Annotated in this window: 46 protein-coding genes (1 of these 46 running past the window's edge); 7 read left to right on the forward strand and 39 right to left on the reverse strand. The window is 44.1% G+C overall.

Annotated elements, in window-relative coordinates; all coding sequences use genetic code 11:
- Window positions 1–153: 153 nt before the first annotated feature.
- The 11 genes from MHN30_RS10150 to MHN30_RS10200 all read right to left on the reverse strand — a co-directional run bounded on the left by MHN30_RS10150 (window position 154) and on the right by MHN30_RS10200 (window position 14207).
- Window positions 154–1491 (reverse strand): ATP-binding protein, encoded by a 1338-nt coding sequence (locus tag MHN30_RS10150; protein WP_239359464.1) that lies wholly within the window; start codon window positions 1489–1491, stop codon window positions 154–156.
- Window positions 1488–2807, reverse strand: coding sequence for a sigma-54 dependent transcriptional regulator (locus MHN30_RS10155; protein WP_239359466.1), 1320 nt, complete (start codon window positions 2805–2807; stop codon window positions 1488–1490). The genes MHN30_RS10150 and MHN30_RS10155 overlap by 4 nt, the downstream gene beginning before the upstream one ends.
- A 60-nt stretch (window positions 2808–2867) precedes the next feature.
- The gene (locus MHN30_RS10160) at window positions 2868–4088 is read right to left on the reverse strand and encodes an FtsX-like permease family protein (protein ID WP_239359468.1); all 1221 of its coding nucleotides are present in this window, start codon (window positions 4086–4088) and stop codon (window positions 2868–2870) included.
- A gap of 2 nt (window positions 4089–4090) precedes the next feature.
- Entirely contained in the window at window positions 4091–5452 is a 1362-nt protein-coding gene (locus MHN30_RS10165) for an ABC transporter permease (RefSeq protein ID WP_239359470.1), read from the reverse strand.
- A 9-nt stretch (window positions 5453–5461) separates the two neighbouring features.
- Window positions 5462–6157 (reverse strand): ABC transporter ATP-binding protein, encoded by a 696-nt coding sequence (locus MHN30_RS10170; RefSeq protein WP_010604884.1) that lies wholly within the window; start codon window positions 6155–6157, stop codon window positions 5462–5464.
- Between the two features lie 41 nt (window positions 6158–6198).
- Window positions 6199–7467, reverse strand: a complete 1269-nt coding sequence (locus MHN30_RS10175; protein ID WP_239359472.1) for an efflux RND transporter periplasmic adaptor subunit — start codon at window positions 7465–7467, stop codon at window positions 6199–6201.
- A gap of 306 nt (window positions 7468–7773) precedes the next feature.
- Window positions 7774–9669, reverse strand: coding sequence for a propionyl-CoA synthetase (locus tag MHN30_RS10180; RefSeq protein WP_239359474.1), 1896 nt, complete (start codon window positions 9667–9669; stop codon window positions 7774–7776).
- Between the two features lie 274 nt (window positions 9670–9943).
- The gene (locus tag MHN30_RS10185) at window positions 9944–10609 is read right to left on the reverse strand and encodes a GntR family transcriptional regulator (protein ID WP_039495756.1); all 666 of its coding nucleotides are present in this window, start codon (window positions 10607–10609) and stop codon (window positions 9944–9946) included.
- A 139-nt stretch (window positions 10610–10748) separates the two neighbouring features.
- The gene (locus MHN30_RS10190; protein WP_239359476.1) at window positions 10749–12254 is read right to left on the reverse strand and encodes an aldehyde dehydrogenase (NADP(+)); all 1506 of its coding nucleotides are present in this window, start codon (window positions 12252–12254) and stop codon (window positions 10749–10751) included.
- Between the two features lie 32 nt (window positions 12255–12286).
- Window positions 12287–13288, reverse strand: a complete 1002-nt coding sequence (locus MHN30_RS10195) for a 4-hydroxyproline epimerase (protein WP_239359478.1) — start codon at window positions 13286–13288, stop codon at window positions 12287–12289.
- Between the two features lie 4 nt (window positions 13289–13292).
- The gene (locus tag MHN30_RS10200) at window positions 13293–14207 is read right to left on the reverse strand and encodes a dihydrodipicolinate synthase family protein (RefSeq protein ID WP_239359479.1); all 915 of its coding nucleotides are present in this window, start codon (window positions 14205–14207) and stop codon (window positions 13293–13295) included.
- 261 nt (window positions 14208–14468) lie between these two features.
- On the opposite strand from MHN30_RS10200, the gene MHN30_RS10205 reads away from it, so the two are divergent.
- From MHN30_RS10205 to MHN30_RS10215, 3 genes are all read left to right on the forward strand, one after another.
- Window positions 14469–15704: an FAD-dependent oxidoreductase gene (locus MHN30_RS10205; RefSeq protein WP_239359481.1), complete on the forward strand. Its 1236-nt coding sequence runs from the start codon at window positions 14469–14471 to the stop codon at window positions 15702–15704.
- Window positions 15705–15719: 15 nt separating this feature from the next.
- Window positions 15720–16931 (forward strand): Xaa-Pro peptidase family protein, encoded by a 1212-nt coding sequence (locus tag MHN30_RS10210; RefSeq protein WP_069019090.1) that lies wholly within the window; start codon window positions 15720–15722, stop codon window positions 16929–16931.
- Between the two features lie 119 nt (window positions 16932–17050).
- Window positions 17051–17362 carry an antibiotic biosynthesis monooxygenase gene (locus tag MHN30_RS10215; protein WP_010604654.1) on the forward strand — a complete coding sequence of 104 codons (312 nt, stop codon included), beginning with the start codon at window positions 17051–17053 and terminating at the stop codon, window positions 17360–17362.
- A gap of 1 nt (window position 17363) precedes the next feature.
- On the opposite strand, the gene MHN30_RS10220 is transcribed toward MHN30_RS10215, so the two are convergent.
- From MHN30_RS10220 to sdhC, 9 genes are all read right to left on the reverse strand, one after another.
- Window positions 17364–17948, reverse strand: coding sequence for a Crp/Fnr family transcriptional regulator (locus MHN30_RS10220; protein ID WP_239359483.1), 585 nt, complete (start codon window positions 17946–17948; stop codon window positions 17364–17366).
- Window positions 17949–18022: 74 nt separating this feature from the next.
- Window positions 18023–18895 (reverse strand): succinate--CoA ligase subunit alpha, encoded by an 873-nt coding sequence (gene sucD / locus MHN30_RS10225; RefSeq protein ID WP_099641555.1) that lies wholly within the window; start codon window positions 18893–18895, stop codon window positions 18023–18025.
- A complete protein-coding gene (sucC, locus tag MHN30_RS10230) occupies window positions 18895–20061 on the reverse strand; it encodes an ADP-forming succinate--CoA ligase subunit beta (protein WP_010371452.1) in 1167 nt (388 codons plus the stop codon). The genes sucD and sucC overlap by 1 nt, the downstream gene beginning before the upstream one ends.
- A 174-nt stretch (window positions 20062–20235) precedes the next feature.
- Complete coding sequence (gene odhB / locus MHN30_RS10235; RefSeq protein WP_130163986.1) at window positions 20236–21729, reverse strand: 2-oxoglutarate dehydrogenase complex dihydrolipoyllysine-residue succinyltransferase; 1494 nt, start codon at window positions 21727–21729, stop codon at window positions 20236–20238.
- Between the two features lie 10 nt (window positions 21730–21739).
- Window positions 21740–24553: a 2-oxoglutarate dehydrogenase E1 component gene (sucA, locus tag MHN30_RS10240; RefSeq protein WP_010371459.1), complete on the reverse strand. Its 2814-nt coding sequence runs from the start codon at window positions 24551–24553 to the stop codon at window positions 21740–21742.
- 84 nt (window positions 24554–24637) lie between these two features.
- Complete coding sequence (locus MHN30_RS10245) at window positions 24638–25357, reverse strand: succinate dehydrogenase iron-sulfur subunit (protein ID WP_239359485.1); 720 nt, start codon at window positions 25355–25357, stop codon at window positions 24638–24640.
- A 10-nt stretch (window positions 25358–25367) separates the two neighbouring features.
- Window positions 25368–27140, reverse strand: coding sequence for a succinate dehydrogenase flavoprotein subunit (sdhA, locus tag MHN30_RS10250; protein ID WP_010371464.1), 1773 nt, complete (start codon window positions 27138–27140; stop codon window positions 25368–25370).
- Complete coding sequence (gene sdhD, locus MHN30_RS10255) at window positions 27141–27488, reverse strand: succinate dehydrogenase, hydrophobic membrane anchor protein (RefSeq protein WP_010371467.1); 348 nt, start codon at window positions 27486–27488, stop codon at window positions 27141–27143.
- Window positions 27479–27856 carry a succinate dehydrogenase, cytochrome b556 subunit gene (gene sdhC, locus MHN30_RS10260; RefSeq protein ID WP_125252744.1) on the reverse strand — a complete coding sequence of 126 codons (378 nt, stop codon included), beginning with the start codon at window positions 27854–27856 and terminating at the stop codon, window positions 27479–27481. The genes sdhD and sdhC overlap by 10 nt, the downstream gene beginning before the upstream one ends.
- Window positions 27857–28272: 416 nt before the next feature.
- Here sdhC and MHN30_RS10265 point away from each other — a divergent pair, with 416 nt between their 5' ends.
- The 3 genes from MHN30_RS10265 (at window position 28273) to MHN30_RS10275 (ending at window position 31285) form a co-directional block, all read left to right on the forward strand.
- On the forward strand, window positions 28273–29559 hold the full coding sequence (locus tag MHN30_RS10265) for a citrate synthase (RefSeq protein WP_010371472.1): 1287 nt from the start codon (window positions 28273–28275) through the stop codon (window positions 29557–29559).
- 102 nt (window positions 29560–29661) lie between these two features.
- Window positions 29662–30873 (forward strand): cysteine desulfurase, encoded by a 1212-nt coding sequence (locus MHN30_RS10270; RefSeq protein WP_239359487.1) that lies wholly within the window; start codon window positions 29662–29664, stop codon window positions 30871–30873.
- A gap of 4 nt (window positions 30874–30877) precedes the next feature.
- Window positions 30878–31285, forward strand: a complete 408-nt coding sequence (locus MHN30_RS10275; RefSeq protein ID WP_045989060.1) for a SufE family protein — start codon at window positions 30878–30880, stop codon at window positions 31283–31285.
- A gap of 29 nt (window positions 31286–31314) precedes the next feature.
- On the opposite strand, the gene tcdA is transcribed toward MHN30_RS10275, so the two are convergent.
- From tcdA to MHN30_RS10310, 7 genes are all read right to left on the reverse strand, one after another.
- On the reverse strand, window positions 31315–32112 hold the full coding sequence (gene tcdA, locus MHN30_RS10280; protein WP_239359489.1) for a tRNA cyclic N6-threonylcarbamoyladenosine(37) synthase TcdA: 798 nt from the start codon (window positions 32110–32112) through the stop codon (window positions 31315–31317).
- 1 nt (window position 32113) lies between these two features.
- Window positions 32114–32779 (reverse strand): TIGR01621 family pseudouridine synthase, encoded by a 666-nt coding sequence (locus MHN30_RS10285; protein WP_130163984.1) that lies wholly within the window; start codon window positions 32777–32779, stop codon window positions 32114–32116.
- Window positions 32766–33527 (reverse strand): 3-deoxy-manno-octulosonate cytidylyltransferase, encoded by a 762-nt coding sequence (gene kdsB / locus MHN30_RS10290; RefSeq protein WP_045989057.1) that lies wholly within the window; start codon window positions 33525–33527, stop codon window positions 32766–32768. Before kdsB ends, MHN30_RS10285 begins: the two co-directional genes overlap by 14 nt.
- Complete coding sequence (locus tag MHN30_RS10295) at window positions 33515–33712, reverse strand: Trm112 family protein (RefSeq protein ID WP_010371492.1); 198 nt, start codon at window positions 33710–33712, stop codon at window positions 33515–33517. The genes kdsB and MHN30_RS10295 overlap by 13 nt, the downstream gene beginning before the upstream one ends.
- Window positions 33702–34685 (reverse strand): tetraacyldisaccharide 4'-kinase, encoded by a 984-nt coding sequence (gene lpxK, locus MHN30_RS10300; protein WP_130163983.1) that lies wholly within the window; start codon window positions 34683–34685, stop codon window positions 33702–33704. The genes MHN30_RS10295 and lpxK overlap by 11 nt, the downstream gene beginning before the upstream one ends.
- Window positions 34686–36425 carry a lipid A export permease/ATP-binding protein MsbA gene (msbA, locus tag MHN30_RS10305; RefSeq protein WP_239359498.1) on the reverse strand — a complete coding sequence of 580 codons (1740 nt, stop codon included), beginning with the start codon at window positions 36423–36425 and terminating at the stop codon, window positions 34686–34688.
- A 62-nt stretch (window positions 36426–36487) separates the two neighbouring features.
- Window positions 36488–38734, reverse strand: coding sequence for a DNA internalization-related competence protein ComEC/Rec2 (locus MHN30_RS10310; protein WP_343224341.1), 2247 nt, complete (start codon window positions 38732–38734; stop codon window positions 36488–36490).
- Between MHN30_RS10310 and MHN30_RS10315 the strand changes: the two genes are divergently transcribed.
- Window positions 38714–39223 (forward strand): DUF2062 domain-containing protein, encoded by a 510-nt coding sequence (locus MHN30_RS10315; RefSeq protein ID WP_010371507.1) that lies wholly within the window; start codon window positions 38714–38716, stop codon window positions 39221–39223. The two genes, MHN30_RS10310 and MHN30_RS10315, sit on opposite strands and share 21 nt — an antisense overlap.
- Window positions 39224–39338: 115 nt before the next feature.
- Here MHN30_RS10315 and MHN30_RS10320 read toward each other — a convergent pair whose 3' ends face one another.
- The 12 genes from MHN30_RS10320 to MHN30_RS10375 form a co-directional block, all read right to left on the reverse strand.
- Window positions 39339–41057 carry a DUF3466 family protein gene (locus MHN30_RS10320; RefSeq protein WP_130163981.1) on the reverse strand — a complete coding sequence of 573 codons (1719 nt, stop codon included), beginning with the start codon at window positions 41055–41057 and terminating at the stop codon, window positions 39339–39341.
- A gap of 8 nt (window positions 41058–41065) precedes the next feature.
- Window positions 41066–42982: an ABC transporter ATP-binding protein gene (locus MHN30_RS10325; protein ID WP_222243271.1), complete on the reverse strand. Its 1917-nt coding sequence runs from the start codon at window positions 42980–42982 to the stop codon at window positions 41066–41068.
- Between the two features lies 1 nt (window position 42983).
- Window positions 42984–43214 carry a glutaredoxin family protein gene (locus MHN30_RS10330; RefSeq protein ID WP_130163979.1) on the reverse strand — a complete coding sequence of 77 codons (231 nt, stop codon included), beginning with the start codon at window positions 43212–43214 and terminating at the stop codon, window positions 42984–42986.
- A complete protein-coding gene (rlmKL, locus tag MHN30_RS10335; RefSeq protein WP_130163978.1) occupies window positions 43207–45318 on the reverse strand; it encodes a bifunctional 23S rRNA (guanine(2069)-N(7))-methyltransferase RlmK/23S rRNA (guanine(2445)-N(2))-methyltransferase RlmL in 2112 nt (703 codons plus the stop codon). Before rlmKL ends, MHN30_RS10330 begins: the two co-directional genes overlap by 8 nt.
- Before the next feature lie 92 nt (window positions 45319–45410).
- Complete coding sequence (locus MHN30_RS10340; RefSeq protein WP_130163977.1) at window positions 45411–45794, reverse strand: zf-TFIIB domain-containing protein; 384 nt, start codon at window positions 45792–45794, stop codon at window positions 45411–45413.
- A gap of 90 nt (window positions 45795–45884) precedes the next feature.
- Window positions 45885–46412, reverse strand: coding sequence for a cell division protein ZapC domain-containing protein (locus MHN30_RS10345; protein WP_081489945.1), 528 nt, complete (start codon window positions 46410–46412; stop codon window positions 45885–45887).
- A 121-nt stretch (window positions 46413–46533) separates the two neighbouring features.
- Window positions 46534–47544, reverse strand: a complete 1011-nt coding sequence (pyrD, locus tag MHN30_RS10350) for a quinone-dependent dihydroorotate dehydrogenase (RefSeq protein ID WP_010371524.1) — start codon at window positions 47542–47544, stop codon at window positions 46534–46536.
- A 137-nt stretch (window positions 47545–47681) separates the two neighbouring features.
- Window positions 47682–52520 (reverse strand): NAD-glutamate dehydrogenase, encoded by a 4839-nt coding sequence (locus MHN30_RS10355; protein ID WP_039495730.1) that lies wholly within the window; start codon window positions 52518–52520, stop codon window positions 47682–47684.
- A 211-nt stretch (window positions 52521–52731) separates the two neighbouring features.
- Complete coding sequence (locus tag MHN30_RS10360; RefSeq protein WP_130163975.1) at window positions 52732–55053, reverse strand: MMPL family transporter; 2322 nt, start codon at window positions 55051–55053, stop codon at window positions 52732–52734.
- Entirely contained in the window at window positions 55053–56054 is a 1002-nt protein-coding gene (locus tag MHN30_RS10365) for a YCF48-related protein (protein ID WP_239359634.1), read from the reverse strand. Before MHN30_RS10365 ends, MHN30_RS10360 begins: the two co-directional genes overlap by 1 nt.
- 78 nt (window positions 56055–56132) lie before the next feature.
- Window positions 56133–57500 (reverse strand): DUF1329 domain-containing protein, encoded by a 1368-nt coding sequence (locus tag MHN30_RS10370; protein ID WP_039495726.1) that lies wholly within the window; start codon window positions 57498–57500, stop codon window positions 56133–56135.
- A gap of 11 nt (window positions 57501–57511) precedes the next feature.
- A protein-coding gene (locus MHN30_RS10375) for a DUF1302 domain-containing protein (protein ID WP_130163974.1) crosses the window boundary here: on the reverse strand, window positions 57512–57671 show its final stretch. 1940 nt of this gene lie beyond the right edge of the window; the window shows 160 of its 2100 coding nt (coding positions 1941–2100); its start codon lies beyond the right edge, outside the window — the gene reads right to left on this strand; the stop codon is at window positions 57512–57514.

Genomic DNA, 57671 nt, shown 5'->3' on the forward strand with positions numbered 1-57671 from the left:
TTTGCCAAGTCGATAGCAATTAAATTAGACTGTGTCATGTATGGACTCCTTATTTGGTAAAAGTGTTTTGCAATATCTTTATACCGTACTCTCCCGTTAAGGGGGAGGAGTCCATACATCTCCCACCCGATATGGGTTAGTGCAATAACAACGCTATGCTTTAGGCACAACGAGGGGCAGATCAAACTGCACCATTAAGCCACCTTTTTCGCGATTAAATAGCTTAAGTTGTCCACCGTGGGCAATGGCGACTTCATTACAAATACTCAATCCTACCCCTGTGCCACTGGGTTTAGTAGAAAAGAATGGTAGTACTGCGTTTGCTAGCTTTTCTTCTTCCATTCCTACACCTCTGTCAACAACCACGACTATCAGACGTTGATAATCAACCAGCAGCTTCACGCCTATTTCATCTATCTTAGATCCCGATTCATGGGCGTTTTTAACCAAATTAATCAATACCTGCTCTACCTGTATGGGATCAAAAAAAGCGCACTCTACAGGGAGTGATGCGAGCAAAGTAAAGTCATAAAGCTTACCAACGGTATCAAGTAAGGGCTGCAAGGGTTGCTCTGTAATATTAGGCGCGGGCAACCTCGCAAACTCGCTATATTTAGCGACAAACTCACTCAAGTTTTCGGTGCGGCGATTAATGGTTGCCAGCATTTCAGGCAACAGTTGAATAAGAGCGTGGTTTTGCTCTTCAGCACTGCGCTCAACAATTGTATTTGCGGAGTTAGTCAGTGAAGAAATAGGCGCTAATGAATTATTGAGTTCATGACTGATAAGACGGATGGCATTTTTCCAAAGTCCTACTTCTTGACGGCTCATTTCGCTAGATAGATTTTGACACATAAGCAACACGTGTGGCTGGTGGCTGAGTGTTATGCTCTGCCTTGAAAAGTAATAGCTTTGCTTTTCATCATTGGCTTGAAAGGTCACAAACCCGGATTCTTTTTGTAGCAAAATAGTTTGCAGTTTAGGATCTGCATTTGCGATGGCATGATGAAGCACAAGGCCACTTAACGACTTTTTGTTATTAAGTAATTTTCCTGCTTTATCATTAGCGTATACCACTTGATCAAATTGGTTTAGTAATAAAATAGATACCGGTGACACCTGCAAAATGGTATCAAGTAGTAACTCCCTTTGGCTGGTGGCGTGGCGCTGCTTTTTTAGTGTTGTCGATAAACGATTATATTCCAAAATTAAATCAGACATTTCTATGCTTTCAAAATGCGTAATTTGAACTGAGAAGTCTTGATCTTTAAAACTGCGGATCCCGTCCGTTAAGCAATCTATGATCCGCTGTTGGCGAGAGAAAAAGTAACTGATACCGACAACGCCTACTACCGCCGCAACAAGCAGCCCCACCGGAATTGACAGAGTAATTGGTATTGCAAATGAAGCTGCCAGCCATAAAATAGCCGCAAACACCAATAGTGATACAAATAGGCATGCAGACACCGCTGCTTGAAGAGACACCGTCATTTTAAACCAAACTTCTCCATTCTCCGGTATAGTGCTTGCCGACTTAATCCAAGCTTTCTTGCGGCTTTACTGACTACGCCATCAGCGCTGTCTAATGCAGCTTCGATATCTGCTTGTGTATATTCAAGCGGCTCTTCATGTTGTGGTATTTGAATTGCTAAATGCTCACACTCAATTTCTTGCCCGGGGCTCAGCAACACAGCACGGCCTATGGTGTTTTCAAGCTCCCTGACGTTTCCAGGCCAAGTATGATGCTTTAACTGTTTCATTGCCGTGTTACTCAAACTCTTATTGCTAGGCAAAAAGTGATCCACTAACACGGCAATATCTTCTTTTCGCTCAGATAGTGGCGGCAGTTTCAGCTCAATCATATTGATCCGATAATACAAGTCTTCTCTAAAACTACCCGCGCGAATGGCCTCTGGTAAATTACTGTTGGTGGCACTGATCACCCTAACATTTACCCTTTTCGTAACCGTGCTGCCAACGCGTTCAAACTCACCACTTTGTAAAACCCTTAGTAACTTTTGCTGACCTGTCAAAGACAAGTTGCCGATTTCATCCAAAAACAAGGTGCCTCCATCAGCTGCTTCAAAGCGCCCAGCCCTCGATTTTTGTGCGCCTGTATAAGCACCACTTTCAACCCCAAATAACTCGGCCTCAATGAGGTCCGCCGGAATGGCCCCCGCATTCACTTTAATAAAGGGTTTATGTTTATAGCTGCTATTGGCTTGCACAATTTCTGCAATTTTCTCTTTTCCAGCGCCGTTTGGTCCTGTGATCAGAATTGGTGCATCGGAGTGCGCAACCTGCGTCGCCATTTCAAGCAAGCTCAACATGGCCGGATCGGCAACCACCACACCACACAGGTCGTATTGCGCTTTTAGCTTTTGTAATCTGGTATTGCGCTGATTAGCAGCGCTACTTACTTGCTCTTGTAGTTCTCGCATTTCGAGCAAGTTTTTCACTGAAGTGACGAGTTTATGATCTTTCCAAGGTTTAGCTAAGTAGTCTGCTGCACCATCTTTAATAAGCTCCACCGCCATTTCAAGATTCGTCCAAGCGGTCAGTAAGATGATGGGTAAGTCAGGCTCTAAATCTCGAATGGCTTTATACAGGGCTTTACCTTCCGCGCCGCTGGTAGTGTCTCGGGTAAAGTTCATATCTTGAATAACTAAGTCGAACTGTTTGCTACGAACCTTCTCTAGGCCCAGCTGCGGAGAGGTAACACCTTCACACGGAATATCATTGAGTAACAAAAGGACTTTAATGGCTTGAATTACATCCGGATTATCGTCAATTACCAATACACTCATGAACGCTTTTGATCCTAATTTGTAGATTTAGCCCCTTTCGGGGCTTTGTTGTTTTTATTATTAACTCGATTTAGTTACTTGTGCCGGCGACACTTTCGCAGCTTCTTTGGCAGGCAGGTACACCGCCAATGTACTCACAAGCCAAGTAAAAATAGCGACCCCAACCAATAACGGGATCTCTACCACACTTCGCACGCGAACATTATTCATCAAAAAATAGTAAAGTAAAATCGAGAGACCAAAGCCTAGCACTAAACCGATAAAGACTAAAATTGTATTTTCTTTAATTAAAGACCACATCACTTTGCCTTTAGATGCCCCTAACGCACGAAGTACACCATGATCTTTCTTTCTTAGGCTAACAGAAAAGCTGACAAGTGCTACAATACCAAGCGCGGTGACCACGCATGCTATGATGCTTATACCTGCCATGGTGAGTGCAAAGGTGCTACGGCCATCCCACAAACGTTTTTTTGCTCTGGCAACAAACTCTACTCGCTCAACCATTCGCCCGTTGGTGTGATAAAGTGCCGTTTCAACTTCTTCTAGCACTCGCTCAGACACGCCTTTTTCAACTCTGACTAAATAATTTGCCCGTTGACGGTTACCCCAAATAACCTCAGGTACAACCCCTGAATTGTAGGGTTGTTGATTGTATGTTGCGCCTTCTCCAAGCATTTTACCTTTATAAACACCAACTACTTGATGTGGAATACGTTGTCTTGAAATATACACCGTCTGTCCAAGGGCTGAGTCATCACCAAATAAGGACGTGGCAAGGTCGTCACTTATCATAATAACGCCTGCATTTTTTGTTGCCTCATCACCTTTGATAAATTCGCTGGCATAAAATCTACGCCCCTCAACGAGTTCAAGCCCAAGTACATCTACCCCTTTTTCATCCAAGCCAAAGTAGCCGAACACGCTGTAATCCGTTTCTGGTTGAGTATCTTTAAAAATAGTCCATCCAGGGCCTAAGCTGTTTAATACCAGCTCTCTACCAGCATAAGATGCGGCAACGACCCCCGGCACATTTTCAATCGCTTGAATATCCTTTTCTATAAGTGACTGCACGTCTACGGAGGTATCAAACACACGCGTCGTTACATTGAGAATTTGTTGCTCTTCCAACTTTGAAGGAATTAGCCAGTTTTGCAGCGTTGCATAGCTGATAAACACGGTATTGCTGACAATCATCACGGTGATCGCGATTTGTAGAATGATTAACAGTGCAATACTTTTTTGCTTTAAGATCAGTTTTAAAATATGTTTAATCGCCATACTTACCCCCTTAATTCCGCAGCTGGTGATACACGGCTACTACGGTATACCGGATATAATCCAGATATCCCAACCGCCAAGAAAATGCCTATGGTGGTCAAAAGTGCCAGCTCACCATCAAACTGATAGATTTGACGAACTTGCTCGGCAAATGCCATATAATCTGCCTGATACATACGTAGGTGGAACATCAATTCAAGTCCCGCGAATGCCAATACAAAGCCAAGTGCTACGGACGCAACCGTGAGCATCAAGATCTCTAAAAAGTGAATTTTCATTATTACCCCACGGTTTGCGCCGAGCGCTCGATAAAGGGAAATAAGCTTGCGATTGGCTTGGAATTTGGCGAGCAAAATGCCAACCGTATTCACTAAACAAATACCAAACAGAAAATACGAAAACGTTAGGTAAATGGCTTCCCATGCCAAAAAGCGTTGGATCAAAATATAGAGCTCGCCCATGCTATAAAAATCGGTGAGATTATTATGTTGAAAACGGCCTACCGCTTGCTGATTTGCAATATAGTTATTCAACCAAGTTTTTAGTTCTTCAAGATGTGCCGCCCCCATATCTTTTTGGTACTGGAACCAAACCGTCAAATAACCACATTCAGCACTTTTCAGCATGTCGATATTGCCGCTGCGTGGGTTGGTTGCGGTGTATAAATCGTCGGTTCTACACGATACTTGCCCTGTTCGTGGAAAGTTTTGCGCATAGGCATAATTTAGCGGGATAAAAGCATCGTGATTGTAATTATTACTAAAGCTCAAATCTTGGAAACGACGTTTATAATTACTTAAATCAACCACGCCCACGACTTGTATTTGTTCGCCTTGAACTTGAATAAACTGCCCGACAGAATTCGCCCCACCAAAAAGATGGTCGTTAGCGTTTTTACTTATCACAGCGACCGCTTCACCACTTTGTTGGCTTTGTTCACTCCAAGAAGCTCCGTGGATAAACGGCGCATCTAGTACACTAAACATATCTCTATCTGTACCAGAAGCTTCTACACTAATAGGCCTAACTGAGTTATCCGCCAGCCCCACAATAAACTCTGTGGTGTAGTTAAATGATAGATGCTTGTATGGTAAATCCGCTTGCTTAAGCGCCTCTGCATCTTGATACGTCCAGCGAGGAAATTGGTTAAAATCGACAACGTCTTGGTCACTATCAAAAAAATTCAGACCCGCGGTGTACAAGTAATCACCCTTATGACCAATCACCTCACTGCTGCTTTGTTTTACAATGGCTGACATAGTCAACATCAAGGTGATCCCAACTGCAAGGTTGATCACCATCAGTGCGCTTAGCTTGGGTTTTTGCTTTAATCCCTGCCAAGCTAATAGTATTAGCTCTTTCATCGCTTACTCCTACACTGCCAGTTCGGTTAGCTGAGATTTAGTGATGTCGGTTAGCTCACCATCAAGAATTTGGATATTACGACCCGCTCGTCGAGCCAGCTCATTGTCATGGGTTACCATAATCAATGTGGTGCCCGCCTGATTCACTTCTTGTAATAAATCCATCACTTGTCTTGCCATTAAGCTGTCTAAGTTACCCGTTGGCTCATCCGCAAGTAGGAATCTAGGTTTCCCTGCAAGCGCCCTGGCAATAGCCACACGCTGCTGTTGCCCACCACTTAGTTGTGCAGGATGATGTTTCATTCGGCTTGCAAGCCCAACGAGTTCAAGCGCTTCTTCAATGCGCTTTTTACGCTCACTGGCTTTTATTCCCCTAAAAATAAGGGGGACTTCAACGTTGTCATATAAAGATAAGTCGCTGATAAGATTAAAGCCTTGGAAGATAAAGCCAATTTTTTCGTTTCGTAGCTGTGACAGCTTTTTATCGTTAAGATTGGCAACGTTTTCACCATCTAAAAAATAGTCACCACGCTCAAAACGCTCTAATAAACCCGCAATATTCAAAAAAGTGGTTTTACCCGATCCTGACGGCCCTGTAACCGCAATAAACTCACCCTCTTCAATGGTTAAGTTGACATTACTGAGCGCATGGGTCTCTATGAGATCAGTGCGGTAAATTTTGCTTACTTCATTCATCTTTAACATTATCTATTCCTTCTCATTCTTATTCGATGCGCAAGATGGGGCTACTTCCCGAGTAATACTCGCGCTTTGTTATTGAACGGTTCTAAACTTGAAATCACGATTTCTTGTCCTTCACTCAGGCCCTCGATAATCTCAACTTCAGAAATACTTTTTACACCGAGCTGAATGGGTGTTTGATCAGCCTGCTCACCAACAACCGCATAGGTAAAACGCCCTGCGCCAGTTTCAACAAATGCGCCACGCCTTACTTTGAGCACGTCTTGCTTTTGCGACAGGATAATTCTTGTAGATACCTTTTGGTTTTGACGAAGACCGCTTGGTTGTTCATCAAAACGTACTCGCGCACTAACACGGCCAGCTTCAATTTCAGGGGAAATAGCGACCAGTTTTGCATGATATTGATATTGATTGATAAATACTTCAGCGGCCATGCCGACTCCCAGATTGTCGGCGTAAATTTCTGGTATTTGTGCTTCAACCTCAAGCTCTGAAAGGTCAACCAAGGATATTAGCGCCGCATCTCGCTGTACAAACTGCTTTTGCTGGACATGCACCGTACCAACAATACCGGACAACGGCGATATAATGTTAAGTGCCGCTACCTGACGCTGCACTTCTTCTAAAATATGCTGTTGTCTGGTTAGGCTCAGTTCGCTACTTTTTAGCTCAAACGCGAGTCGCTCTTGCTCAAGCTTTAGCGACTCGATGGCATGCCGCTCTTGTAGTTGCGCACGCTTAAGTTCAACCATTGACTGCTCAAGCTCTAGTTTTGAGATAATTTGCTTTTCGATGCTTTGTTTTGAGCGCGCCATTTCCCGCTCTGCCGCTTCTAAGTCTACTTTCGCCATTTCCATGCGTTGTTCGGTATCGAGTAGCTGCTGTTTAATCGAGATCCGTTGGCGCTCAACTTCCGTTTGTAAACGTTCGAACGTGGCCTCTTCTTGTAGTAAACGATTGGTTAGTTCAGGGCTATCTATACTAAGCAACGATTGCCCAGCTTTGATGGCATCACCGGGTTTAACGTTTAGCGTTACTGTGCCCGATGCGATGGCGTATAAGTCGGGATTATTCGCAGCCAGCGTACGCCCTTCAACACGAATATCTTCGCTGATATCACCTTTCACTACCGTGGCGAGACGGACTTGCTCCCGCGATACCGTCTGTTCTGCAGATAAAATCGTGTTAATGCTTGGCCAAGCACTAGTTAATCCGCCTAAGGTGATGCCAACAGCCAATAACGCAATCACAGGCTTTTTTATGGTTCGCTTTTTTGCGATTTGTTTGTCTTGCGCACTTGTATCTTTAATCATGCTACCTCCTTGCGGACAAGTGAGTGTCCGCGATTATCATGAATAACTAATTACAAGTAGCATGCCATAATTTATATTATTGTTTTATATGGTATTTATGAGATTAAACGGCTTTATTCAAGGAGATTGGACGGACACCGGACAGTTTGCGGACAATAGCAGGACGTAACTAAAACAGGTAGGTCGTGATTTATCACGACACCAGATTTTTGAGGTAACCGCACTCAAAAGATCGCGGGATGAACCCGCTCCTAACTAATGTTGATGCGCGTTTAGCGTTAGGGGTAACCTGCTAACACACAAAAACTATTGGTGCTGGCTCATATCCCACAATTGCTTTAACTCTTCAATAATGGCGGGGTCATCAATGGTAGATGGCACGACAATGTCTTCTCCGTCCACCAGCTGGCGTAGGTTCTTTCTGAGAATTTTACCCGAACGGGTTTTGGGTAAACGCTCAACCACTTTAATGATTTTAAGACAGGCAATCGCGCCGATTTTTTCGCGGATCAGGCTTCTTATCTCCTCGGCAATTGCCGATTCAGTGGTGTTTACGCCATCTTTCAATACCACCATGGCAATGGGTACTTGACCTTTTAACTCGTCTTTACCGGCGAATACCGCGCATTCTGCAATTGCATTGTGACCAGCAACGATTTCTTCCATTTCACCAGTTGACAGTCTATGCCCGGCTACGTTTATTACGTCATCGGTGCGGCCCATAATAAACAGGTAGCCGTCTTCATCAAAATACCCGCCATCGCCAGAGAGGTAATAGCCGGGGTATTGTGATAAGTAACTGCCTTTAAAGCGCGCCGTGTTATTCCAAATAGTGGTTAAACAACCGGGAGGGAGTGGTAATTTCACCGCAACAACACCTTGTTGATTGGCTTCACATGTACTGCCGTCCACATCAAGGATCTCGACTTGATAGCCCGGTGTAGGAACAGTGGCACTGCCCGCCTTTGTAGGCATCAATTCAATCCCAACTGGGTTACACGCAATTGCCCAGCCCGTTTCCGTTTGCCACCAGTGATCAATTACCGGTAGCTTTGTAGTGGACTGTAACCAGTCGTAGGTGGCAGGGTCGAGTCGTTCACCAGCTAAAAATAGCGTTTTTAGACTGCTGGTGTTGTAATTAGCCAAAAGCGCTGCGCTCGGATCTTCTTTTTTAATGGCACGAAATGCCGTCGGTGCACTAAAAAGTGCTGTCACTTGGTATTCTTCTACCACTCGCCAAAACGCCCCTGCATCTGGGGTTTTAATCGGTTTTCCTTCGTATAATACGCTGGTGCAACCATAAATCAACGGGCCATAAACAATATAAGAATGCCCCACAACCCAACCAATGTCAGATGCTGCCCAAAACACTTCTCCGGGCTCCATGCCGTAAACGGTTTTCATACTGTAGTTTAATGCCACAGCGTGACCGCCCTGCTCTCGTACTACTCCTTTGGGCGTGCCTGTGGTGCCAGAGGTATACAAAATATAAAGCGGATGCGTGCTTGGTAACGGCACGGCATCAAAGGATTCAGGCGTGTTTGCCACCACAGTCCAATCTAGGTCTCTTGGCGATGACATCTGTGCTTGGTATGCCTCACGCTGTAACACAATGCAATGCTTCACTTGATGTTTTGCCAACGAAAGCGCCTCGTCCAGCATAGGTTTGTATTCAATGGTGCGGCCTATTTCAATTCCGCAAGAAGCACTGATCACTAGCTTTGGTTTCGCATCATCTATTCTCACCGCAAGCTCATGAGGTGCAAAACCGCCAAACACCACGGAATGAATAGCACCCACGCGCGCACAAGCAAGCATGGAAACGACCGCCTCTGGCACCATGGGCATATAAATTACGACCCTATCCCCTACGCTTACACCAAGTTGATTTAAGCCAGCCGCAAAATGGCTCACTTGAGAGAGCAACTCGCGATAGCTAATTTTGCGTTTGGTACTGGTCACCGGCGAGTCATAAATTAATGCTGTTTGCTCGCCTCGGCCTTGGTGTACGTGATGGTCGAGTGCCAAATAACTGGTATTCATCAAACCATCACTAAACCAATGACTCAACCCCTCTTGGTCTTGGTTATGTCCGATTTTTGGTGGCGTATGCCAATCAAGTCGTGCCGCTTCTTTAAGCCAAAATGCCTCTGGGTCTTGGGAAAATGTTTGATATGCCTGTTGATAGGTTGTTGTTGTCATATTAAGTTACTCAGTTTCGCTGGAACTTAGTAAAGATAGATAAAAAACCGCCAAGTTTTGATGAGACTTTAGTCTTGCGAGGATGATATAGATCAAGGTTGGGGGCGTTAGATATGATTATGTTTGGGTAAGGAGCAGCCTCTAGTACGGGTATTAATGAGCACTTGTTCTTCTAATTCGATATATATGTAATCACAGCGTCCTGAACAATAGCCATGAGAATAGATATGACTATTATTCAGAAATCCACTAGGGCCTATACAACCAAATTTACCTACTGCTCGCTTTCAAGCTTTAGCAGCAGCGCTTTAATATCATCCTTTGCGCCGGTGATATGTTTTTTCAAAAAGTCACAGGCCCCTTTGGTATTTTTATCTCGGCATAGCTCTAATAGCTGGCGGTGTTCCTCTGGTGCGGTTTTAATGCCGCCCGCAAGTAGGATGTGCATGCGCACGTAGCGCTCGGAGTTTTTACTGTACACATCCACCAGTTCGCGAGTTTGTGGGCGCTGTGCTTTGCTGTAGAGTTTGCTGTGAAATTCGGCATTAAGCTTACCTGTTGCCAGCTGTGTATCACCAGCGGCGGTGGCTTCTTCAAGCTCGGCTAAAATGGCTTCGGCTTCGAGCAAGTCGCGTGCGGTCAACTTGTCGATTGAGTGGCGTAACAGCTCAGCTTCTAACAATGCGCGTAGATCAAATATTTCATCGATTTGCTCGGCACTTAAACGTGTGACTGTCGCACCTTTGTGCGCTTCAAAGTTAACTAAGCCTTCGGCTTCTAGTTGCAGGAGTGCTTCTCTAACGGGAATACGGCTTACATTTAACTCATCTGCCAGCGCGGCTTGCCTCAGCGGCTCGCCCGCTTTGATTTCGCCAGTGAGGATTTTTTCACGAATTGCTTCAGCAACTAATTGAGTTCGAGTTTTATGTACAATTGCCATAGTATTTAGTAATTATTGTTTTATGAACTCATTATAAACGTATCTGAGTTCAAATTGCATGTTTGTCGAGTATATAAGTTCGATGTGCGAATTATGTCTGAATAAAAAAGCCCATAGCAGTACTATGGGCTTGGTTTGCTTAACTTTGTATACAAATTGGTCTTACGAATCGTTTGAGCGCTTCTAACCCTACCGATGTTGAACGTACATCGGTTGATGACGGAAACGGCCCACCGTGGTTCATGGTGGCGCACACTTCAACGCCCGTTGGCATTTGCCCGTAAATCAATCGACCTACGCGGTATTGTAACGCCTCTATAATATCTTCGGCTTGATGTAGGTCAGACTCAGTGCCATGAATACTGGCGGTGAGCTGCCCATCTAAGTCTGCGATTAAGTCTTCAAGCTGCGCTAAGTTGTCATAGCTCACCACTAAAGCACTTGGCCCAAAGACTTCTTCTTTAAGCCTTGCATCGGTCGCAAAGCTTTCGCTATCCGTTAGGAACAAGTGGGCGCTTGCGTGAAACGGCTGTGCTAGCTCACCAGCGCTTAATAAGGTTACCTGAGGGTGTGCTTTTAGTGCTGCGATGCTGTTTTGATAAGCTTTTAAAATGCCTGGGGTCAATAAAGTATCTGAAGGCGCTGCACTAATATTTTTCTTAGCTGTCTCGATAAATGTTTGTGAACTACTAGAACTACTACTTGGCACCAACCAAATACCGGGGCTAGTGCAAAATTGACCATTACCCATAAGTAAAGACTGGACAAATTGTGCACCAAGCTCTGCGCCTTGCGACTGTACCTTTTCAGGTAAGACAATTTGCGGATTTACGCTGCCAAGCTCACCGTAAAGCGGGATAGGTTCATGGCGCTTCGCGATGGTATCTTGCAATGCCTTTGCAACGCCAAAGGAGCCTGTAAATCCAACCGCTTTGATAGGCTCGGCTTTCACCAGCCAATGCGCGACATCGTATGCTTTCGCTTGCAGCATTGAAAACACCCCGCTTGGCATATCGCACTTGCTTATTGCTGTGGCGATGGCTTTGGTCATTAGCTCACACGTTGCTGGATGCGCTGGATGTCCTTTATACACCACAGGGCAACCAGCGGCTAACGCAGCTGCAGTATCGCCCCCGAGCGTAGAGAAGGCATACGGGAAGTTTGACGCGCCGAACACCGCAATAACGCCAATAGGAATATGCTTAAGCTGTGTTTTTGGCTTAGGCAGCGGCGTGCGATTTGGGTCGGCTTGCTCTTCTTTATCTAGACTGAACTCTGCTAGGTTATCTCTCAGCGATGCGGCAAATGCGTTTAATTGGTTTACCGTGCGGCCACGCTCGCCCTCAAGCCTAGGCCTTGGCAGGTTAGTTTCTGCCATTGTGGTGGTGATCAGCTCATCACCTAAGGCGAGAATTTCTTGTGCTATGGTTTCTAGAAACTCTGCACGAGCAGTCATCGACGTTTTACGATAAGCCTTAAAAGCTTGCTCCGCTGCATTAACGGCTTCCTCTACTTGTGCTTCACTGGCGTTAAAAAATGCTTGCGTTAACGGTTCATTGGTTGCCGGGCAAAACGCGTAAAACGTTGTTGCCGCTTGTGCGGCTTGCCACGCACCGTTGATGTAGCTCTTTCCTGATAAATTCATTGTTAGCTCCTGTTTTCTTTCAGTCTTAATGGCTAGAGCACCTGAAAACCAAATGCATACGGGTCTTCGTCATCTACAGTGATACGATTACTCCCCGTTTGACGTGCCCAACCTTGAATACTTGGCAGAATTGCGGCTTTTCCCGCGACTTCAGTTGTGCCTTCGACCTTACCGATAAATTGGCTGCCTATGATGCTCTCGTGAACAAAGGTATCGCCATCTTTTAGCAGTCCTTTTGCAAACAACTGTGCCATTCGTGCACTTGTGCCGGTACCACAAGGCGACCTATCAATCGCTTTATCGCCATAAAATACCGCGTTGGCCGCATGACTATCTGGATGTTGTGGCGCGCCTGTCCACAACACGTGGGAGGCACCACACACGGTAGAGTCTTCAGGATGAATTGGATTTATTTGCGCATTAACTGCCGCGCGCACTTTGGGGCTCCACGCCAGTAATTCGGCGGCGCAACTTTGATCCACACCAGCAAATAGACTTTGAGGCTCAACAATAATGTAAAAGTTACCGCCATAGGCAATATCAACGATGAGCTCCCCTAGCCCATCAACATGGACAGGCACCGCTTGGTAAGCCAAAAATGCCGGCACATTGTAGAGCCTTACCCAAGTCACTTTACCTGCTTTCATCTCATAATAAGCATTCACGCGCCCCGCTGGGGTGTCAAGCTTGAGTACCCCCTGTTCCTTTGGAGTAATAAGGCCGCTTTCAAGGCCAAAAGTGACTGTCCCGATAGTGCCATGCCCACACATAGGCAAGCACCCAGAGGTTTCGATAAATAGGATTGCCACATCTCCATCAGCAGTGGTCGGTGGATATAAAAAGGCACCCGACATCATGTCATGGCCTCTAGGCTCAAACATCAGTGCGCGCCTTATCCAATCGTAGTCACGTAAAAAATGCTGGCGCTTTTCACTCATGCTCTCGCCCAAAAGCATTGGATGACCGCTTGTGACCAAGCGCACGGGATTGCCACAGGTGTGGCCATCTATACAATAGTAGGTGCCTAAAATCATACGCTTAGTCCAAGTTATATTGGCTTAAGTCAATTCGATTTGCCATCGCTTCCTCGTACAAACGACTCACATAAGCCTTTTGCTCTTGGGTGAGTGGCAATCTTGGAGAACGAGTCACTTCACTACCACGTCCAGCCAAATGTTCTGCATATTTGATGCACTGTACCAGTGTGGGAATAGTATCTAAGCGTAGCAAAGGTAAAAACCAACGCCACAGCGCGCGCGCTTCCTCATAGCGACCTTGTTCAGCAAGTTTATAAATAGCCACTGACTCGCGTGGGAATACATTGGTCAATCCCGAGATCCAACCCGTCGCACCAAGCATCAGGCTTTCCAGTGCGATATCATCAACACCACCAAATACCACGTAGCGATCGCCAAATGCGCTAAACAGCTCGCTAATACGACGGGTATCTTCCGTTGCTTCTTTTACAGAAACAATATTGGACTCTTCAGCTAAGGTTTTCATGCCTTCAATAGACACATCGACACCGTAGGTCACCGGATTGTTGTAAATCATAATAGGTAATACTGTGCTTCGCGCTACCTGTTGGTAATGATGAATTGCTTCGCGCTCGGTTGAACGGTAAACCATCCCCGGCAATACCATCAGTCCATCTATGCCAAGCGCTTCTGCATCCTTGGCAAACTCGACAGCAAGCGCAGTTGTGGTTTCAGCCACACCACTAAGTAGTGGCACTCTATCACCTACCACTTCTGTTGCCGCTTTTAACACTTGGCGTTTCTCGTCAGCCGTGAGTGAGCAATTTTCACCGACGGTGCCTAATACTATGATGCCATGAACCCCTTCGTTAATCAGGTTATCTATCATCTCTTTGGTAGTATCAAAGTTGATGCTTTCATCATCATGGAATTGAGTGGTTACTGCTGGATATACACCCTGCCAATTTACGTTCATGGTTCTCGCCTTTCATTAGGTTGTTTAGTTATTGTGCTTGCCATCATAGGTATATTGTATACAATAATCAATATTCAAAAGACAGATTTTTTAGCCATCAACTCAAATGACTGGCCTAAATGTCTGTAATATTATGATTTATAAGTGGTAAATTTTTTCTTTTTGGTATTTAAACGAGGCCTGATTGATGTCTATGTGGAAATACAATCTAGGATGGTGAGGTAAATTGTGGAAATACAATCTAGGATGGTGAGGTAAATTGTGGAAAGTAATAATAAAATTGCAGTGATCGGCGCAGGGATCATTGGGATCACCACCGCGCTGCAATTAGCTCGACGAGGCCACGCTGTTACCTTGCTCGATAAAAATCAGCCCGCAGAGGGATGCTCTAAGGGTAATGCGGGGCATTTTGCCACAGAGCAGGTATTCCCTATGGCAGATGCAGCTTTACTAACAAAAGTGCCTGGCATGTTAGTCAATCCGGTGGGGCCTTTGCGAATTGAGAGCACCTCTTTGCTCAAAAATATTCCGTGGTTTGTACGATTCTTAAAGCAAATGAAAAGCAGCTGCTTCCACAAAGGTACAATCGCACTTAGAAGTTTAAATGAACGCGCACTACCCGCATATCAGCGTTTACTTGGTGATAAGTATCATACACTTATATCTAGCAACGGCAGTTTACTGGTATTTGAAGGTGACGAAAGCTCTGCGCGTCAAAGCTATAAAAAATACGCCGAACAAGACATCTCAGTGAGCTTACTTACAGGTGATCAAGCCCGAGAAATGGAGCCGAGCCTATCAAGTACCATTACCTCGGCACTGTATTTTGATAAAGTCGCGCATAGCACAGATCCCTACGCCCTTTGTTTGACGTTATATGAGCAGTTTATACAGCTAAGGGGAGCATTCCAACAAGGCTCAATCGACAATATTACCCACACAGAGCGTGGCTACACACTTCACTCGAATAACCACAAGATGACCTTTAACAAAGTAGTTGTAGCAACGGGTGCTGCAAGTAAAGCGCTCTGTGCGTCATTAGGTTACTCACTGCCCATGATTGCCGAGCGTGGTTATCACAACATGTTGGCAGTGAATAATACGCTTACACGACCTGTCGCATCAAGTGAGCGAGGGTTTATCATGACGCCTATGTCACAAGGTTTGCGACTGGCCGGAACGGTAGAATTTGCTGCACTGGAGAGTAAACCCAACTACAGCCGTGCTCGCGCATTATTGCATCATGCAAGTATATTGTTAAACTCATCGCTGCCACAGCAAAATGATAACTTGTGGGTTGGCTGCCGTCCCTCACTCCCAGATTATTTACCTGTCATCGGACAAGCGCCAAATCATCACAACCTTTATTTTGCACTGGGTCATCAGCACTTAGGATTGACCCAAGCCGCAATTTCAAGTGAATGTATCGCAGATCTTATTGACAACAAGCCCAACGACATCGATCTTACTCCCTTTAGTATTGCTCGATTTAATTAGCTAAGGATCACGAAAATGAAAGGTATTGCATACCAGAGCGCGCAACAGGCGCTAGATAACTTAGAAGATATGACCAAAGGCGTAGCGCCAATTGGCGAAAGCGAGTATTTAGCAAGAATAGAGAAAGCTCAACAATATATGCAGCAGAACAACATTGATGCACTCTATTTAAATGCTGGTACAAATTTAAAATACTTTACTGGTTTACAATGGTACGCCAGTGAGCGTTTGGTCGGTGCTATTTTACCCGCCAATGGACAAGTTCAGTTTATCGTCCCGTTTTTTGAAATTGGCTCTATTAAGGATTATTGGCTGATTGAAGGCCCTATTCATGCTTGGCAAGAAGAAGAATCTCCTTACCAGCTCGTCGCAAACGTACTTAACACACTCAATATTGATAGCACAGGCACGCTCGCCATTGACGAAAGCACTGCGTTTTTTGTTGCTGATGGGATCAGACTCGCGGCACCTGAGCTTTCGCTTATCAATGCAAAGGCAGTAACCGCGCATTGTAGAATGCATAAATCGGCCAATGAAATTGCCCTTATTCAACGTGCAATGGACATGACACTTGCCGTACATAAAGCAACGGCATCTATGCTGTATGACGGGATCACCACAACCGAGGTTGAAGCCTTTATTAATGAAGCGCACAAAAAAGTGGGGGCGCCGGGTAATTATTTTTGTATTGTGCTATTTGGTGTGGCGTCGTCATTCCCACATGGTGTAAAAAATCCACAAACGCTGAAAAAAGGCGATGTGGTTCTCGTCGACACAGGTTGTAAGTTACACGGCTATCTTAGTGATATCACCCGTACTTATGTTTTTGGCGACCCCAGTGAAAAGCAAAAGTCCGTTTGGCAAATCGAGAAGCAAGCGCAAATTGCAGCATTTAATGCAGCCAAAATTGGTGCGCCCTGTGGCGCTGTTGATAAAGCCGCGAGAGAGTATATTGCCAGCAATGGCCTCGGTCCTGATTATCAACTACCAGGTTGCCCACATCGCACTGGGCACGGTATCGGCTTAGATATCCACGAATGGCCTTATTTAGTCAAAGACAACCCTGAACCGCTTGCAGCTGGAATGTGTTTTTCAAATGAACCTATGCTGGTTATTCCTGATGAATTTGGCATTCGCTTGGAAGACCATTTCTATATGACCGACGATGGTCCGCGTTGGTTTACTGAACCTGCACATAGCATAGACAATCCTTTTGGGGTTGAATAACCTTAGCGATGGCTAAATGATGAGATGCTCTGATGAGTAACTCATCATTTATCGTGATTGATTGGAGCACAGGTTAATTGGTATAAACTTAATACCTGCAATTTACTGCGCTTCAACTTATGATAGCAACTACTCCACCACCACCCTATTACGCCGTAATTTTTACCAATATTAAAAATGAAGACGACGAGGGCTACGCCCAAACCGCTTCGCGAATGGTCGAGCTTGCTCAGCTTCAACCCGGGTTTTTAGGATTAGAATCTGCGCGTGAAGAGGTTGGGATCACCGTTTCTTATTGGCGCGACCTAGAATCAATCAAAGCATGGAAAGCCAATGCTGAGCATATTGAGGCACAAAAAAACGGCAATAAAAAATGGTATCAAAGCTATACAACTCGTATTGCCAAGGTAGAGCGTGAATATAGTCTTTGAGCTAGCGCTTAGTTGTAGTCGATTGCGCTTTGTTTACTCGCGACTTTAACCGTGATAACCCTTGAGGTGTAACGCCCAAATAATTAGCCAGATCATAATTTGCTAAACCATTAATCCAATGCGGACGTTCATCACGCAAAAAGCAATATCTTTGCTCCAGCGTATTTAGTAATAGAAAAGCTTCTTTTGCTTCTTTAAATAGCAACTGCTGTTCTAATAATTTTAATTTAAGTGCGCGAAGATTATCTTGTTCTAATTCGGCTAGCGGAACGAGTACTATCTTTGCATCATCCAATGCAGAGATTTGATAGAAGCTGGGAGATTTTTGGATCCATTCAGCAAATAAAATACAAAGTTCACCAGCAAAATAGAACTCCTTATGTCTTAGCTCCCCTGTTTCATTTACAACCGATGACACAAGCTTGCCAGAGTGGATAAAAAAGCCATGACGTTGCACTTGCCCTTGTTGCAATAATATTTCATTGCGGCAGCAGCGCTTAGTGTCGAACGTTGGGTTTTGCTGAGTAAGTGTTAATAATTCATTTTTTGTGGCTTCACAAAGCTGACCGAGTTTATGAAAAGGCATAATCCCCTCATGCAATTGGTATAGCTAGATCAAAAAAGGCTCCTTGAGGAGCCTTTTTAACGTGTGGTATTAACTTACCAACCCGCTTTCTCTTTTAGTGCAGAACCGATTTCTGCAAGAGAGCGAACTGTTTTAACACCCGCTGCTTCAAGCGCTGCGAATTTCTCGTCAGCTGTACCTTTACCGCCTGCGATAATTGCACCAGCGTGACCCATACGCTTACCTGGAGGAGCTGTAACACCTGCGATGTAAGAAACAACAGGCTTAGTTACGTTGTGCTTGATGTACTCAGCCGCTTCTTCTTCAGCTGTACCGCCGATCTCACCGATCATGACGATAGCTTCAGTTTGCGGATCGTTTTGGAACATCTCTAGTACGTCGATGAAGTTAGTGCCTGGGATTGGGTCACCACCGATACCAACACAAGTAGATTGACCGAAGCCAGCGTCAGTTGTTTGCTTAACTGCTTCATAAGTCAAAGTACCAGAACGTGACACGATACCTACTTTACCAGGCATGTGGATGTGACCTGGCATGATACCGATCTTAGTTTCACCTGGAGTGATAACACCAGGACAGTTAGGACCAATCATGCGAACGCCAGTTTCTTCTAGCTTCACTTTAACATCAACCATGTCTAGTGTAGGGATGCCTTCAGTGATACATACGATTAGCTCGATACCTGCGTCGATCGCTTCAAGGATAGCGTCTTTACAGAAAGCAGCTGGTACGTAGATAACAGATGCAGTTGCACCAGTTGACTCTACCGCTTCACGTACTGTGTTAAATACAGGTAGACCTAGGTGAGTTGTGCCGCCTTTACCAGGAGAAACACCACCAACCATTTGCGTACCGTACTGGATAGCTTGCTCAGAGTGGAAAGTACCCTGACCACCAGTGAAACCTTGACAGATTACTTTAGTATCTTTGTTAATTAGTACAGACATTATTTGCCCTCCGCAGCAGCAACTACTTTCTCAGCAGCGTCAGTTAGTGACTCAGCTGCAATGATGTCAAGGCCAGAGTTAGCTAGTACTTCACGACCAGCTTCAGCGTTAGTACCTTCAAGACGTACAACTACTGGTACGTTTACGCCAACTTCTTTAACCGCACCGATAATACCTTCAGCGATCATGTCACAACGTACGATACCGCCGAAGATGTTAACTAGTACTGCTTTAACATTGTCATCAGAAAGGATGATCTTGAATGCTTCAGATACACGCTCTTTAGTCGCGCCGCCACCAACGTCTAGGAAGTTAGCTGGCTTGCCGCCGTGTAGGTTTACGATGTCCATAGTACCCATAGCAAGGCCTGCACCGTTAACCATACAACCAACGTTACCGTCTAGTGCTACGTAGTTAAGCTCAAAGCTTGCTGCGTGTGCTTCACGAGCGTCTTCTTGTGAAGGATCGTGGAATTCACGGATCTTAGGCTGGCGGAACAATGCATTGCCGTCTACACCGATTTTGCCGTCTAGGCAGTGTAGGTTACCAGCGTCTGTGATCACTAGAGGGTTGATTTCTAGTAGAGCAAAGTCGTGGTTGATAAACATTTGCGCTAGACCCATGAAGATCTTAGTGAATTGCTTAACTTGAGTTGGGTTCAAACCTAGTTTGAACGCTAGCTCACGACCTTGGTAAGCTTGAGGACCTACTAGTGGGTCGATCTCAGCTTTATGAATTAGCTCAGGCGTTTCTTCTGCAACTTGTTCAATTTCTACACCACCTTCGGTTGATGCCATGAACACGATTTTACGTGAACCACGGTCAACAACAGCACCTAGGTATAGTTCATTTGCAATATCAGTGCAGCTTTCTACTAAGATTTTAGCAACAGGCTGACCTTTCTCGTCTGTTTGGTAAGTAACTAGGTTTTTACCTAACCAGTTTTCAGCGAATGCGCGGATTTCGTCTTTGCTGTCTGCAAGTTTAACACCGCCAGCTTTACCACGGCCGCCAGCGTGTACTTGACACTTAACAACCCACTTGTCTCCACCGATTTTACCAGCAGCTTCAACTGCTTCTTGAGGTGTATCACAAGCAAAGCCTTCTGATACAGGTAAACCATATTCGGCAAAAAGTTGTTTTGCCTGATACTCATGCAAATTCATGATGCTTTATCCAATTTTTTATACTAAAAAAGCTGAATATTTATGCAAATAGTCAGCTATCCCAAATTGCGCACATAGTATAGATCCCAAGGCTTCTGATGAAAACCCCACTTAGACCAAAGGCGCAAAAAAAAAAGCTGTATGCGAGCATACAGCTTATTCTTTAAACAAATATTATACGTCTAGTAGTAGACGTGTTGGATCTTCAAGCAACTCTTTAATTGTTACTAGGAAACCAACTGACTCTTTACCATCGATTTGACGGTGGTCATAAGATAGTGCTAGGTACATCATAGGTAAAATTTCAACTTTACCGTTTACTGCCATAGGACGTTCTTGGATTTTGTGCATGCCCAAGATTGAAGACTGTGGCAAGTTGATGATAGGCGTAGATAGTAGTGAACCGAATACACCACCATTGGTAATAGTGAAGTTACCGCCAGTCATATCGTCAACAGTTAGTTTGCCATCACGACCTTTAATAGCCAATTCACGAATATTCTTCTCGATTTCAGCAACAGAAAGCTTATCGCAATCACGTAGTACTGGAGTCACTAGACCACGAGGTGTTGATACCGCGATGCTGATGTCAAAGTAGTTGTGGTAAACGATATCGTCACCGTCGATTGACGCGTTAACTTCAGGGAAACGCTTAAGTGCTTCAGTTACCGCTTTCACGTAGAAAGACATGAAACCTAAACGAATACCGTGGCGCTTCTCAAATACCTCTTGGTACTGCTTACGAAGATCCATGATTGGCTTCATGTTTACTTCGTTGAACGTTGTCAGCATTGCTGTTGAGTTCTTCGCTTCTAATAAGCGGTTAGCGATTGTCTTACGTAGACGAGTCATAGGTACACGTTTTTGAGTACGCTCACCTACCGGGGCAGCTGGTGCAGAAGCCGCAGGCTTAGACTCTGATTTTGCTGGTGCTTTAAGGAAAGCATCCACGTCTTCTTTAGTAATGCGGCCGCCTTTACCAGAACCTTTGATCTTGGCAGCATCAAGGCCTTTCTCTGCGATAAGACGACGAACAGATGGTGTTAGTACATCTGAGTTTTCGTCAGAAGCAGCAGCTGGTGCTTCTTCTTTCTTCGCACTTGATGATGCAGCTGGTGCGCCACCGGCAACGATTTTACCGATAACTTGATCACCTAGTACTGTCTCACCTTCAGCGTGGATGTGCTCACCCATCACACCGTCTTCAGGTGCAACAACTTCAAGAACCACTTTATCTGTTTCAATATCAACTAGATTCTGGTCGCGGCTAACCGCTTCACCTGGTTGAACGTGCCAAGTTGCGATAGTAGCGTCTGCTACTGACTCAGGAAGTACAGGTACTTTAATGTCCACTTCTTTACCTTCTGCTGCTGGCGCCGATTCTGACGCTGCTGATTTTTCATTTGATTGAGCAGGCGCTGCTGCTTCATCAGCAGCACCTAGTTGTGCAATAACTTGTTCGCCAAGAACGGTTGCGCCTTCCTCTTCAGAAATTGCAACGATAACACCATCTTCTGGCGCTACAACTTCTAAAACGACCTTATCCGTTTCGATGTCAACTAAGTTTTGATCACGAGTCACTTTATCACCAACGCTTACATGCCATGTAGCAACCGTTGCATCGGCAACAGACTCAGGAAGAACAGGAACCTTAATTTCGGTTGTCATCTCTTATTCCTTATTTCTTAATTGTTAAAGCGTCAGCAATTAACGCGTTTTGTTCTTTAGTATGTGTAGACATGTATCCACATGCTGGTGCAGCTGAAGCCTTACGGCCTGCATAAGTCAGATTTGCGCCAGCTGGGATAGCTTCCCAGAAATGATGCTGTGAACAGTACCAAGCACCTTGGTTTTGTGGCTCTTCTTGACACCAAACAAAATCTTTTACGTGCTGGTAGCGAGCCATGATCTCATCCATCTCTTTGTGAGGGAATGGATATAGCTGTTCAACACGAACGATAGCCACGTTGTTAAGCTCTTGCTTACGACGTTCTTGCAGTAGTTCGTAATAAACCTTACCGCTACAGAACACAACACGCTCAACGTTTTCAGGATTGATATCATCAATCTCATCGATCATATTATTGAATACGCCTTCGGATAGCTCTTCTAGGCTAGAAACAGCTAATGGATGACGTAAAAGCGACTTAGGCGTCATTACAATCAGAGGACGACGTAGCGGGCGCACCGATTGACGACGTAGCATTGCGTATACTTGCGCTGGTGTTGACGGCACACATACTTGCATATTGTGGTCAGCACAAAGCTGTAAATAACGCTCTAAACGCGAAGAACTGTGCTCTGGACCTTGACCTTCATAGCCATGAGGAAGAAGTAGTGTTAGACCACATAAACGACCCCACTTCTGCTCACCTGAACTTAGGAATTGGTCGAATACGACTTGAGCACCGTTGGCGAAGTCACCAAATTGCGCTTCCCACAGAACCAATGACGTTGGCTCTGCTGTCGCGTAACCATATTCGAATGCAAGTACCGCTTCTTCCGAAAGTACTGAATCGTACACTTCGAACAGGCCTTGGCCTTCACGAATGTTTTGCAGTGGAAGATAAGTAGACGCGTCTTTTTGGTTATGAACTACGGCATGACGGTGGAAGAATGTACCACGACCAGAATCCTGACCGGTAAGACGAATATCAGTGCCTTCATCAACCAAGGTCGCGTAAGCCAATGTCTCAGCCATACCCCAATCAAGCATTTTCTCGCCTTGCGCCATAAGTTTACGATCATCGTAAATCTTTTTAACGCGTGATTGTGCTTTATGAGCCTCTGGGTAGCTCGCAATCTTTTCGCCAAGCGCTTTGAGTTTATCTAGCGCAACCTTTGGTTCATACGGCGTGTCCCAATCGTGACCAACATACTTAGACCAATCTGATGAGTGTTTGGTTTCTTTTTGAATTTCTTCTACGACACAAACGCCTTTATCAAGACCATTTCGGTAATCGTCAGCAATTTGTTTCGCATCGTCTTCAGAAATCACACCTTCGCGCACAAGTTGATCAGCATACAATTGGCGAGGTACTGGGTGCTTTTTGATTTTCTGATACATCAGCGGTTGCGTTGCATTTGGCTCATCCGCTTCGTTGTGGCCGTGACGACGGTAACATACTAAGTCAATCACCACATCACGTTTAAACTTGTTACGGAAATCAAGTGCAACTTGTGTAACGAAAGCAACGGCTTCAGGATCATCTGCATTCACGTGGAAGATAGGTGCCTGAACCATTTTAGCGATATCAGTACAGTATTCAGTCGAACGAGTATCTTCGCGTTTTGACGTAGTGAAACCAACTTGGTTATTAACTACGATGCGGATCGAACCGCCAACGCCGTATGCACGTGTTTGCGATAAGTTAAACGTTTCTTGAACGACACCTTGACCTGCGATTGCAGAGTCACCGTGAATTGTGATTGGTAATGCTTTAGAACCACTTTGGCAATTCAAACGGTCAAGACGAGCACGTACCGAACCCATTACTACCGGGTTTACGATTTCAAGGTGAGATGGGTTAAATGCCAATGCCATATGAACATTGCCGCCCTTCGTACCAAAGTCAGAAGAGAAACCCATGTGGTATTTAACGTCACCAGAACCTGCGTGCTCGCCGTATTTACCAGCAAACTCGTCAAAGAGTTCTTGTGGGTTTTTACCCAATACATTCACTAGTACATTTAGACGACCACGGTGGGCCATACCAATTACGGCTTCTTGCTGACCGCTTTCACCAGCACGGTGAATAAGCTCTTTCAGCATAGGCACAAGTGAGTCACCGCCTTCTAGAGAGAAACGCTTAGCGCCTGGGAATTTTGCGCCCAAGTACTTTTCTAAGCCGTCTGCAGCAGTTAGACCTTTGTAGATTCTTAGTTTGGTTTCTTTGTCGAATTGTGGCTTCGAGAAGGACGATTCCAAACGCTGTTGTAACCAACGTTTTTCTTCGGTAGACGTGATGTGCATGTACTCAGCACCGATAGAGCCACAGTATGTCGCTTTAAGCGCAGCGTACAAGTCTTTGAGTTTCATTGTCTCTTTGCCACAAGCAAAAGAGCCAACGTTAAATTCTTTATCTAAGTCTGCATCGGTTAAATCATGAAAAGCAGGGTCAAGATCGCGAACACGTTCTCTATCCCAAATCCCTAAAGGATCTAGGTTTGCGTTCTGATGACCTCTGAAACGGAATGCATTAATTAACTGCAGAACTTTAACTTGCTTGGCATCAGCAGAACCCTCTGCGGAAACCACGACTTCTCTGTGTTTGTTTTTAGCAAGCTCCGCAAATTGCGCTCTTACTTCTGAATGTTTAGTGTCAACATCCACTCCATCAACTTTAGGTAGTTGATCAAACACCTCTCGCCACTCTTCTGGCACTGAAGCTGCATCATCTAGATACGCCTCATATAGATCTTCTACGTACGCAACGTTACCGCCGTACAAATGCGAAGATTCTAGCCATGCCTTCATCACACCTTCGTGCATCTATTAGCCCTTTTATCTAGCGCAGAAACTCAAACGAAAACAAGATGGCAAGCTTTTGCTTGCCATCTTAGCTAGTAGTATGTGTTATACCGAACGGTTTAACAACATTGATTTAATTTGTCCAATTGCCTTAGTTGGATTAAGGCCTTTTGGACATACGCTAACACAGTTCATAATACTGTGACAGCGGAATACGCTGAACGCATCATCAAGACCAGCAAGACGTTCTTCTGTCGCTGTATCACGGCTATCAGCCAAGAAACGATAAGCATGTAGAAGACCCGCAGGACCGATGAACTTGTCTGGGTTCCACCAGAAAGAAGGACAAGACGTTGAACAACATGCACAAAGAATGCATTCGTACAGGCCATCTAGCTTTTCACGTTCTTCAATTGACTGAAGACGTTCTTCACCACCAGTTGGCTTGTTGTTGATCAAGAATGGCTTAACCTTCTCGTATTGCGTATAGAACTGGCTCATGTCGATTACTAAGTCACGGATCACCGGAAGACCTGGTAATGGACGAATGACGATCTTGCCTTTACCACCGTTCTGCAAAGCAGAAATTGGAGTAATACATGCAAGGCCGTTTTTACCATTCATATTAATACCGTCAGAACCACATACCCCTTCACGGCATGAACGACGGAAAGATAAAGATGGGTCTTGCTCTTTTAACTGCATAAGAGCATCTAACACCATCATGTCACGACCTTCCTCTACTTCTAGAGAATAGTCTTGCATGCGTGGCGCCGCATCTTCATCAGGATTATAACGATAAACAGATAATTCTAAAGTTGCCATCGCTTAGCTCCTAGTATGTACGTGCTTTCGGTGGGAATGCTTCACGAGTCTTAGGCGCGTAGTTAACTTCACGCTTACTCATAGACTCAGACTCTGGGTTGTAAATCGAGTGACACAACCAGTTTTCATCATCACGCTCTGGGTAGTCGAAGCGAGAGTGTGCACCACGGCTTTCCGTACGGAAGTTCGCAGCAACCGCTGTCGAGTACGCTGTTTCCATCAAGTTATCTAACTCTAGACACTCAATACGTTGCGTGTTGAATTCAGCAGACTTATCGTCAAGACGTGCGTACTGTAGACGCTCACGAATTTCTTTAAGTTCTTTAAGACCTTCAGCCATTGCATCACCTTCACGGAATACCGAGAAGTTAAGCTGCATACAACGTTGTAGATCTTTCTTGATTTGTACAGGATCTTCACCCTGACCTTTCGCAGAAGTTTCCCAACGGTTAGTACGCGCAAGTGCTGCGTCTACGTTATCGTTGCTTGCTTCTTTAGCGATTTCAGCATCTTTCAAGTAAGTACCAAGGAAGTTACCCGCCGCACGACCGAATACGACAAGGTCAAGCAGTGAGTTACCACCTAGACGGTTTGCACCGTGTACAGATACACACGCAATCTCACCTACTGCGAATAGACCTTCAACGATCTTTTCATTACCTTGACCGTCTACGTTTAGCACTTGACCGTTAACGTTAGTTGGTACACCACCCATCATGTAGTGACAAGTTGGGATTACTGGAATTGGCTCTTCTGCTGGATCTACGTGTGCGAATGTCTTCGCTAGATCACAAACGCCAGGAAGACGTAAGTTAAGTGTCTCAGCACCTAAGTGGTCAAGCTTCAGCTTGATGTGCGGACCCCAAGGACCATCACAACCACGACCTTCACGGATCTCAGTCATCATTGAACGTGCAACAACGTCACGTGACGCTAGGTCTTTCGCGTTTGGCGCATAACGCTCCATGAAGCGCTCGCCATCTTTATTTAGAAGGTAACCACCTTCACCACGACAACCTTCTGTTACTAGTACACCCGCACCTGCGATACCTGTCGGGTGGAACTGCCACATTTCCATGTCTTGCATTGAAATGCCAGCACGAACCGCCATACCAACGCCGTCACCCGTATTGATGTGCGCGTTCGTTGTTGATGCGAAAATACGACCCGCACCACCAGTTGCAAGAACAACTGCTTTTGATTTGAAATAAGTGATTTCACCTGACTCGATATCGATTGCGGTGACACCCACTACATCGCCATTGTCATTTTTTACTAGGTCTAGTGCATACCACTCAGAGAAAACGTTTGTTTTGTTTTTAACGTTTTGCTGATATAGGCAGTGTAGCAACGCATGGCCAGTACGGTCCGCTGCGGCTGCTGTACGTGCAGCTTGCTCGCCACCAAAGTTTTTCGACTGACCACCGAAAGGACGCTGATATACGCGACCGTTCTCAAAACGAGAGAAAGGTAGACCCATGTTCTCAAGTTCAGTGATAGCTTCTGGACCTGTTTTACACATGTACTCGATAGCGTCTTGGTCACCGATGTAATCAGAACCTTTAACCGTATCGTACATGTGCCATTCCCAGTTGTCCTCGTGAGAGTTACCTAGCGCAACGGTGATACCACCCTGTGCTGATACTGTATGAGAACGAGTTGGGAAAACTTTTGAAATAAGAGCACAAGTTTTGCCTGATTCCGAGATAGCAAGTGCCGCGCGCATACCCGCACCGCCTGCACCGACTACAACTGCGTCAAATTCACGTACGTTATATTTCACTTAAACACCCCACAGAACAAACAGACCAATAGCTACGTAAGCTAAAGCCATAAGGTTTAATACAAAGCCAAGAATAGTGCGAGTTGTTGAGTTCTTAACGTAGTCAGTTAGAACCTGCCACAAACCGATGCGTGTATGTACCATGATGCATACTAGTGTGATCATCGTTGCTGCTTTCACAGCTAAGTTTGAGAACAACCCTGACCAAGCTTCATAAGTCAGTTCAGGAGTAATTAGAAGATAGCCTACGATGAATACCGCGTAAGCTAGGATAATTAACGCAGTTGTACGTAGTGACACGTAGTCTTGTACGCCATCACGCTTTAGAGTCGCTTGATTTAAGACCATATCCATACTCCAGCCAAAATTGCTACGATAACCCAAAGTGCTAGTGCAATCTTCGCGCTATTGTTGCCTGATTCTAATTCTTCCCAATGTCCCATATCCTGGATCATGTGACGGATACCACCGATGATGTGGTAAGACAATACAGTTAGGGTGCCCCACGCGATGAATTTCGCGATAAAGCCAGACATCAGTTCTTTTACAAACTCGAAGCCTTCAGGAGAAGAAAGGGATTCAGACCAAGCCCAAATCACAAAGGTCAAAGCGAAGAAGAAAGCGACACCGGTGACACGGTGAAGAATCGACGCTTTAGCCGTTGGCGGCATAGATATAGTCGTAAGATCTAGATTTACAGGTCTTTGCTTTTTCACAGTTACTTGCCCATCTTTGCCCACAAAGGAGCTCATCTACTTGTTTTTATGAAACCCACCTACATATTGCAAATGTAGGTGGCACACTCTAGATAAACCAATTAGGACACCAAAAAGTTCACTCGAGTGTAAAAATTGATGTAAAAATAGGTTTACCCACAGACGATACGGTATAAAACCGTTGACAGTATATAAGGCTATGCGCCCTTTTACAATTCTTGTTTAGATAGAGACGCTTGCGAATTAGCGAATGGTCTAATATTTAATCGTCGTAGAATATTTATTATACATTTATGCATAAATCACAGAAAAATTGACTTTTAACCTAGGTTATAAGTTAGAATGATCTGAATTTGCTTAACATTAGTATCACAACATAACAATCAGAATATTGTTATTAAATAGGAGACAAATAGATGGCAGATAAAAAAGCCACAGTCCATATTGATGGTCACGATCCGATTGAGTTACCAATTTACGAAGGTACAGCTGGACAAGACGTAGTTGACGTTCGTTCTTTAGGTGCTCACGGCCTATTTACGTATGACCCAGGATTTATGTCGACTGCCTCTTGTGACTCGTCTATCACTTACATTGACGGTGCCAAAGGTGTACTGCTTCACCGCGGTTATCCAATTGAGCAACTTGCTGAAAATTCTAACTATATTGAACTTTGCTACCTACTATTAAATGGTGAATTACCAAGCGAAGAGCAACTAGCTGAGTTCTCAGATGAGATCACTCGCAACACAATGATGCACGAGAAAATCGCTGCATTTTTCCAAGGTTTCCGTGTCGATGCACACCCGATGGCAATGCTATGTGGTGTAGTTGGTGCGTTATCTTCGTTCTATCACTCAGATTTGGATATTTCTGATGAAGATCAGCGCATGCGTTGTGCAATCAAATTAGTAGCTAAGCTACCAACGATTGCTGCAATGGCGTACAAGTATAACGTTGGCCAACCGTTCGTATACCCACGTAACGACTTGAGCTACGCAGAAAACTTCCTTCACATGATGTTCTCTGTACCAGCTGAAGACTATAACGTCAGCCCAGTGCTTGCTAAAGCAATGGATCGTATTTTCATGCTTCACGCAGATCATGAGCAAAACGCATCAACTTCAACAGTTCGTCTTGCAGGCTCTTCAGGTGCAAACCCTTACGCGTGTATCGCGGCAGGTATTGCATCACTTTGGGGTCCTGCACACGGTGGTGCAAACGAAGCATGTTTAACTATGCTTGAAGAAATCGGCTCTGTTGATCGTATTGACGAGTACGTTGCAAAAGCAAAAGACAAGAACGATCCGTTCCGTCTAATGGGCTTTGGTCACCGCGTTTATAAAAACTTTGACCCACGTGCGACGGTAATGCGTCAAACGTGTCACGAAGTGCTTAAAGAGCTAAACATTCAAGATCCGCTGCTTGACGTAGCAATGAAACTTGAACAGATTGCCCTAGAAGACCCTTACTTCATCGAGAAGAAGCTATACCCGAATGTAGACTTCTATTCTGGTATCATTCTTAAAGCAATCGGTATTCCAACAAGCATGTTTACGGTTATCTTCGCGATGTCTCGTACTGTGGGTTGGATTTCACACTGGAACGAAATGCTTTCTCAGCCAGGACACAAAATTGGTCGTCCACGTCAGCTTTACAAAGGCTACACGTCTCGCGACTACAAAACACAAAACGACAGATAATCTCGTTATGGTGTTTGAAAAGGCCGCTTAATGCGGCCTTTTTTGTTTTAATATCGCCGCGTATTCGTTAGAATCGCGCTGCTCAATTAACTCAGGTACGTTATGACTGACATCCAATCTCTGCGCAACGACTTTCCAATTTTGAACAAACAACTTGATGGACAGCCGCTTTGCTATCTTGACTCTGCTGCAACTGCGCAAAAACCGAACAAAGTCATTGATGTCATAAAAACTTTTTATCAAGATGAGAATTCAAACGTACATAGAGGTTTACACACACTTAGTGAAAACGCCACTGTTCGCTACGAAAGTGCCCGAGAAACAATTGCCAATTTTTTAAATGTAGAAACACGAGAAATCGTATGGACCAGCGGCGCAACTGAATCACTAAACCTGTTGGCTCATGGCCTGAGTGCACGCTTCGATTCAGACAGCGTCATTGCCATCAGTCCCTTTGAACATCACGCTAACATAGTGCCTTGGCAAGAAGCTTGTCAACGTACCGGTGCAACTTTACTGGTGTTACCTATGTTAGACGGCGTCCTCGATGAGCAAGGCGCAATTGCGATGTTAAAGCAGCATAAACCTGATGTGTTAGCAATGGGCCATGTTTCAAACGCACTTGGGAATATTCATCCAATTGAGTCGCTCATTTCGGTTTGCAAGGCCCTAGGTACCATCACGGTTATCGACGGCGCACAGTCTTTACTGCATTTGAGACCTGATCTGAAGGCGCTGGATTGCGACTTTTATGTTTTTTCAGCTCATAAAGCGCTTGGACCAACAGGTGTCGGCGGACTTTATGGTAAATACCAGCAACTAAATGCGCTCCCCGTATACAAAACCGGCGGCGAAATGATAAAAGAAGTGAGCTTCGAGCGTTCCAGCTATAGAGAGGCACCTGGCAAGTTTGAGCCCGGCACGCCCAATATTTCTGGCGTTATCGGATTTGCCGCAGCGATAGATTATATAAACGAGATTGATCCCAGTGCACTTCAACGTTATGAGCAAGCGCTCTACCACTCCCTTTTAGCAAAGCTAAGACAGATTGAAGGCATCACGGTTTATGGCGATACACAAAACAATGTTGGCGTCGTCAGTTTTAACTATAAAAGCGAGCACCACTACGATCTTGCCACACTACTCAATACATACGGCGTAGCAGTCAGAAGCGGACACCATTGTACTCAGCCGCTAATGAAAATGCTCAAGGTTAATGGAACAGTACGTGCAAGTTTGGCTTTTTATAATAACCAAGACGATATTGAGCATTTTATTAACGCATTAAATGCCACAATCGAATTACTAGATTAGACTTATGAATATCGAACATATCACAAAAAAATTATCTGAAAGTCATGGCTGGCAAGCCAAGTATCGTGAAATTATGCTGCTAGGTAAACAACTTCCTGAGCTTCCTGATGCCCTGAAAGTCGAATCAGCGTTAGTGTCAGGCTGTGATAGTAAAGTTTGGCTCTATCTGGACTTAGATGAAAGCGCGCAACAACTCGTACTTATTGCCGACTCAGATACGCGTATTGTCAAAGGATTACTTGCAATCATCATTGCAGCGTACGCAGGTAAAACGCCAGAGCAAGCAAGCCAGTTTAATGCTTATGAACTGTTTGAGTCGCTTGGATTAATTGCTCACCTAAGCCCATCTAGAGGTAATGGTATACGTGCGATTGTTGAACAGATCCAAGTGAAGGCAGAGATATTAAAATAACGTGATATAAGGTGCTCAAACGAGCACACTTATTCGCTGCTTTTGCTTTGTTTATCTAGGTACTTACGTATTGCTTTGGACGCCGCAAAAAAACCAAAGCTCCCAGTTACCATAGTAGCAGAGCCAAACCCGGTCGCGCAGTCCATATTTTTCCCACCTTCAGCTTGTTGCTTTGCTTTGCACACAGTGCCATCGGTACTTGGGTAAACGAGCTGCTCTGTAGAGTACACACAATCGACGCCAAATTTACGTTTTGGATTATCGCTAAAGTTATATTGTTTTCTGAGAATATAACGTACTTTTGCCAGCAGCGGATCATGGGTCGTCTTTGCCACATCCCCATACTGGATCTGGCTCGGATCGGTTTGACCGCCTGCACCACCTGTAGTGATCACCGGTATTTTATTGCGCTTACAATGCGCGATTAGCGCCGCTTTCTCTTTAACCGCGTCGATACAGTCGATAACATAATCAAAGCCTTGAATGTAGTTTCTAATGTTATCTAACATCAGAAAATCATCGATCAGGGTAACTTCACAATCAGGGTTAATCGCAAGACAGCGATCTCGCATTGCCTCAATCTTTTGCATCCCGATACTTTCGCCATGAGCATGTAACTGACGGTTAATGTTGGTTACACAAATATCGTCCATATCGATAAGCGTTATTTTACCTATACCCGTTCTCACTAGCGCTTCTACAGCCCAACTGCCAACGCCACCAATACCAATGACACAAAAGTGTGCTTTACTTAATGCTTCTAACTCGGCGTTACCGTATAACCGACCAATGCCGCCAAATCTTAGTTCTCTATTCGAATCAGTCATGTTACCACTCTAATTGACTTGGATTTTGCCAACTTGCAAAGATTTCATGTGCCAATAAATGGCCAAATGCACCATCATCTTCAGGCGCCGCTTGATAGTGTTGATGGTTACCTTGCCACTCAAATTCAAGGCAAAATGCGTGAAGATACGTTCTATCTGCAGGCTCTCCACTATAGGCTAAATCACCTAAAATTGGCGCACCGATGCTTTTTAGTGCCACCCGAATTTGGTGTGTTTTACCGCTAAACGGTTTAACGATACATGCGCGTAGGTTGGTCGCAACAGAGCATGAATAAAATCGAGTCACCGCAGGATTTAGCTTAGTTTTAACCAGTTTATAGGTGCCTCTACGCGACTTAGCCATATCACCTTTTATCCAGCCTTGCTTTTTCTTCGGTTTAGCACTAACTAACGCCAGGTAAAATTTGTCTATTTTCCGAGCGGAAAACAAGCTAGTCAGCTGCTTTGCAGCCTCGCTAGACTTCGCTAAAAGGATGAGTCCCGATGTGACTTTATCGAGGCGGTGAACTGGAAATAAGGGATAGCCTAGTTGATCCGTCAGTAAGGCAACAAAACCTGCACCGTCCTCACTATGGAAGCTCATACCTTGTGGTTTGTATGCAACCACATAGTCTACCTCGTCCGCAATGAGCTTAAACTTTTCCATTCAGTATCTCTTGAACCCGTGCCAAATCTTCGGGAGTATCCACTCCAGCATGCACCGGCTTAGCCGCTTTAGCGACCTTAATTTTGTATCCATGATACAGCACGCGTAGCTGCTCAAGCGACTCTTGCACCTCTAGCGGTGAAACACTTAGCGATAAATAGGTTTGAATAAAGCCCGCACGATAGGCATATATGCCAACATGACGTTTAAAATGGCTCACTGGAATGCTATTTTTGTCGAGCGTTAACATACTGTCACGCTGAAACGGAATAGACGAGCGAGAGAAATACAGTGCGTTGTCTTGAATATCAGACACCACTTTTACGGCATTCGGATTCAACACCTCTTCTACATCTTCCACATCAACGCACAAAGTCGCCATCGGTGCATCAGAATGATGCAGTAGTGCTGCCACTTGTGCGATGTTATCAGGCTCTAGCAGTGGCTCATCACCTTGTACGTTGACCACCAAGGTTTGTTCGTTCAGCCCCAGTTGTTCAACAACTTCGGCGAGTCGCTCAGTACCAGATTGATGATCTTCACGCGTCATGAGCACATTATCAGTGAAGTGTTGCGCTGCCTCAAATACCGCACTGTGATCGGTAGCAATATAAACCGCTGCAGCGCCAGATTGAATAGCCTGTTCGTAAACACGCTGGATCATTGGTTTGCCGCCGATATCAGCAAGCGGTTTACCAGGCAGCCGGCTTGAAGCATAACGCGCAGGAATGACGACTACGAATTCCACTGCTCAACCTCATCACTGCTCAGCTCGCGCGCTTCGTTTTCCAATAACACAGGAATATCATCTTTAATTGGATACGCAAGCTTGGCTGCTGTGCTGATCAGCTCTTTGTTTTCTTTGTCATATCTTAATTTGCCTTTACATACTGGGCAGGCAATTATTTCTAGTAATTTGGTATCAAAGGCCATGATAAATCTCTTTCTTTTTAAGTAAATTTAATACCGCTTTTTCAAGCGCTGATGTAGGTTTGGCATCTACTTTGAGGTAATACCAATTATCTTTTGCAAATGTGCGACACTTTACCGCATCTTTCTCTGTCATAAAAATAGCGCCGTTTTCAATTTGCGAGAAGTCGGACGCGTGGTATGGATGATGGTCCGCAAAATGTAGACTTTCACTCAGAACAATCCCTCTATCTCGTAGCGTATTTTCAAATCGCGCCGGATTGCCGATAGCACAGACTGAAGCACCGACCATTTCTATGTTGGATGCTGGACTATCATCTGTCACACGAAAAAAACCAACCGCCTCTAATGTGTAAGAATAACTCTCGCATCCACCATTATATACGGCAAGATCGACACTCTGGATACGCTTAGGTAATTCCCTAAGCGGCCCTGCTGGCATCCACAAGCCATTCCCAAAGCGTCGCTCAGCATCAACAATACAGAACTCAATATCTCGTGCCAATTTATAGTGCTGTAGTCCGTCGTCGCTGACGATGATGTTTACATCGCTATTACCTAATAATTTTTCAATACTGGCTTGTCTATCAGCACCAATCATCACTGGGCATTTCAGTCGTTTGGCGAGTAAACAAGGTTCATCACCGCCCTCTTCCGTTGAAGTCGCTGCAGTGACCAAAAACGGGGTTGAGCTAGGTTTTGCACCGTAGCCTCGACTGATCACACCAACCTTAAAACCAAGCTTTTCAAGAAAAGGGACTAACCAAAGCACAAATGGCGTTTTGCCATTACCGCCCACACTGATGTTACCGACAATAATAACCGGAACAGGCGAGCGGTACGCGGGGCGAAAACCGAGTTGATAAAGCCCCTTTCTCACCGAGCTAATAAGTCCAAATAACAGGCTTAGCGGAAGCAATAATAGTGTTAGTAGTCCCGGTTTTTTATACCAACTTTGCTCTATTTTTGATGCCATTTAGTGCTCACCAAACTGCATTTTGCAAAGTGCATGATAAACCCCTTCCTGCGCGACCAATTCAGCATGCTTGCCTTGTTCGATGATCTTGCCTTTATCTAGCACATAGATGCAGTCACAACGCTCGATTGTCGATAACCGATGGGCAATTACTATGGTTGTTTTATCAGCCATCAGCTCTTCCAACGCTTGTTGGATCAAACGCTCAGATTCTGTGTCCAACGCTGATGTGGCTTCATCTAAAATAAGGATAGGTGCATCTTTTACAATAGCACGCGCGATGGCGATACGTTGTCGTTGTCCGCCAGAAAGCATTACGCCATTTTCACCAACAAGGGTATTTAGGCCCTCAGGAAGATCTTTAACAAATTCCCAGACGTGGGCTTGTTTTACGACTTTTTCTAAGGCTTCTTGCGATAAGGGTTGCTTTAACGAGTACATAATATTGTTTGCAATGGTGTCATTAAACAACACCACTTGCTGCGACACGATGGAAAACTGCGCGCGTAGATCAGCAAGCTGGTAATCATTTATGTTCGTGCCGTCTAACTCAATACTGCCCGCTTCAATATCATAGTAACGCGGTAATAGATTAGAAATCGTTGATTTTCCTGAGCCACTTCTACCAACCAACGCAATACTCTGCCCTGCTTTGATTTCAAGGTTTAATGACTCAATCACCGGATCGCTTTTAGATGGATAAGTAAAGGTTAAGTCTTTGACTTGTAGGTTACCTTGAGCACGAGATAAGGACTGAGTGCCAGTGTCCTTTTCTTTTTCAAGATCAATCACCGCAAACACACTTTTCGCCGCAGAGATCCCGCGTTGCAGGTCACTATTTACATTGGCAAGTTGTTTTAAAGGACGCAGCATCATCATCATAGAGGTGATCAAAGTGACAAAGGTGCCCGATGAAATTTTATCTACCATGGAAGGCATCGCGACAATCGCGAGTATCACTGCCATTGCGCTCGCCGCTATGATTTGGATGATAGACACGCTCAGCGCTTTAGTCGCATCCATTTTTACGCGCTGCTGACGGTTATGATTATTAACTTTAGCAAAGTGAGAGATGGTTTTTTCTTGGCCACCAAAACCATGGATGACTTTATGACCCGCCATCATTTGCTCAGAACTTTTCGTCACTTCTCCCATCGCATCTTGAATATTCTTGGAGATTTTCTTAAAACGCTTAGACACCACAGTGACTATCACTGCCACAATTGGGACCACAACTAAGAAAATAAGCGATAGCTGCCAGCTTGCATAAAACATCGTAATAAGTAGGAAAAATACAAATGCACCTTCACGGATCAGCACTTGAAGCGCCTTAGTGACGGCTTGCTGTACCTGCTCTGTATCAAAAGTGATTTTTGATATCAATTCACCATTAGAATGTTGATCATGAAACGACACTGGTAGATACAACATATGTTCAAATAGTTGCTGTCGCAACGCACGCACAACCTGAGACCCAACATAAGACAAGCAATACGATGCCATATAGTTAAAGATACCGCGTCCAATAACTAACGCGATGACAACAAAGGGAGCCAGTTTTAGTACATCGCGATTGCCTGCAGTGAGGCCCTCATCGATAAACGGATCCATTAGCGCAACGAACGAAGCGTCCATCGCAGCGTACCCTATCATGCCAATTACTGAAAATATGGCAGCGAGTTTAAAGTCTTTTACATAGCTAAATAATCTAGCGTAAATCTGCTTGTCGGTTGGTTGCATTGCCAGCCTCTACTTTTCTATATGGCATTATTGTAACTTTCAAATCGTTAAAACTGAATGGATTATCTGAGAAACCAGTAATTTTCCACTTCCCGAGCTCGTTCAACTGTAATTTCTTGAGCAAAAATTGAGATCTTTATATGGCCATCTAAGGCGGTATCCAATAGCGTGCTCCCTACTCTTTGGTATCTTTCAATCACTTTCTCATTGGGAATTTTCCAAGGCGAATAAAAGGCACGAGAAAATATCGCAATATCTGGGTCAACCGCTTGAATAAACTGCTCGCTCGAAGAGCTGCCACTACCATGGTGTGGAACCAGTAATATATCGGCTTTGAGTGCTTCTTTTTCGAGGTTAAGTAACTTAGTTTCAGTGACTTTCTCGATATCTCCTGGTAATAAAAGCGTAAACTGCCCATCAGAGATACTAACTACACAAGAGTTATTGTTGTCATTGTTCGACATTTCTTGAGGCCAGATCACGGATATGTCTAGCCCTTGAAATTGATGTGTTCCAAGCACACAGCTATCAGCAGCACTTGCGGGGTGAAAACGCTGTAACGATTTCCCGCCATCAAAGGCAATGAGATCGTCAACGCCACCATTATGGTCACCATCGTTATGACTAATGATGGTATCTTGTAGCGTAATTCGATTATTCAAAAGATAGGGTTTGATCACAAACTCAAACATCGAAAAATAGCCAAAATACTTAGCCCCCACATCATAGAGCAGCCCTTTGTTATTACGAGAAACTAACACAGCGGTTCCGTGACCGACGTCAAAAACATCGACTTGCCATAGCGGAGAGGCTCGAAACAAATACTGAACGAGGAAAATTACTATCGGTAATAAACCAAAATAATTTCTGAATAAAAACAGCAGCGAAGCACTTAAGTAGCTGGTTATGAGAAACATGTACGAAACGCTGGGTATATCTACCCAAGTTAGTGGAGCGCTTTGCAACAGCTCAAACAGAACCACTAACCCACTATCAACTAGATGAAGTGGAAGTTGCCAACCAATAGCGTGCAACGCAGTAACATGAAGCAGTAGTAGCGGAAATACCACAACAGAAATCAACGGGATCACTATAGTATTCGCAACCAATGAAATGATGCTCGCACCAGAAAAGAAATACAGGTTGAGTGGCAAAAGACAGATAAATAACGCAAGCTGCAACTTAATTAACGCAAGCAGTTTCGCACCTAAACCTCGGCCAACTTTTGTCACTAACGTTACGATAATAGCTACAGCAAAAAAGGAATAATATAAACCTGGATTGAGTAGTGAAAACGGGTCTACCACTAAGACGATTGTCAACGCAGCCGTTAACACCTGAAGTGCTTTAAGGCGCACGGCAAAGAGGTAACATGCAACCCATACCATTGCCATGATCACAGCTCGAGTCGCCGATACACTGTAGCCGCAGAGAATGACGTACCCAAAACACAAGAGTAACGCAAAAACTAAACACCACTGATGCAAGTTGGCTGCTTGGGAGATTATTACCGGCGTACAATGCAGCACGACTTTTATCAGCAAAAACGCGATGGCAAATACCATTCCGATATGAAGCCCTGAAATCGCTAACAAATGGCTCAAACCAAGACTTCTAAATTGTGTTTTGTTTTCGAAGTCGACTTTGCTTGTATCGCCAGTTAATAAAATATAATACAGCCAAGCATAGCTGAGCCCGTTGAGCTTTTTATCTATGAATAAGCGGTAATTATCTCGCCACGTAGTGTCCTTCACTAGCAAATTGATTGTTTTGATACTGCCCTTGAAATACATATGCTTTCTAAACGCGTGCAATTCAGCGTTAAAAAGTCCGATATTAACTCGGCTACGATAACGTTTAAGTTTTGCCGTAAATTCAATGTGGTCACCGACACGCAACATAGGCGTTGATGAATCACGATAAAGCTTTGCATTTACAGTACGCCAACGCGCAAACTGGTAGCCTTCGACTTGCTCTAGCTGTACCTTTAACGCTTCACCAATCACAGAATTATCAACCTCAATAACTTTACCCGAAGCAGTAACAAGCTGCGATTGCCAAATTTCTGGTATTTTTAGCTGATAAAAAACAAAGTAATGACTAAGAACAATGGAAATCCCTAAAATAAATCCTGCCAATATAGGACAAAAAAGCTTAGAATAGCGGCCCATGAAGTAGAGGAATATGCTTATTGCGGCTAATCGCCAATTGTCGAGAAGAAATACCGCACTGAAGCAACCCAGAATTATTCCAAAACATATCAGAATCCAAGTAGATGGCAGCTGCAAATGGCGAAAAAAACGATTCAACGCTTTTTACCTGATCATAATAAAATCAAACAACAGAAATCATTAAAAATCTTTGGTAAGTTACTGCATGATGCCAACCTCTGGCATTTAAACCGGCGCTCAGCACGTGGCGCATTCTCGGTGGGGCTATTTTTCGCATTCATCCCTGTTCCTTTTCAAATGGTATTGGCAGCAGCACTTGCGATTCCATTTCGCGTCAACTTGCCTTTGTCTATTGCTCTCGTGTGGATCACCAATCCACTCACGATGCCGCCGATATTTTATTGCTCATACTTAGTCGGTGTATTTGCCCTTGGCCAAGAACAACAGCCATTCCATTTTGAGGCGAGTTGGGAATGGCTTGCACAAAGCCTAACAACGATTGGGCCTGCATTTATCGTCGGCTCTTTGATCTGCGCAACACTTGCCGCTATTATCGGCTTTTTCGGTATCGATTACCTATGGCGACGCTCAGTGAATAAAGCGTGGCAGAGCCGCGGCCAAGGCTAATACCAGTATAGTTAAGATTTTACCGGTTGAATTAAATATCGAATTGAATTTGCTAATATTTCTTTTCAAACACAAAAAAAGCCCTTCTGGGCTTTTTTAACGTCTAAATTGTACTTTAGGCTTTACGACGTCTTCTCAGCGCCACTAGTGGTAACGCAAGTAAACTAAGCCAAGACCAACTTGCAGATTGACGCTCATACGTCTCTGCTTCAGGTGGTGTACAGCTTTCCGGTTCACCAGAAATTGGTGTAAGTAGAACAGGTAAGCTTACCGATTCATACTCTATCTCGCCTTTGCTATCCTTCTCAATTTCACCTAACGTATTGCGTCTTTCACCTGTCTTTCTCGCGATAGCGTAAATCCTGTTGTCATCGGTGATTTTTACAGCTTCTGTGATGGTGTAAGGGAAAGAATCGCTCTTACAAGGAAGAAATGAGTTTATATTAACTAGTTTTTCTGCACCAATTTCATATAGAAATGCCTCACGGCGAGTTCCACCCTTTTCAATTACACCTTGACCTACAACAAAGCCATTATTGTTGATATCTGTGATTGCTGTCGCCGAGCCCTCGAAGTATGCAGGCATTTCTTTAAATTCTGAGGTTTTCGTATCAAAATAAAAGCCTGTTGAGTCATAATCTCTTGAGCCACCAGTAAAACGTCCAAACACACCAACAATAATATCATTATCATTTACATCAACTGCTTGGCTGTATTCGATAAAGCTCTCAACCTCTTTAATACGCTTAATTTCATTGTTAGTAAAGTAAACGGCTTGTTCGTAAGGCAGTAGAGCATCGCTACTTTGACGACGTGCACGAGAATAACCAACCGTTAATCCTGCCCCATTGGTTGCCACAGCCATGCTTGAATAGGCTAGATCATCATCTTCATCTGGCGTAAAACCAAGTCCAAGATCGGTTGCACTGACTAAGTTAAAGTCGTTATCAAACGTCCACTTGTAGGCTCGAGTATGATATGGCGAGGTCAACCTTTGAATACACACATCGACTGGTTCATCCACACCATCACAACTGTCTTCTATATTTTCTATTGTTCTTTGCGATAACGAAGTCGAACTTTGTCCCACAACAATATAGCCGCCATCAGCAGTTTGTTTGATATCAGTCGCAAGTGAAAGACCGCCGTATTCTGTAAAGGCAGGCTCTAACCTAATTTTCTCTCCAGCTGGTGTAACCAAAATACCTTTATTTCGCCAATCACGTACAAAATAAGTTTCTTCTTCTGTTTCACCCTCAGGAGTAAAAGCTATCTTTTTAAAAGGTGCAGAGCCCCAGCCCACTATTGTCCCGTCTTCTGCAATGCTTGTAAGATAGTTAGTGACTGAGCGAGTGAGTCCTTCGTAATCAGGAGATTGTTCATCAAATACCACAAACTCTTCTGCGGCATTGTTGTTATATGTCAAAGAAATTGCTCTTTCAATTCTTTGATACTCTTGACTAGCTACTCTACTTGAATTCATAACATAAGACAGCATAAATGCATGAGCTTGAGCATTTGTATTAGCTGCATCATTGTTTTGAATATCTTCTAGTGTGAAGGTGATTTCTTCATTGATATCCTGATAAAACTTTTCGGTTGTATTGTAAGAACTCTTTAGTGTCGCATCATCAAAGTTGATATACGACACATCAATCTTTACACCAAATAAATTGGAAGCGTGACCAATCACATCCCCAGCTTCATTTGCATCCGACACATAGCTATATTTACTATTGTCGTATTTTGGTAATTCAGTTAACTGATAGGTGGCAGCGGCCGCTTGTTGTGAAAGGGCTACGGCGACACTCGCGGCTAAAAGTTTAAATTTCATTTTAATCCTTACTGCTGATTCTGTAATGCTTCTAGTTCTTCCCAGCGTTCAAACGCGGCTTCCAGCTTCGACTCTAGCTCAGTCAAATGGTTCAATGCCTTGTGGGTCGTTTCTTGATCTTGTTTAAAGAAGTCTGGATCGCTGACCAGAGCTTGTTGTTTGTTCACTGCCTCTTCAAGTTCCTCTACTTTACTGGGCAGCGACTCTAATTCAAGTTTTAATTTGTAACTCAGCTTATTTGAACGAGCTGGTGCCGCTGCTTTTTTAGTCTCGGCTTGTTGCTGTTTTTCTTGATGAACCTTTTGTGCCTCTTTCTTTTGCTGATCTCGTCTTTGCTGGTACAGTTCAAAATCACTATAACCGCCAACAATTTCTGTCACCAAGCCCTCGCCTTCGAACGCCCACACACTGCCGCAGGTATTATCGATAAACTCTCGGTCGTGGCTGACGACCAGCACCGTACCTTGGTATTGGTTTAAGATTTCTTCAAGTAGCTCAAGTGTCTCAATATCCAAGTCATTGGTCGGCTCGTCCAGCACAATAATATTTGAAGGCTTAAGGAAAAGCTTTGCAAGTAATAAGCGATTTTTTTCACCGCCTGATAACGCCTTTACTGGTGTTCGAGCTCTCGCAGGCGGAAATAAAAAGTCTTGCAGATAGCCAAGCACATGACGCGAGCGGCCGCCCATCATTACTTCTTGCTTACCTTCTGCGACATTATCCTGCACAGTTGCTTCTTCATCCAATTTTTCACGGTATTGATCGAAGTACGCAACTTCCAGATTCACGCCTTGTTTTACGCTGCCTGCGTCAGGTTTAATATCACCAAAAAGCATTTTTAACAGCGTAGTTTTACCTGCTCCATTAGGACCGACTAAGCCAATACGGTCGCCACGCATCACCAGCGTTGAAAAGTCCTTCACAATGCATTTTTCTTGGAATGCTTTGTCTAAATGTTTCGCTTCAAAGACCAGCTTACCGGAACGATCCGCCGTCTCGATGTTGAAGTCTGTCTTACCTTGTTGCTCGATGCGTTGCTTACGCTCAACACGAAGCGCTTTTAGTGCTCGCACACGCCCTTCGTTACGGGTTCGGCGGGCCTTGATCCCTTGCCTTATCCAGGTTTCTTCTTCGGCAAGCTTTTTATCAAACAAGGCATTCTGTTGCTCTTCCACTTTTAAATCATGAGCTTTTTGTTCTAGATATTGCGCATAATCTCCAGGGTATGAAACCAACTTGCCACGGTCTAAATCTAAAATTCGAGTCGCCATTGCGCGAATAAAGGCACGGTCGTGGGAAATAAACACGATCCCCCCCTTAAACTCTTTCAGGAATTGCTCAAGCCAGATAACACTTTGCATATCAAGGTGGTTAGTCGGCTCGTCGAGTAGCAGCAAGTCTGGATCGCTCACCAACGCCTTGGCCAGCGCGACTTTGCGTAACCAGCCACCGGAGAGCTCTTCTAGGCGCATATTCGCATCTAATTGCAACTGGCTAAGCACTTGCTTGATCCTTGACTCAAAACGCCACGCATCTTCGCTTTCCAATCGCTGAGTCAGGCGCTCAAGCGAGGTCATCAGTTTATCTGACTGGCTGGTTTGTAGTTTTTCACTGACTTCATGAAATTCAATGAGCAGCTCAGCAACATCAGGTAAACCGTTCGCGACATAATCAAAGACCGACCCATTTGCGCCCTTTGGTGGGTCTTGTTCTAGCCTTGAAACTTTTAATCCACCAACACGGTTGATTTCACCATCATCAAGTTGAACTTGATCATCAAGCACTTTCAGTAACGTTGATTTACCGGCTCCATTTCGGCCCACAATACAAACGCGCTCGCCTGATTCAATAACGGCATCAGCTTGGTCAAGTATAGGGTGTGAGCCAAAAGCCAGTTGGGCTTTAGCAATTCGAATGAGATCCATATTAGTCTATAAATTCTTGTAGTTGTTGTTGAGTAAAAGGCCAGCCAAGTTCCTGACCTGTCTCGCCTTTTTTAATCACTGGAATTCTATATTGATATTCCGTCATAGTCTCTTCGCTATCGACGATATCGACGAGTTCAATTTCGGCTTCAGGCAAAAATTGAATTAACATCGCCAATGCTTCTTCACAAAGATGACAACCATCGGTGTGGAATAAAGAACATTTAATCATGACGGATCAACCAACTGTTGTGAATTTGCTTGTTACGTTTAAAATCCAAAGACAAGGTTTGCGATGAGTATTCCTCAGCGGTTAGGCCAAGTGCCGCAAGTCCCATTTCATCGATTTTAAATCCGCGTTTGTTGTTAGAAAACAGTAGTACACCGTTCGGTGCTAATATCTTCTTTACCCAACCAAATAGTTTTAAATGATCTCTTTGTACGTCAAATGCGTCAGACATACGTTTAGAGTTAGAGAATGTTGGTGGGTCTAAGAAAATGAGATCATATTGACCAACGGCTCTTTCAAGCCATTTTAAGCAATCCGCTTGCTCAAATCTGAAACGTGGGTTCTTCAAACCATTTAGTTCAAAGTTTTCTTCAGCCCATTTTAGATAGGTCTTTGACATATCTACTGTGGTAACAGACTTAGCGCCGCCAACGGCAGCGTGCACAGAAGCACTACCTGTGTATGCAAATAGATTCAACACGCGTTTATCTTTCGAATGTTGCTGAATAAACTTGCGGGCTAAACGGTGGTCAAGGAATAGACCAGTATCAAGATAATCAAATAGGTTAACCTTAAACTTAGCACCGTACTCTTCTACTATCTCAGTGCGGTTTTGCTTGTCCAGGGCTTTGTATTGTTCTTGACCTTTTTGGCGCTTTCTTACTTTTACCGCGATGTTTAGCGGGTCGATATTAAGCTGCTCGGCGGTAAGTGTGATCACGTCTTGCAAACGTTTTTGCGCAACACTATCGTCAATTTCTTTTGGCGCTTTGTATTCAAAGATGACTGCGTTATCGTTATAAATATCAACTGCAACATTGTATTCAGGGATATCCGCGTCATAAACACGATACGCATTAATGTCTTCTTTTTTCAGCCAAGTTTTTAAGCCTTGTAGATTTTTCTTCAAGCGGTTGCCAAACGCAGTCGAGCCTTCAAAATTAAGCCCACTGCTCTGTTTATTTTGCTGTACCTGCATTTCATTCATTTCATACAAGTTAAGCAGCACGTCGAGCGGGCCATTTTTGAATTTATAAGACTTTTTACGCGCTAGTTTTAGCACTTTTAATAGGCTTTCTTCACTTGCAAGTAACGCCAAATTCCAGTCTTTATAGTGCTTTTTAAAGGCGATCCCCATATTGCGATATAGCGTAATAATTTCAGCCATACCGCCTAGACGTTCGCCATAAGGCAAGTTACTCAGCACAGTGCCGGGACGTTTAGCAGCAAGGCTAAGCTGATTGGCATCTTCAAACTTAAACTTAATATGTGACTCAACGCCTGCGCGCTTAGCATTACGCTCAGCAATTGACAGCACACGTTCATCGATATCGCTACCGATCAGCCATAAGCTCTTTTGTTCTGGTTGTACCTTTAATTGTGCTTTAAGCTCGGTGAACTTACTTTCACGAAAACTCGGCAGGCGTTTAAAGGCAAAATCTTTATTAAGGTTAGTAGGTAAGCCAAGCGCCATAGATGCCGCTTCAATCAATAACGTGCCAGAACCACAGCAGGGGTCAAAAAGTGGCTTATTGGTATCTTCAAGCCAGCCGCTACGTTTAACCAGCGCTGCCGCTAAATGTTCACGAATTGGCGCTTTACCTTGTTTGTCACGATAACCTCTATCAGATAAGCGAGGTCCCGAGAAATCGATATATAGCGCACAGCCTTGCTTAGATAATTTCGCTATGATGCGAATGTCAGGTGTCTGTTTGTCAACATCTGGACGTTGTTCAAACAGGTCATTAAAGTAGTCAACGATCCCATCCTTAACCACCAGACCAGAGAATTGCGTATTTTTAAGCGCATTATTCGTACCATTAAACTCTACTGCAAAGGTCTGCTTTGGGCTAAACCAATCTTGCCATGCCTGAAAACGAACAAACTTGTAGAGAGAATCTTTGTCATTCACTTCTGGTTTGTCATCGATAAGCAACATCACGCGCGTTGCAAATCGTGTCATCATACAGAACTTTTGTACGTCTAGATTAGCGCCTGTGAACTTAACTGAACCAACGGTTTGCTTGTTTATTTCAAAACCAAACTCGGTTAATTCTTCAACCAGTAACTGCTCTACACCAATAGATGTCAATGCGATAAATTGCAATTTGAATACCCTTAAATTTCAACTGGGCGCAGTATAACACACAAGTTATCGTTAGTTATTAGTTGAGCTTGGTTGTATGGGGATAAATTACGTTAAAAATTTAGCAAGTTCAGAAAATCTAACTTATCTAGCGCGCTTATGTTCGAGTTCTTGCTTTGGTAATTTTGCAGTAAGTTATGGAGCTCCCCTTTTTCAAACCACACGCCACCACAGCACCCGCACTCACTAAAACTAGCTTCAAAGAGCGTATAGTCTTTAAGTGTATGACCATCATCAGGACATAATTGTAAAACGTCTCGCTCAACCAACGACCGCTTTGCAATAAAATCGATATAACTAAAGTGATAAGTATGTTTAATGGAATCAATAAATTTGCGCGGCAACCAAATGGCACCGCATGACTGACATTGATAACCGCAATGTCCTTCAGCGTCGGTATAAGTTAGTTTTAATGTTTTATCGCAGAGGCAGCGCATTCTGTTCCCTAGATCAGCAAACAACTCAAATTAGGTACAGATTAATATAGGAAATAATTGCTGGTCAATAAAACGATAGGATGAACTTGGCTATGCGCTTTGATGAACTCGGTGTGTTAACACAAGAGGCGCTAACCGATCGTTTAGTACTTTTATCGCTTGAAATTGTTCAAGCTCTATTCCCTCATCAAGAATAAATTGCTCGTTCAAGCTTAAACAAAGGCTTGATTGACCATCATGCTCGATAATTAGAAACTCGCCGCGGCTTAACTTGGAATTTAAACACACAACCGCCTCACTCACAGGTTCACCACCAAAATATGGCTTAAAAAACCAGCTTTTTGCTTGCATCGGTTGCAGATGAAACTTTGCCGCAGTTGCATTTAAAGCGATTTGGCAGCATCTGGGCTCATTCCAAACACCAAACCCGCAAAGGTAGGAAAATACACTCTGATAAAATTCAGCTTCGCTGAGACTAAAATTGGGATTAGCGGTTGAGTCCTCAGTAAGGTGGCGCAAACGAAAAGGCGTGCAAAGCTGAAGCTCGTCACCCAAATCAATTAACAACCTGTTCCTTTCTGTGCAGCGGATCCATTGCCACTCTTTTGAAGCTTGCAAAACTTCTCTCCCACCAACCAATTAGCTCAACTAGTAAGTGGGAGTATAACGCGAAAAACGCAATGATGAAATTTTTTATAATAACGTTTTGTTTTGGATCATTTAGTTATATGACCGATCCTTATAAGGACGAAACGATCTTTTTAACAAGCGCTGGACCTTCATATATAAAGCCTGTGTAGACTTGTACTAAATCTGCACCAGCTGAAAATTTCTCTTTTGCAGATTCCGCACTGTCAATACCACCTACACCGATGATTGGTAGCTTACCGTCGGTAATACGCTTCAATTCGCTGACAACATGCGTCGATTTTTCACGAACAGGTCTACCAGACAAACCGCCTGCTTCATTACCGTGCTCTAGGTTTTCTACCGCATCACGGGCTAATGTTGTATTAGTTGCAATAACACCATCGATACGATTATTAACTAATGATTCTGCTATCTGAGTTAATTGAACACCATCAACATCTGGTGCGATCTTTACCAACATAGGCACCGACTTGTTATGCTTGGCGATCAGATCCATCTGTTCATTTTTCAGGCTTTGCAATAGATCGTCCAGCGCCTCGCCATATTGTAGATCTCTCAGACCCGGTGTATTTGGTGAAGAGATATTCACAGTGATATATGAGGCATGCTCAAATACTTTTCTCATACAGTGAATGTAGTCATCTTTACCTTGCTCATTCGGTGTATCTTTATTTTTACCAATGTTGATCCCAAGGATCCCATCGTATTTTGCTGCTTTTACGTTGTTGACTAGGTAATCAACGCCCTTGTTATTGAATCCCATGCGATTAATAATCGCATTTGCTTCAGGTAGACGAAAGATCCGAGGCTTGTCGTTGCCCGCTTGTGGTCTCGGCGTAACAGTTCCCACTTCAATAAAACCAAAACCCATTTGTGCAAATGCTTCGATACACTCAGCATTTTTATCAAGACCGGCAGCCAACCCGACTGGATTTTTAAACTCTAACCCTAGAAAATTAACCGGTTTGTCTTGAACTGATTGAGACCATGCAAGGCTCATTGGCGTATTCGCAAAGCGGCGCAGGTTGTTTAGGGCAAAATCGTGTGCCCACTCCGCATCTTTATTAAACATAAAACGACGCGCAAGATCGTAAAACATGGTAGCTCCTCAGTATTGGTAACGTAATCAACTTAGCTAAAATTACCCAAGCGTAACTTTAGCTAAATGGATTATGCCAATGGGATTAGACAAAAAAATACCCCAGTCAAAGCCGGGGTATTGTAGCGATTTCTAGATTATTTGGAAGTATCGCAGTTATGGCTTAGTAACATTAGCTCACGAAGTGCAACTGAGAACTTAGCAAAGTCATGACTTTGCGACGTCTTAAACTCAGTTAGCATTTGCTGCCAACGATGTAGTAAGCCTGCTTGCTTATCCATCCACTGTTCAATCTGTTCATTGATATCACTGTCATCACCAGCAAAGCTGTTTAACACAACCTCTGACAATGAACGCTGTTGCCAATCAAGCTCTTCACGATATGAAGCACGAGCAAGCGCCTGCCAGTGGTTTGCAACAGGTTGAGCCGTGATTTGGTCAAGGAACCAATGTAGACCCATGTTTGCACCAAGCGTGAAGTAGGTATTAGACACAACACCGATCTTACGACCTGAGCTATGTGCAACTTCCGCTAAGTCCATAACCGAGAACAAGCTTGAAAGTGACACGATACGCAGTGCAATCTCAGCTGGCACACCTTGAGATTCAAGGTCACGAGCTTTATCAACGATCTGCTCGCTTTCATTTGCAACCATGTAGTTGTGTAGATTTGCACTTAAATCTTTAAATGTTGGTGCAAAGAACGCGATGGTTTGCTCGATAGTTTGAGACTTGTCACGGTGACGCAAGAACCAACGCGTTGCACGGCGAACTGTACGACGTAATTGATATAGCATTTCCGTTTGAACTGCCGCTGGGATCTTATTATCTAGCGCAGAAATCGCTGACCACGTTTCCTTCATTTCAAAGATTGCACTTGCAATTGAGTAGCAAACCGCAATTTCTGCGTCCGTTGCACCTGTCTCTTCGTGCATACGAACCATGAAGTTTAGACCCATATCGTTAACGATATTGTTTGCAAGTTTCGTTGCAATGATCTCTTTACGTAGCGGGTGATTATCCATCGCAGCATTGAAGCGCTCGCGCAGTGGTGCTGGGAACGAGTTCACTAGCAACTGACGGTAGTATGGATTTTCTGAGATCTCATCAACAACTAATGTCTCTTTTAATACCATCTTAGAGTAAGAAACCAATACAGATAGCTCAGGACGCGTTAGGTCTTTACCTGCCGCCGCACGCTCAGCTAGCTCTTCATCAGTTGGTAAGAATTCGATTGCACGATTTAGCTTGCCGTCTTTTTCAAGTGCATGGATAAAGCGTACTTTCTCTTTCAGCGTTGCTGGACCTTTAGACTTAGTGACCGACAGCGTGTGCGTTTGACGATAGCAATCTTTCAGTACCAGTTCTGATACTTCATCAGTCATTGAATACAGTAATTCGTTACGCTGCTTATTCGTCAATTCACCTTCAGCAACTAGGCCGTTAAGTAGGATCTTGATATTAACTTCATTATCCGAACAGGCAACACCACCTACGTTGTCGATAAAGTCAGTATTGATGCGGCCGCCATTTGAAGCAAATTCGATACGACCCAGCTGAGTAGCACCTAAGTTACCACCTTCACCAAATATCTTCGCACCAAGCTCACCACCGTTGATACGTAGCGCGTCGTTTGCACGGTCGCCTACTTCAGCGTCAGTTTCAGATTTAGACTTGATGTAAGTACCGATACCACCATTCCACAGTAAATCAACTGGCATCTTCAACAATGCTTTGATCAACTCGTTTGGTGTCATGCTCGATTTCTTAGTGCCTATCATCTTCTTCATTTCAGCGCTTAGCGTAATTGCTTTCGCTGCACGAGAGAAAATACCACCGCCCTCAGAAATTAGATCCTTATTATAATCTTCCCAGCTTGAACGTGGTAGATTAAACAGACGCTCACGCTCTACATACGAGCTTGCCGCATCTGGGTTTGGATCGATAAAGATGTGCATGTGGTTGAATGCCGCTTGTAAACGAATGTGCTTAGATAGCAGCATCCCGTTACCAAATACGTCACCACCCATGTCACCGATACCAACCGCTGTGAAATCAGTTGTTTGACAGTCAACGTCCATTTCACGGAAGTGACGCTTAACCGATTCCCAACCGCCTTTAGCAGTAATACCCATCTTCTTGTGATCGTAACCAACTGAACCACCTGACGCGAAAGCGTCACCAAGCCAGAAGTTATAAGACTCAGCGATACCATTTGCAATATCAGAGAAAGTCGCAGTCCCTTTGTCCGCTGCAACAACTAGGTATGGGTCGTCTTCGTCGTGACGTACAACATCCACTGGCGGCACAATGTCACCATGTACGATGTTATCTGTGATGTCTAGTAGACCACGGATGAAGATCTTGTAACACTCTTGGCCTTCTTTGAAGAACGCTTCACGTTCAGTTGGAAGTTGTTTACAAACAAAACCGCCTTTAGAACCCACAGGGACGATAACCGTATTCTTAACCTGCTGTGCTTTAACTAGGCCAAGTACTTCTGTGCGGAAATCTTCACGACGGTCTGACCAACGTAGACCACCACGAGCCACTTTACCGCCACGTAAGTGAACACCTTCTACGCGTGGAGAGTATACGAAGATTTCAAACGCTGGTAATGGCAATGGCATATCTGGCACTGCGCTTGGCTGGATCTTGAATGACGTGTACGACTTATTCGTGCCATCAGCTTCTTTTTGATAGAAGTTAGTACGCAGCGTTGCATTGATCATATCAACGTACAAACGAATGATACGGTCATCATCTAGATTCGCTACGTTTTCAAGCTCTAGGTAGATAGCATCAACAACCTTCTGAAGTGCCTTTTCAGTGGCAACTTTCTTCGGTGCAAACTTCTTCACGAATAGATCAACGATCATCGCTGCAATGTGCGGGTAGCGGTCAAATGTATTCTCAATGTAAGACTGCGAGAACGTCACACCAATTTGGCGCATGTATTTAGCATATGCGCGCAGGATAGATGCTTCACGACCAGTTAGACCACCTAATAACACTAAACGGTTGAAACCATCGTTTTCTAGGCGGTTATTCCACACATTGGTCAATGCCGCACGGAAACGTGCTGATACTTTGTCAAAATCAGTGATCCCTTTGCTGTCGATAAGCATAGAGAAATCCATGATCCAGTTTACTTGACCATCAGTCGTCTTCACCGCGTATGGTGTTTCACCAATAACACGTAGACCAAAGTTCTCAAGCATTGGCATCACGTCTGATAAGTGAATAGGCTCTGCTTTATGGAACAGGCTCAAACGAACAAGTTGTGACGTTGCTTCTTCCTGAGGTCTGTAGAACAGCATCTCAAGTTTGTTGTCATCATTTAGTTGCTCTAGCTTTTCGATGTCTACGACGGCTGCGCTTGGCAACACTTGGTCTTTATAAGCAGACTGGAAGGCATTCGTATATTTACGGTTTAACTCGTTACCACGAGACTCACCCGTTCTTTCAAGAAGTGCAGATTGTAGCTTATCTTCCCAAGTACGAGCGGCTTCTACCAAGTTATTTTCGATTTCTTTCACGTTGTAATCTATGTTGTTGTCATCAACACGCACGATGTAATGCGTACGCGCCAGTGTTGATTCAGAGAAAAAGGTGGTGAACTCTACTTTGTCGCTAGACTTAAATGCACGGCCTAGCAGTTGTTGAGTTTCACGGCGTAACGCTGTGTTGTATCGCTCTCTCGGCACATAAACCATGCAAGAGAAGAAGCGGCCATACACATCCTTACGCACAAATAAGCGACACATGTCACGCTCTTGAGTTTGTAGAACGCCCATTGCCACTTCAAGTAGCTCGCTTTCGCGTGCTTGTACTAACTCATCACGTGGATAGGTTTCAAGAATGTTGAGTACCGCCTTGTATGCATGTGTGCCTTTGGCAAAGTCACATTGCTCCATGATACGGTTAATTTTACTCTTAAGTACCGGAACATCTACCGCACTGTTGTTGTAGAAGCTAGAAGAGAACAAGCCAATGAAACGGTCTTCACCAATCACGTTACCTTCATCATCAAAACGCTTGATACCAACATAGTCGATATACGCTGGTCTATGAACGCGCGAAAGTGAATTTGTCTTGGTTAAGATCAACAAGTTGTTACTACGTGCTTCTTTGCGCGCAACTTCAGGCAGTTCAGACAATAAACGACTGTGGTCATCACCTGAGTTTTTCATTAGTCCGAGACTTGTGCCTTCAACTGGCTTCAGCTCATAGTCACCTTGAACTGGAGTCAAATCATATTGGCGGTAGCCCATAAAGGTAAAGTTGTCGCTAACCAGCCAGTCTAAAAACTCGACGGCTTCAGCAACTTCTTCTTTTGAACAACTATAATGACGGGTCGGCAGCTCTTTACTTACGCTCACCAATTTATCGCGAATTGGTAGCCAATCAGCAACCGCAACAGAAACATCATTTAAGACAGATTCAAGCTCAGCTGTAAAATCAGCGATCACCGAATCATCTGTTTGCCTGTCGATTTCGATAAAGAATACGGTCTTAGTAGACGTAGATTCTTGTTCTGCTTTTAAGTTAGAAACCGCGGTGATTGCACCAGCATCGTTTCTTTGTAACTTAAGTGGAGAATGAAGTAATAGGTGAGAGACTATGTTTTTGCGATTCATCGCCATGCGCACTGAATCAACCAAAAACGGCATATCTTTAGCGATTATCTCGACAATCGTATGCGATGATTGCCATCCATCCTTTGCAACCTCAGGATTAAAAACGCGAATGACGGCATCGTCAGACTTGTTTTTATCAAGGGCATTCCAAAGGCTCAATGCTGCGCCGTATAAGTCACTGTCGTTACGATGTGCCAAATCCTCTTTAGACATATTGCTGTACAAGGTTTTGGCAAACGTTTCGACAAGTGACACTTTGTCAGCATGGACTTTTTTATGGATAAGCTTGCAGACGTTATCTAGGATAACAGAAGCTGTGCCTTCATTTTGTGTCATTATGTGTTCCTTAATCTATACCACCTTTGAACGGTAGATTATTTGTACAGCCATTTATTAGCGTGGAGTCAGGTAAATTCTAACCTTTCTGACGCTAATAAACAGCCTTTTTGACGAAAACATTTCAAGCTTTTCAGCTGTTTGCTCATCTATTCACAAAAAATAGATATAAATCGCCAATACCAAATAAAAAGGAGCACAATTATTCACATTATTTTTTCTGGTCAGACCAGATAAGCGTTCCAATTGCCGGTAAAAGCAGCACAGCACCCAGCATATTTACCAAGAACATGAAGGTTAAAAGGATACCCATATCAACCTGGAACTTAAGCGCAGAGAAAATCCATGTGCTTACGCCAATCGCCAATGTGATACCAGTAAACAGTACCGCACTGCCTCGTTCAGCAAGCGCATTTCGATAGGCAACCGACAATGGCATACCTTGCTTAAGCTGTCCCATCATAGAGGATAGAATATAAATGCCGTAATCGACACCTATTCCCACACCCAAAGCAATTACCGGTAGCGTCGATACCGTTAAACCGATTTCAAGCTGCACCATAAGCGCCTGAGCCAGCGTTGATACCACATATAAAGGTAGTACCACTGCGATAGTCGCTCGCACGCTCCTAAAGCTCGCTAAGCACAACAGAATCACCGCGCCGTACACGTAGATCATCATAGGAACCTGCGCCTCGGAAACGGATTCATTTGTTGCCGCCATCACACCGATTGGACCTGATGCTAATTTAAAGGCAACGTCATCAGTTCCCTCTTCTTCTGAGAACGCTTTGATTTTTGCAATCACATGGTCGATAGATTCGGCCTTATGATCTGCCATAAAGATGATAATAGGCATCACCGAACAATCACCGTTAAGTAGCCCAGAGCTGGTCTCCACTCGAGAAGTAGCTTGAACTAGAGAAGCGGTATTTCTTGGTAACGTCTGCCACTTTAAGTTACCTTCGTTGTACCCAGCATTAACCGCTTGTGCAACGGAGCTTAAAGAAACAGCCGATTGTACACTCGGTAAGTTTTCTACTCGCCATTGGAAACGACTAATACGCTCCATTGTATCGTGCTCAGTACAAGCCGCAGGTGTCGCTTCTACAATTACCTTTAAAATATCAGAAGAAATGGCATAACGGTCTGAGATAAGGAAAGTGTCTTGGTTGTATCTGGCATCTTCATGTAGCGCCGGTGCACCAGCATGTAAATCACCAATACGCATTTTTTCAGATTGCCAGTAGCCAAATGCGAATAGTACTGCACTGATAAGTAAAATCACTCTGGCCACTTTTTTGTCTGTGGTTTTCACCAAGGCCTCTCGCATTGCCTCAAACATACCATGGCTGGCGTTTTTACCATCACCAAGTCGCTTAATATTTGCAGACTCAAAGAACGATGCCATTACAGGAAGCAGTACCAAGTTGGTAAAGATAATAACTGCAACCCCTAAACTGGCAGTAATAGCAAGTTCACGAATAATGCCGATATCGATTGCCAGTAAAGTTAAGAAGCCAACGGTGTCCGAAAGTAGAGCAATGCCACCTGGGATAAGTAATGCTTTAAAGCTCGCTTCAGCAGCCACTTTGCAGCTTACCCCTTCCGCTACTTTTTTACCTATCGCGTTGATCATTTGCACACCGTGACTCACGCCAATAGCGAAGACTAAGAAAGGCACCAAAATAGACATGGGATCAACACCAAAACCCAAAGTACTGAGTAAGCCCATCTGCCAAATCACAGCAATAAATGAACAAACAATCGGAAGCAGCGTAAGCTTAAAGCTCTTACAGAACATCCAGACCATAATAAAGGTAAAAGCAATTGCTAACGCAAAGAAAAGCACTACACCTTTCGCACCATCAGCAATGTCACCGGCCATTTTCGCAAAGCCAATAATATGTATGCTCACTTTGTCAGTGCTAAGAGGCGCTCGGATCTCAGACTCTAATTTTTGCGCAAAGGCTAAGGTATCAAGCTTTTCTTGAGTTTGCGGATCGGTTTCCATTAGCTGAGCGGTTACCATGGCACAAGAATAGTCGCTTGCAACCATACGACCCACAACTTTTGCTTTTTCAATGTTCTGCTTTACAACCGCTAGGCCTTGTTCAGTAGGTTGAAAATTAGCGGGAATAATAGGTCCACCGGCAAAGCCGTCTTCTACCACCTCAACGAATCTCGCACTGGGTGCAAAGATTGAATTCACCAGTGGACGATTAACACCTGGGATAAAATAGAGCTGATCATGCACCGCCTTTAGCTGAGTGAAAAATGGCTCATTAAAGATGTCACCATCTTTGTCACAAACAGAAATAAGAATACTATTTGCACCACCAAACTGTTTTTCGTGCTTCAAGTAAACTTTCATGTATTCATGATTTAGTGGAATATTTTTGTTAAATGACGCATCGAGCTGAATTTGTGTGGCTTTGAAGCCCAAAAATATCGTCGTCAGTACGAAAAAAGACACGACGGTAAGACGATGCCTAAAGATGGCGTATACCAATTGATTTAAAAACGCTTGCATTAGTTGTTCACCTCTACCTCAGCAATCCCCTGCTCCGTCGCTAGAATTAGCTGATTCTTTTTAACCACACCTGCTAAAATAGAGTGGCCGTTTTTTAGTTGTTTTGAGGTTAGCTTACCTGCTTTCAACGTGAATATTACGCCGCTGTTAGCAAACATATAGGTCACATTATCTTTGTGGGCAATACTATTTATAGTCGCCGTTTTTTGAGTATCAAGTTGCACTACTTGCTGTGCATTACCAATAAATGCGTTGCCCCTAAGGCCTGCAACAATAAGTTGGTTATCTGAGGTTTGATCAACAGCAAAAAATGAACCGCGATAAAAAGGCTCAAATTTTTGCCATGTTTTTCCTAAGTCATCACTTTGTGCCACAAGTCCCATTTCACCGGCAAGGTACATCATGCCTTCGGCTATTAACAGGCGATTAAAATGGGGAAGAATAAACGCCGTTTCTTGTTCATATGCCGCGGGGTCTTGCTCTTTTAAATCGGCTAAGTAGTCGACATCATCGGGGTGAACAAATTCACTGATAAAACGTTTTGTCCAAGACTCACCACCATCAGTGGTTTCAAAAAACATGCCATAAGCGCCCACAGCAAAGCCGTGTTGTTGGTCAATAAACTCAATATCAAGACAAGGCTTTTCCAATGTTGGTAGATATTGTTTTAGCGCCCATGTTTTGCCACCATCTGTGGTTTTGATTATGCTAGCGTCGTGGCCACAAGCCCAACCAATATCTTTGCCTTTGAATGTCACAGAGGTTAACAGTGATTGAATTGGCACCTCTGCCTGCGTCCAGTTTTGCCCTTCTTGTTTAATAATTATTGTGCCGTGTTTACCTACCGCAATTAACGCATCACCGTTATCTGTAATATCCGTGAAAAGCGTTTGCTCTGGGTGAGCGACCATCAGGGCTGATTTTGCAGAAATCTGATCACTACTTTCGGCTACTGCTACATGCGCCATAGTTAAAATCGAGGCTGCTACTAACTTCTTCATCATGAGAAAACACTCGAGTTGTGAGAGGAAAGGAGGAAGAAGGCTGAAGCGAGGTTGCTTCAGCCTGATAATATTTGATTAACGGCGACCCTCACGGCGCAGCGCACCCTGAGTAAACTCGTTATCGTTGAAAGACTGACTGAAGTCATACATGTCTTCTTCGTTATCTAACCCAATCGCAAGGTAGCGACGAGAGTTTAGATCATGATAGACATCCAACGTACTCCAATGTGTCGGCACTTCGTAGTAATTAAGACCATGTGCCATCGCAACGCGATACATCTGGTCACGGTTATCATAGATATCCGTTACGTGGATTTGCCAGCTATCTTCATCAATATAGAACACACGCTTTTTGTAAATATGGCGAGTACCTTCTTTCAGGTTAGCTTCAACTACCCATACGCGGTGCTTTTCATATCTTACATGCTCTGGGTTGATATGACCGGCCATCAAGATATCATCATACTTCAGCTTGTCGCTATGTAGTTTGTAACTGTTGTAAGGGATATACATCTCTTTTTTGCCAACAAGTTTCCAATCATAACGGTTTGGAGAGCCGTTAAACATATCAAAGTCATCTGTTGTACGTAAGCTATCTGACGCAGTTCCTGGTGCATCATATGCAACGTTTGGCGCACGTCTTACACGACGCTGGCCTGCGTTATAGGTCCAAGCCTGACGAGGTGTCAAAATTTGGTCCATGGTTTCATGCACAAGCAATGCAGTTCCAGCAAGACGTGCAGGTTCTGTCACTTGCTGCTTAAACTTAAACAGGATATTTGACTCTTGCAACGCTTCAGGCGTTGCATCTGTTGCAGAGTACTTAACCAGTAATTGCTCATCGAAACCGATAATGTTGTATGCACCTGACTCCGTGGGCATCGCTTGACCGCCGTAACGTGCAATCGACAAGCCACGGAAACGCAATAGGTGGTTCCAGATAGCTTCTAAGCCATCTTTTGGCACTGGAAACGGGATACCGATAGCGGTATTTTTAATGCCGTTACCACCTTCGATAAGCTCTGCTGTAGATGCGTATTTCTTTGTTGCATCATACACAAACTGCGGATAAGACGCGCTTCGTCTAGTTGGGTAAATGTTCATTTTGAACGTTTCTGGATACGTTTCAAATAGCGCAATTTGACCTGGGCTTAGCAATGACTTGTATTTATCTAAATTTGATTTATCAATTGTGAACAATACTTTGTCATCAGCAAATGGATCTGGATGGTGCATGCCCACTTCATAACCAGCTGGAGGCGCTGTGATCCCACCATTCCAAGCCGGAATACTGCCATCAGCATTACCCGCTTTCTCTGCACCGATAGGCGTCAAGTCTTTACCTAAACGTGCAACTTCGTCAGCGCTCATCTTAGCCATAGCGCTGCTGGCAGACAGCATTGTAATTATTGTTGCTGCGATAAATGTAGGTTTTCTAAACATATCGAAAGCCCTTAAATTGAATACTTAATGTTGAATGAGATGAAATCACGGTCCGCAAAGGTATTCGTCTTACCACCACCCCAAAACGTGTTATAGCCAAAATCAAATGACCACGAATTTAGGTAGTTAAAGTTAAGATTAATGCCTAGCGATTTACGATCCTCAATGAAC

The organism is Pseudoalteromonas sp. OF7H-1, assembly GCF_022347825.1.
Classification (GTDB): Bacteria; Pseudomonadota; Gammaproteobacteria; order Enterobacterales; family Alteromonadaceae; genus Pseudoalteromonas; species Pseudoalteromonas maricaloris.

What these genes read in the sequence shown, in the direction of transcription:
- MHN30_RS10340 (WP_130163977.1), bottom strand. Translation starts at nt 45,794, where the DNA reads ATGCGCTGCCTCTGCGATAAAACATTAAAACTAACTTATACCGACGCT.
- odhB (WP_130163986.1), bottom strand. Translation starts at nt 21,729, where the DNA reads ATGACAACCGAAATTAAGGTTCCTGTTCTTCCTGAGTCTGTTGCCGAT.
- MHN30_RS10170 (WP_010604884.1), bottom strand. Translation starts at nt 6,157, where the DNA reads ATGTTAAAGATGAATGAAGTAAGCAAAATTTACCGCACTGATCTCATA.
- MHN30_RS10315 (WP_010371507.1), top strand. Translation starts at nt 38,714, where the DNA reads ATGGCGAAAAAAACGATTCAACGCTTTTTACCTGATCATAATAAAATC.
- MHN30_RS10160 (WP_239359468.1), bottom strand. Translation starts at nt 4,088, where the DNA reads ATGGCGATTAAACATATTTTAAAACTGATCTTAAAGCAAAAAAGTATT.
- MHN30_RS10325 (WP_222243271.1), bottom strand. Translation starts at nt 42,982, where the DNA reads ATGGATCTCATTCGAATTGCTAAAGCCCAACTGGCTTTTGGCTCACAC.
- pyrD (WP_010371524.1), bottom strand. Translation starts at nt 47,544, where the DNA reads ATGTTTTACGATCTTGCGCGTCGTTTTATGTTTAATAAAGATGCGGAG.
- sucD (WP_099641555.1), bottom strand. Translation starts at nt 18,895, where the DNA reads ATGTCTGTACTAATTAACAAAGATACTAAAGTAATCTGTCAAGGTTTC.
- MHN30_RS10295 (WP_010371492.1), bottom strand. Translation starts at nt 33,712, where the DNA reads ATGGCCTTTGATACCAAATTACTAGAAATAATTGCCTGCCCAGTATGT.
- MHN30_RS10360 (WP_130163975.1), bottom strand. Translation starts at nt 55,053, where the DNA reads ATGCAAGCGTTTTTAAATCAATTGGTATACGCCATCTTTAGGCATCGT.
- tcdA (WP_239359489.1), bottom strand. Translation starts at nt 32,112, where the DNA reads ATGACTGATTCGAATAGAGAACTAAGATTTGGCGGCATTGGTCGGTTA.
- MHN30_RS10175 (WP_239359472.1), bottom strand. Translation starts at nt 7,467, where the DNA reads ATGATTAAAGATACAAGTGCGCAAGACAAACAAATCGCAAAAAAGCGA.
- MHN30_RS10210 (WP_069019090.1), top strand. Translation starts at nt 15,720, where the DNA reads ATGAAAGGTATTGCATACCAGAGCGCGCAACAGGCGCTAGATAACTTA.
- MHN30_RS10155 (WP_239359466.1), bottom strand. Translation starts at nt 2,807, where the DNA reads ATGAGTGTATTGGTAATTGACGATAATCCGGATGTAATTCAAGCCATT.
- msbA (WP_239359498.1), bottom strand. Translation starts at nt 36,425, where the DNA reads ATGCAACCAACCGACAAGCAGATTTACGCTAGATTATTTAGCTATGTA.
- MHN30_RS10355 (WP_039495730.1), bottom strand. Translation starts at nt 52,520, where the DNA reads ATGACACAAAATGAAGGCACAGCTTCTGTTATCCTAGATAACGTCTGC.
- sucC (WP_010371452.1), bottom strand. Translation starts at nt 20,061, where the DNA reads ATGAATTTGCATGAGTATCAGGCAAAACAACTTTTTGCCGAATATGGT.
- MHN30_RS10275 (WP_045989060.1), top strand. Translation starts at nt 30,878, where the DNA reads ATGAATATCGAACATATCACAAAAAAATTATCTGAAAGTCATGGCTGG.
- MHN30_RS10200 (WP_239359479.1), bottom strand. Translation starts at nt 14,207, where the DNA reads ATGAACGTAAATTGGCAGGGTGTATATCCAGCAGTAACCACTCAATTC.
- MHN30_RS10285 (WP_130163984.1), bottom strand. Translation starts at nt 32,779, where the DNA reads ATGGAAAAGTTTAAGCTCATTGCGGACGAGGTAGACTATGTGGTTGCA.
- MHN30_RS10190 (WP_239359476.1), bottom strand. Translation starts at nt 12,254, where the DNA reads ATGAATTTATCAGGAAAGAGCTACATCAACGGTGCGTGGCAAGCCGCA.
- MHN30_RS10330 (WP_130163979.1), bottom strand. Translation starts at nt 43,214, where the DNA reads ATGATTAAATGTTCTTTATTCCACACCGATGGTTGTCATCTTTGTGAA.
- MHN30_RS10185 (WP_039495756.1), bottom strand. Translation starts at nt 10,609, where the DNA reads ATGGCAATTGTACATAAAACTCGAACTCAATTAGTTGCTGAAGCAATT.
- sdhD (WP_010371467.1), bottom strand. Translation starts at nt 27,488, where the DNA reads ATGGTCTTAAATCAAGCGACTCTAAAGCGTGATGGCGTACAAGACTAC.
- MHN30_RS10265 (WP_010371472.1), top strand. Translation starts at nt 28,273, where the DNA reads ATGGCAGATAAAAAAGCCACAGTCCATATTGATGGTCACGATCCGATT.
- MHN30_RS10320 (WP_130163981.1), bottom strand. Translation starts at nt 41,057, where the DNA reads ATGAAATTTAAACTTTTAGCCGCGAGTGTCGCCGTAGCCCTTTCACAA.
- MHN30_RS10215 (WP_010604654.1), top strand. Translation starts at nt 17,051, where the DNA reads ATGATAGCAACTACTCCACCACCACCCTATTACGCCGTAATTTTTACC.
- MHN30_RS10370 (WP_039495726.1), bottom strand. Translation starts at nt 57,500, where the DNA reads ATGTTTAGAAAACCTACATTTATCGCAGCAACAATAATTACAATGCTG.
- MHN30_RS10245 (WP_239359485.1), bottom strand. Translation starts at nt 25,357, where the DNA reads ATGGCAACTTTAGAATTATCTGTTTATCGTTATAATCCTGATGAAGAT.
- MHN30_RS10180 (WP_239359474.1), bottom strand. Translation starts at nt 9,669, where the DNA reads ATGACAACAACAACCTATCAACAGGCATATCAAACATTTTCCCAAGAC.
- MHN30_RS10195 (WP_239359478.1), bottom strand. Translation starts at nt 13,288, where the DNA reads ATGATTTTAGGCACCTACTATTGTATAGATGGCCACACCTGTGGCAAT.
- MHN30_RS10365 (WP_239359634.1), bottom strand. Translation starts at nt 56,054, where the DNA reads ATGAAGAAGTTAGTAGCAGCCTCGATTTTAACTATGGCGCATGTAGCA.
- lpxK (WP_130163983.1), bottom strand. Translation starts at nt 34,685, where the DNA reads ATGGCATCAAAAATAGAGCAAAGTTGGTATAAAAAACCGGGACTACTA.
- MHN30_RS10165 (WP_239359470.1), bottom strand. Translation starts at nt 5,452, where the DNA reads ATGAAAGAGCTAATACTATTAGCTTGGCAGGGATTAAAGCAAAAACCC.
- sucA (WP_010371459.1), bottom strand. Translation starts at nt 24,553, where the DNA reads ATGCACGAAGGTGTGATGAAGGCATGGCTAGAATCTTCGCATTTGTAC.
- MHN30_RS10270 (WP_239359487.1), top strand. Translation starts at nt 29,662, where the DNA reads ATGACTGACATCCAATCTCTGCGCAACGACTTTCCAATTTTGAACAAA.
- MHN30_RS10220 (WP_239359483.1), bottom strand. Translation starts at nt 17,948, where the DNA reads ATGCCTTTTCATAAACTCGGTCAGCTTTGTGAAGCCACAAAAAATGAA.
- MHN30_RS10150 (WP_239359464.1), bottom strand. Translation starts at nt 1,491, where the DNA reads ATGACGGTGTCTCTTCAAGCAGCGGTGTCTGCATGCCTATTTGTATCA.